Here is a 57671-nt window from a genome sequence, read left to right as displayed (position 1 = left end):
CTTTCCAAAACTCACGCTTCTATTTCATAAATGGTTACATCTCCCCGTGCAGCAGCAATTGAATATGTTCTAATAGTTGTTCCATTCTCCGCCTTTACAACAATATCAAAGTTTTTTAAACCTATCTTCAATGGAGATGTATCTGTTCAGATTTACATATACAAATTGCAACCAATAATTTATTAGTAATACAAGTAAATTTCTCTCTTAACAAAAAACAATAGTATAAAAGCCTACGTTTCTATTCATGGAATTTCTCGCAACGTTCTAAGTAACGGTTAAGATTTATTATACACAAAAACTTAAACATCAAAGGAATCAAAAACCAATTGCAAATCAATTTTATTATCTTTGCAAAACTTTACATTTTTTTAAAATATAACATGTATAGAATTTTTTCAATTGTAATATTAATACTTCTTGCCTTAAACTTAAACTCGCAAATAGTTTTTATGCCGCAATGGTATCCGCAAGCGCAATTTGCAGGTTATTATGTAGCGCGGGAAAAGGGATTTTATGAGGAGTTAAATCTTGATGTTCAAATTACACATCCCGTATCTTCGCAAAATGTTTTGGAACAATTGAAAAAAGATAATGTAGATATAGTCTCATTATTTCTTATATCCGGATTAACTGCTTATTCTAACGGTATTGATTTAGTCAACGTCGGGCAATTATCCCAGAAATCATCATTATTATTCGTTACAAAAAAATCCGGAGGCATTCTAAATATCAATGATTTCAATAATAAGAAAGTCGGTATCTGGAAAAGCGGTTTTGATGAATTACCGCGAATTTTCGTAAAAAATAATAATCTTAATGTTAATTGGATTTTATTTAATTCTTCCGTCAATTTATTTTTGATGGGCGGCATAGATATACTTACGGTTACGTATTATAATGAATATGATCAGATTATCAATTCGGGTATCAATGAAGACGAATTAATCCGGTTTTTTCTTAATGATTACGGATATAATGTCCCTGAAGACGGGTTGTATTCTAAATCAAGCACTTTAAAAAACAAAAAAAATGAGATAGAAAAATTTTATCAGGCGAGTTTTAGGGGTTGGTTATATGCAAAAGAAAATCCTGAAGAAGCTTTGGAAATTGTTTTAAAGATAATGAAAGAAGAGCACGTGCCCGGTAATTACGCTCATCAAAAATGGATGCTTGAAAAAATGCTCGAATTGATTGTTCCTGAAGATAAAGTGAGCTACGGAGAATTATCCAGAGAAAGCTTTCAACACGCTTACGATATTTTAAAAGACGCCGGTAATTTGAATTCCGACTTTAAATACGAAGATTTTTACAAATCCGCCAAATCGATAAAATAATTTATGAACCTGAATATTAGAAAATCTTTGCCTTTACGTATTGTTTTTTACGTACTTACTTTCTGCATATTATTGTTTATTGTTGTTTTGTCTGTATTTTACTCCGTCAGTAAGAAGAAATTAGAAACAATGACTTTTCAAAATGCTGAGAATTTAACAAAAACTACTGCTTACGAACTTGAAAAGATATTGTTCCCATTAACCGATATAGCGAACAACTATATTTGGATTATTGAGGAAATTGCAGATGATCCGGATTCTTATTATTTACTCACGGAGAAAATAGTTGCTAACAATCCTAATATTATTGGTTCCGCCATTGCTTTTGAAGAAAATTTTTACAAAGAGAAAGGACATTTCTTCGCTCCGTATTCGTACATAGAAGATAATGAAATAAAAACAATTCAGTTAGGAAACGATTCTTATGATTATTTTGTAATGGATTGGTTTCAAATTCCGGTTAGTATCGAAAAACCTTACTGGAGTGAGCCTTATTACGATGAAGGCGGCGGAAACGCATTGATAACGACATATTCTCTACCGATTTATTTTAATACCGATACGGGACGACGAATTGTGGGCGTGCTTACTATGGATATCAGTTTAGACTGGTTTACCGAGTTTGTTTCTTCGGTGAAGATTCTGGAAACAGGTTACGCTACTATTATGTCGAAAAACGGAACTTTTATTACTCATCCTAATAAAAGTCTTATCATGAACCAAACTATTTTTACTTATGCTGTTCAAGTTAATTCTCCGGAACTCAGAGAACTCGGAAGGTTAATGCAAAGTAATGAAACGGGTTCTACAATCAATATTCTGGAAGGTGCAAAGCGTGCGGTATATTACACCCGGCTTCCTTCTACAGATTGGATGTTGGCGGTTATGTTTCCGATTTCGGAAATGTATCTTCCTCTAAAAACCACAACAACTTTTCTTATAATTCTGTTAATAATAGGATTAACCCTGTTGAGTTTTATTGTCATCAATATTATTGCAAAACAATTGGCTCCGTTGCGAATGTTTGCAGGTTCGGCAAGGCAAATAGCAAAAGGCGATTTCAATGTCAAGTTGCCGAAAATAACTTCGGAAGATGAAATGAAAGAACTTTACGATGCTTTCGTTTACCTTCAAAATAATCTTAACACATACATTGAAACTCTAAAAGAAACAACTACCGAGAAGGAAAAGTTCGAAAGCGAACTTCGTATCGCACGCGAAATTCAAATGGGAATGCTACCCAAAACCTTCCCGCCTTTTCCAAACAGAAAAGAAATTGATTTATTTGCTCTTCTAATTCCGGCAAAAGAAGTAGGTGGCGATCTTTACGATTATTTTATTTTTAACGACATGATGTTCTTCGTAATTGGAGATGTTTCCGGTAAAGGAATCCCTGCATCGCTCTTGATGGCTGTAACAAGAAGTCATTTTAGGTCGGTAGGAACCTATTTAAAAACACCCTCACAAATTATGGGAAGCCTCAATAACTCACTTGCGGAGAATAATGAATCCAATATGTTTGTTACATTATTCATGGGTATTCTGGATTTATCAACAGGTAATTTGGTTTTCTGCAATGCTGGACATAATCCGCCGATTCTATTAACAGAAAACGTTGAATATATTAATGTAATTCCTAATCTTCCCATCGGATTAATAGAAAATTACGAATTTAAAGAGCAATCTACAAATCTTCCGGTAGGTTCTACTTTGTTGCTTTATACCGATGGACTTACTGAGGCGGAAAATAAAGAAAAAGAATTATACGGAGAAGAGCATTTACTTGAATTTGTGGAAAAAACAGAATATAATAATACTGAACAACTAATCAAAAATATAACTGATGATTTGGCAAAGCATGTAAAAGATGCCGAACAATCCGATGATTTAACTTTATTAGCAATTCAATACAAAGGAGCTATGGAATACGAAAAATCATTAAATATGTCTAACGATATTAATCAAATATCTGTTTTACATGATTTTATTGATGAAGTTGGAAAAGATCTTAATCTTGAGCCGTCACTAACAATGAGTTTGGATTTGGCGCTTGAAGAAGCCGTTTCAAACATCATAATGTACGCTTATCCTAAAGAAGACCATCAAATTATACACCTCGAAGTAATAAAAAGAGGCAGTGATTTGATTTTTACTCTCACGGATTCCGGAATTGCTTTTGATCCTACTTTAAAAGATGATCCTGATCTGAATCTTTCTGTAGAGGATCGTCCGGTAGGTGGGCTCGGTATATTTTTAGTAAAACAAATTATGACTGAAGTTACCTATTCGCGCATGGATAATAATAATGTTTTTGTAATGAAAAAGAAGTTGAAATGATGATTGACAAATATGCGAATGTGCTTATAAATCAATTATCAGTAATTTGAACAATCAAATTCATTATCAATTTGTCAAATCGATTTTCTATCTTTGCACGCAGAATTAAAATAAATAATAATATTAACAAATAAAAATTATATGGAAGTAAAAATTGAAAACAACGGTACAACAACAATTGTTAAGATTATCGGAAGATTAGACACTGTAAATTCCGGTCAATTCGAAAAAGACATTACTCCTGTAAAAGAAAGCGATATGAAAGATGTAATCTTAGATTGCAGTGAATTTCAATACATCAGTAGCTCAGGATTAAGACAATTTCTTACTTTACAGAAAACAGCTCAGGCTAAAGGTGGAAAAATGCGTATCAAAAACATGAAAGAAGATATCAAAAAGGTGTTTGATATTACCGGGTTTACTCAGTTGTTTGATTTTATTTAGATTATTGTAATAGGCAGAAGACGGATAACATCAGAATTATATATTTATATTATTGTCTGCTTAGTAAACAATAATTACTAAGCATATTATCCTGAGAACATTGTTGCTATGTCTATAACCAAAACTTCAATGAAAAAATATTTTCCATTCTTCACAATCTTTATTACCATTCTTTTTTTATCATGTTCCTCAAAAGATACCGAACAACAATATACCAATTTGAGGGACATAGGTTCAGGGCGGATTGGTGTTGTATTAGGCACTACTCATGATAAATTTGTAAGTGAAAATTACAAAGAAGCCAATGTTCTTCACTTCGAAAGTAATCCAGATTTAATTTTGGCAATAAAAGCCCGTCAGGCTGATGCTGTTGTTGGGGATCAAAACATCCTGAAACCTTATCTTAGAGAAGATCCGGAATTAGCAGTACTCGAATGGGGATTATTCGACCAACATCTCGGTTTCGGTTTCGGAGATATCAAACTTAGAGATAATTTCAATGTTTATTTAAATAAACTTAAGGAATCGGGGAAATTAAAGCTAATCAAAGAAAAATGGGAAAACGCCGATGACAATACACAACTATACGAACATGAATTTACAGGAAAGAATGGAATCTTAAGAATCGGAATTACAGGAGTTAGTATTCCTTTTGCCTATCTGAGTAAAGGTAAATATGTTGGAATCGACATGGAGTTGATTTACGGTTTTGCCGCATCGCAAGGAATGAAACCGGAACTTCACACAATGCAATTTCCGTCCTTAATTGCTTCCATCGTATCGGAAAAAGTTGATATTATCGGTTCACCGGTAACAATCACAGAAGAAAGAAAAAAACAAATTTTATTTTCTGACAGTTATTACACCTCAGCATCAATTGCGGTTACATTAAAAAGAAATATTTCAGGCTACACTTCTAATGAAGAAGTATCAAATAAAACAGGATTTGCAAAAATCAAAGATAGTTTCTACAATAATATAATAAAAGAAAAAAGATATTTACTTTTATGGGACGGATTTAAAGTAACTTTTATTATCTCTATACTTGCAGCAATCTTCGGCACATTGCTCGGTGCGCTTATTTGCTGGATGAGAATGAGCCGAAATAAAATAATAAAAACAATAGCAATAATTTATATCAACATTCTCCGCGGAATTCCGCAGGTTGTATTATTAATGCTGATGTTTTATGTTGTTCTCGCTAAATGGAGTATCGGCGGAGTAACAGTTGCAGTTATAACATTCTCAATGAATTTTGCCGCTTACGCTTCCGAAATGTTCAGAACATCAATTCAAAGTATTAAAAGAGGTCAGACAGAAGCAGGAATAGCTATGGGATTCAGCAAGATAAAAACTTTTTTAAATATTGTAATGCCGCAAGCGATTCAAAGAGTAATACCGATTTACAAAGGAGAATTTATCGGGCTTGTAAAAATGACTTCCATAGTTGGTTATATAGCTGTTCAAGACTTAACAAAAGCAAGTGACATCATACGCAGCCGTACCTTTGATGCTTTCTTTCCTCTAATTGTAATATCAATAATCTATTTCCTTTTAGCTTGGTTGTTAACTTTACTTTTAGACATGGTACAGATTAATGTTGCTCCTAAACGAAACAGATAATAAACTGATTTAATAACATGAATATTATCGCGTTATTTAAATTAAATCAAAATATTATTTCGCAGAATATATTACTCCATGTAATTATTCCTTAATCAGGCACCCGTCCAACCACCATCAATAGTGATAACAGTTCCATTCACAAATTTAGCTTCGTCGCTTGCCAAAAAAGCAATTACATTAGCAACATCTACAGCTTCTCCTGTCGGACCTGTAGCAACATATTGAGTCAAAGCTTCAAGTCCTTTCATATTAGGATTTTTCAGTGTATTGCCAATATTAGTTTTGATATCGCCGGGCGCTACCGCCACCGCACGAATATTATCGGCACGATAAACAGATGCGATATTTTTAGTAAGTCCGATTATGGCGTGCTTGCTGGATACATAACTAACGCCGCCTCTTGCTCCGAACATTCCGCCTACAGAAGCTGTATTTATGATAACTCCGGGTTTTTTATTTTCAAGCCAATGATTAATAACTAATTGCGATAATATCGTCGGGCCTTTTACATTAACAGCCATTACTTTTTCCCAAAGATTTACATCTAAATCTCCAACTGTCATAAAATTATCCAGAATACCGGCATTATTAATAAGTATATCAACTGTTCCGAACTTAGAAATTGTTTCGTCGACGAGTTTTTTCAGATCTTCGGATTTTGAAACATCAGCAACGACTCCCCAAACATCGTGTCCTAAACTTTTAACTTCGGGGCATACTCTATTCAAAGTATTTTCATTCATATCGGCAATTACTACTTTAACACCTTTTGAGGCAAATAATCTAGCAATTGCTTCACCCATTCCGGAACCGGCACCAGTTATTATCGCAACTTTTCCTTTTAAAGAATTCATAATATCAAATTTAATTACTTATTTTTCAAAACGTTTTTCAATAACTTTCCAATCAACTATTTTCCATAAGTTTTCAATATATTCCGCTCTTTTATTGCGATAATCAATATAATAAGAATGTTCCCAAACATCAAAACCCAGAAGAGGTTTATAACCGTCTCTTAAGGGATTTCCGGCATTGGGTAAAGAAATAATTTTCAGTTTTCCATCTTCATCCATTGTCAACCAAGTCCAACCGGAGCCAAAAACCCCTGTTGCAGAAGTTGCAAATTCTTTTTTAAAATTATCAAACGACCCGAAGTCGCGCTCAATAGCTTTACTTAACTTTCCTGTAGGCTTATGTTTTGCTTCATTTTCCGGTGCGAAAGAATCAAAAAAGATAGAATGATTTAATATTTGCGCACCATTGTTAAAAATTGCACCATCGGCATTTTTTGTTATTTCTTCTAATGAAGAATGTTCAAATTTTGTTCCCGGAATAAGTTTGTTCAAATTATCAACATAAGTTTTTACATGCTTTCCGTGATGATATTCAATAGTTTCTTTGCTCATAACAGGCTCTAAAGCATCATTAGAATACGGAAGAGAAGGTAATTTGTGAGTTGTTTGCGCTATAATAGCTATATTATTAATAACTAATAGCAGGATAATCAGTTTTTTCATATATAAAATAAATTAAATTGTTTATACTCTCTTTTTAATCAATTTGCTCCATGGTTTTTGATCTTCGGAAAAGGCAAAACGCAATATGGAATACAGTGCATATATTATTACTAAGAATATTAATCCGTTACTATGATGTAACCAAAGTACAACAGCTGTAGTTGCTCCTATCGTTAAAGTTAATAAAACACCCTGAATAACTCCCATCTTTTTTTCTCTACTTTTACCCCAAGTTTTCGGACGAAATACCCAATTTATTTGTGTAACAAAAGCATTTACAATTAGTATGGAATAAGAAAAATATCCTTTATTAGCTCCGAATAATAAACATACAGCAGCAACTATACCTATCATTGCTCCGAAATAAATTTTCCCCGAAGGAGTAGACGGGCTGCTCGGCATATCTGTTGCCATAAATATTGCTCCCAGTAATATTCCTCCGATATTAATAAGAATGTGTTGTCCTCTGAAAACAAACAACATAACAGTAAATATTGTCAACATTGCAACTGGTATATGCCAAGATATTCTTCTTCTGCATATTAAGAAAACGCCTCCGAGAATTAACAGGAGAGGTGAATACTCACCTATTGCTCCTATCGGTCTATATAAAAGATAATTCCAAAATGTATCATTAAATAAATTAATTGATTCGAAGTTTATCATTTCGGATTTTTTCCAGATAGTATGAGAGTTCATAACTGCCGGAAAAAGTACGACCATAAATTCGCGACCGGTTAATGCCGGATTAAAACGATTCTGTCCTAATCCTCCCCATAATAATTTACCGAATAATACGGCACATGCCGCTCCTATCGCTACAATATATAAAGGGGTAAACGGACCTATTGTGAAAGCGAGTAACAAGCCGGTTACAACAGCCGAACCGTCATCTAATGATGTATTATTCTTACGGAATATCCTATTAAAAAAGAATTCCGTAATAAGTGCACTTCCTATTGAAACTAAAATTAATATTATAGGAGTATAACCAAAAGCAAACCATGACACTAAAACACAAGGCAATAAAGCAATTATTACATCAGTCATAACTTTACCGGCACTATCGTTACTTCTTATAAACGGATTATATAATTTTTTACTTAGTTCCATTTTTTATTTTGCTTAAGTTTATTTTTCCTGTCTTTATATTTTCAATTAAAGGTACTTTACTCGGACAAATATATTCGCAGGCACTACACTCAATACAATCGTCAATATCATAATTTGCAAGCTGTTTGTATTGTTTATTATAGTTAAGTTTATAAAATTGCATAGGCATTAATCTCATCGGACAAACATCTGCGCAATACCCGCACCAAATACAGGGCTTCCTATCAACAGACTTTCTCTCTAAAGCAATAACTCCCAAGGTGCCTTTGTGAACGGGAGCCGAAATATTAAGAATTTGAGGGCTCATCATTGGACCACCGGCAACCAATAATGAATTTTCAATATTTACGCCACAATTCTCCAAAATATGTTTTATCGGTGTTCCTATTTTTACAATATAATTTCCCGGACTTGATGTGTGTTCTCCCGAAACAGTAATAACCCTTTCAACAAGAGGCCTACTTTTTACAACTGCATTATAAACCGCATGAACAGTACCTACGTTACTTACAATAATTCCATAATTTATCGGAACACTTCCTTTGGGCATTTCAATTCCTGTTATAGTTTTTGCCAGTTGCAATTCACCACCCTGCGGATACTCATTCGACAGAATATATAAACGTATCTTACTATATCTATCCTCGTTCAAATAAGGTTTAAAAATTTCCGCTATATCACTATTAGCCTTTTCAAAAGCCAAAACAATTTTTTCAGCTTCAAGTATTTTATTTATAATAATTATTGCTTCAAGTATTTCTTCACAATATTTTCGCATTAAAGAATAATCACCTGATAAATAGGGTTCGCATTCTGCGGCATTAACAATAAAAGTATCTACTTTTTTACCACTTCTTTTATATTTTAAAGCTGTTGGGAATTGTGCTCCTCCCAAGCCTACAATACCTGCATTTTCTATAGTTTGTAAAATTTCATCAGCCGAATTATCATCTGCAATTAGCGGTAAGTCATTTGTTTCGGCATTCAAACCGTCATTCTTAATTAATATACATCTTGCTTCACCGCCGTCTAACTGAGGAAAAACATCAATCTTTTCCACAACACCCGATACCGGGGAATGCATTGGAGCGGAAAATCCTTGTTTTGATTTTGCTATAGGTTGGTATCTTTTAACATAGTCGCCTACACTAACGATTGCTTCAGGTTTACTTCCGAATTTCTCGAAGAGCGGAATCAACAAATAATCCGGTTCGGGAAGATTTATTATATCCTTGTACTTAGTCTCTTCTTTCATTGAGTAAATATGCATCATAACTTATTCATTTTGAAAATATGCTCTTGAAGCACCCGTAAGTGCATCGATACCTGACTTTTCATTATATTTTATATTTGCATAATACCCTACTATTGTGAGTATTATTCCAAGTAAAAATATCAACACATTAAATAAAATATTGTTTTTAATCTTTTTCCTCATAATCATATTTATTAAATACTATTCTACTTTTAATAAATAAATCAGCTATATAAAGTTCACTATCCACCAATTAAAATAACTTATTGCAAAGGTAAAAAACATTTTTTATTAAGAAATAATTTTAATTGCGTATTTTTTAAAATATCATTTAAATATATTTTATTATGTTCGATTGTTTCCTCTGTTTTCTTGTTTAGATGGTGAAGATTCTCTCATTTCTACGTTATAATTTATATTATTACATCCGCACTATCCTTGAATAATTTCCATTTATCTTAAATAAATATCAATTATTAATTATCAATTGTCAATTATTCTTATTTTTGCAAAAAATATTTCAGTATGAATTGTATATCTATGGTACTTGGATTTTTAGGAGGTTGGGAGATTGCTCTTATAGTTTTGGTTGTTCTTTTAATTTTCGGCGGTAAAAAAATTCCCGAATTAATGAGAGGCCTCGGTAAAGGAGTTAAAAATTTTAAAGAAGGAATGAATGAAAATGATTCCGACGAAGGAAAGTCCAATAAATCAGAATAAAAGAAAATTATTTGCCTCATAATATTGATTTTATCGGGAGAATTATATACCTTTGCAGCCCGTTTTATGTTTTTCTAACGGTAAATAATTAATTAATAATAAAGTAAAAAATAATGAAAGTTTACGAAACTAATAAAATTCGCAACATCAATATTGTTGGCGGCGCAAAATCAGGTAAAACTACTTTATCTGAAAGTATGCTTTTCCTCGGTAGCGTGATCAGCCGCAGAGGATCTGTTGAAGATAAAAACACAGTATCCGATTATCGTGATATAGAACTTGCAAAACTAAACTCAGTTAGCTCTACTGTTTGTTATGCAGAGTTCAAAGATCACAAAATCAATTTTATTGATAATCCGGGTTTTGTTGATTATATCGGAGAAATTTACGCCTCAACAAAAGTTACAGATACAGCCTTCATGGTTATTAACGCTCAAGAGGGTATCGAAGTCGGTACGGAAATGCAATGGAGAGTACTTACAAAATATCAAACTCCTGTTGTTTTTGTACTTAATCAACTCGACCATGAAAAAGCAAAATTCGATGAAATTTTACGCGAATTAAAAGAAGTTTTCGGAAATAAAGTTGTTCCTTTTCAGTTCCCGGTTAGCACTGGTGAAGGTTTTAATGCTATTGTTGATGTTCTTTCAAATAAAATATTAAAATATGGAAAAGACGGCGGATTAGCCAGTATTGAGGATGTTCCCGGCGAATTTGTCGACAGAGTTGAAGAGTTAAGATCTTTTCTCACTGAAGCAGCTGCGGAAGGCGACGAGGAATTAATGGAGAAATTCTTCGAAGAAGGAACTTTATCTGCAGAAGATATTGCTCGCGGATTAAAATTAAGCATCAAAAACAGAGATCTGTTTCCTTTACTTTGTGTTTCGGCAAAAAATAATATGGGAGTTGATTATCTTTTAGATTTTGCTATCAATAATATAATTTCTCCTGATCAAGCTAATCCTGTTATTACAACATCAAATGTTGAACTTCATTCAAAAATCAGCGAGCCTGTTTGTGCTTTCATTTTCAAAACATCTATAGAATCTCACGTTGGTGAAGTTTCTTATTTCAGAGTTTACGGCGGTGAAATTTCTGAAGGTCAGGATTTGGTAAATATGAATAACGACTCTAAGGAAAGAATTTCGCAGGTTATGGTTTGTGCAGGTAAAAATCGTACTAAAATAAACAAAGTTGTTGCCGGTGATATAGCCGCTACAATTAAGTTAAGAGATGTTAGAAATAATCAAACATTAAGCACTGCTAAATCAAATATCGGAACAATTCCTCCGTTTGAAATACCGGAACCTACATATTTTACATCTATTAAAGCTGCCAATAGCTCCGATGATGAAAAATTAGGCGTTGCATTAAACGAATTACAAAAAGTTGATCCATCGTTAAAAGCAGGCTTCAGTCGCGAATTACGCCAGATGGTTGTCAGCGGACTCGGTGAACCACATATCAATACAATGAAATGGTATTTGAATAATCAATATAAAATTGAAATAGAATTATTCCCGTCAAAAATACCTTATCGCGAAACAATTACAAAAACAGCAAGAGCTTCTTACCGTCACAAAAAACAATCCGGCGGTGCAGGCCAGTTCGGTGAAGTTCACATGATGATTCAACCTTATGTTGAAGGTTACACTCACCCTACGGATTTTCCTGTAAGAGGTACGGAAGAATATATTATGGACTGGGGCGGAAAACTTATGTTTCATAACTGTGTAGTAGGCGGTTCTATTGATGCACGATTCATGCCGGCTATTTTTAAAGGTATTATGGAACGTATGGAACAAGGCCCGTTAACAGGGTCCTATGCACGTGATATTGTTGTTTATATTTATGACGGTAAAATGCACCCTGTTGATTCGAACGAAATGGCGTTTAAATTGGCAGGACGTAATGCTTTCAGAGAAGCTTTCAAACAAGCCGGTCCTAAAATTATGGAGCCCATTTATGACGTGGAAGTTCTTGTTCCTGAAGATATGATGGGCGGAGTAATGACAGATTTACAAAACCGTAGAGGTATTGTTATGGGTATGGATTCTGAAGGTCGTTTCCAGAAAATACGTGCTCAAGTGCCTTTGGCTGAAATGAACAGATATTCTACAGCTTTAAGTTCACTGACATCCGGCAGAGCTACATATTCATTGAAATTCAACGAATACCGTGCAGTTCCTACAGATGTTCAAGACAAACTATTGAAAGAATATGCAGAACAATCAGCAGATGAAGATTAATAAACACAACATAAATTAATCCTAAAACTAAACGAACTAATTATTAACTAAAAATTTTAATTATGAAAAAATTATTTTTAGCATTATGCCTGGCAGTAGCAACAATTTGCACTGTTAACGCACAAACTAACAGCATGAACCTCGGTCTTAGACTGGGTGGGAATGTAGAAGCTTCTTTCCAATTGCCTGTAGGCTCAAATAGAGTTGAAATTGACGCCGGTTTAGGCCTTGGAAGTATTTACGGTATTAATGTTGGAGCTACTTATCAATGGATTTGGAACATTGCAGGAATTCAAGGATTTGACTGGTTCGTTGGACCCGGTGCATATATTGGACTCTACGATCTCAGCAATGCGGAGTTTGCGGTAGGTATTCAAGGACAAATCGGTCTTGAATATAACTTTAAATTCCCATTGCAATTATCACTTGATTACAGACCTATGATTAACGTTTTAGGATTTGGCAATAATCATTGGGGTAACTGGTATGGTGTAGCTCTCGGCGTTCGCTATAGATTCTAAAAATCAGAACCTAATAAAACAAAAAATGCCTTCCGTTTGGATGGCATTTTTTTTATGTTCAGTATTCCGAGTTCAACACAAAACACATTGTGTAAAACATAATATTCAATAAATAAAAAATTACAATACCTTTTGCTTTTCACATCTTTTTCTTTCTTTCAAAATAATTGTAAAATCTCAATTATAAATTCTTAATTGTTTCGTATTTTTGTAAAATTAATTCTTTTCGAAGTGAAATTATTACGCTATTGTTTTTCAGTAATATTATTATTGTTGAGTTTGATTTCTTATTCACAGACTCACTTTTTTTATAATGATTATGACGCAGATCACTGGGTTGATTCGGTACTTTCTTCTTTGACTTTGAAAGAAAAGGTAGGACAAACCATGATGATTCGTAGTTCTTCGGAAGGTAACGAAGCTTATTATAAGGAAATAGAAAGGCAAATTAAAGAATATAATATTGGCGGAATTTGTTTTTTTAAGGGAGATCCGGTTACTCAAGCTCAACTTACAAACAAATGGCAAATGCTTGCTAAAACACCCTTACTTATAAGTATGGATGCGGAATGGGGTTTGGAAATGCGATTGAAAAATAATGTTATGGGTTTCCCAAAACAAATGACTTTAGGCGCCATTAAGGATGATTGTATTGTGTACGATATGGGGCGTACAATTGCAAAACAGTTGAAAAGAATAGGAATTAATATGAGTTTTTCTCCGGTTGCAGATATTAATAATAATGCTGCAAATCCTGTTATTAATTACAGATCTTTCGGCGAAGACAGGGAAAATGTTGCGAGAAAAAGTTTAGCTTATATGCTCGGCCTTCAAGAAAACGGTGTTATTGCAGTTGCAAAACATTTTCCGGGACACGGCGATACGGATACCGATTCCCATCATTCGCTACCGCTTATTAATCATTCCGTTCAGAGATTAGACAGCATCGAACTTTATCCTTTCAAAAGACTTATTGATAACGGCATTATCGGTATTATGAACGCACATGTTTATGTTCCGGCATTAGAGCACGAAGAAAATGTTCCCTCTTCAATGTCTTGTTCTATTGTTACCGATCTTTTAAGAGATCAACTCGATTTCAAAGGTCTGACAATTACCGACGGATTGGAGATGGGTGCTATACTTCAGTATAAGAATCCGGGTGATATTGAAGTTCAATCCGCAATTGCCGGAAACGACATACAATTACTGCCGATTGATATCGACTTGGCAATTGAAAAAACCTTGGAAGCCATTGAAAATGGCGACATTAATGAAGAAAGCATTAATTCTTCATGCCGTAGAATATTGTATGCAAAGTATTTTGCCGGATTATCCGAAAGAAAAAGAATCAACGAAACTAATATAATCACGGACCTTAACTGTGCCGAAGACAAAATCCTCAGAAGAAACCTTTATGCCGAAGCAATAACTGCTATTAAAAATGAAGACAAAGTACTTCCTTTAAAACTCGACAGCAGAATTAAAACCGCCTGCATTATAATTTCATCCGTAAATACCGGCGATTTTAAAGACATTTTCCTTAATTATCATAATGCGGATTTCTTTAATCTTGACCCGAAAGCTTCCGAAACTAAGTGTAATGAGTTACTTAAAAACATTTCGAATTACGATAGAGTAATAGCGCTTGTTGCTACCTGGTCTTCATCATTAAAAAGTTACTTCAATATTTCCGATGGCGTTTATAATTTCATTGATACACTTGCCAACCAACATCAAAGCATTCTGTGCATTGCAGGGAATCCATACATCGGAACAAAAATATCAAACATAGATAATTACAAATCCGTGGTTTTTGCTTACGAACCTGCAGACGAAGTTTTTAATCTTCTTCCACAGGCTTTATTCGGCGCTATAGCAATAAACGGGCAACTACCGGTAAGCATAAATGAGAAATACAAAGTACTTTCAAGCGTTTATATTCCGGTTTCCAAAGTTTTAGCTTATCCGCCGGATTATGAAATTACATATAAATACGGCAGTTTCCGTAAGGTTGATTCTATTGCACTTCACGGAATAAACAGAGGAGCTTACCCGGGTTGTCAAGTATTTGCCGTGCATAAAGGAAACGTCATCTACAATAAATCTTTCGGGCGGCAATCTTACGACAAAACTTCGACAAAAGTAGATAATAAAACGGTTTACGATGTGGCATCTATTACAAAAATTGCGGCTACAACTATATCCGTCATGAAATTACAAGAAAATTGTATTTTTGATGTCGACTACAGGATTTCCGACTTCCTACCTTTTTTGCGGGGAACAGATAAAGAAGATATTATTATTAGAGAAGCTTTGGCTCATCAGGCGAGATTAAAATCTTACATACCTTTCTATAAAAATATTGAGACGAATGAAGAACTTCGGAAAGAACTTTTGAGGGACAAATTCAGCGAAGACTACCCTATCAAAGTCGCCGAAAAGGTTTATTTGAAAAAGGATTATGATTTATTTATTTTAGATTCGATAGCTAACTCTAAGTTATTGGATTCAAACAAATGTGTTTACAGCGATTTAGGATTTGTTCTGACGGCTAAAGCCATTGAAAATACCGTTTTACAAGATTTGAACGAATATGTTGATGAGAATTTTTATATGCCGATGGGTTTAATGAGCACTACTTTTTTACCTTTAAATAAAATAGCGAAAGAAAGAATTGCACCGACGGAAGATGATAAGACTTTCAGAAGACAATTAATAAAAGGTTACGTTCATGACCAAACTGCCGCTATGCTCGGCGGTGTTGCCGGCAATGCAGGATTATTTTCAACAGCGGAGGAATTGGGAAAAATAATGCAAATGTTATTATTTGACGGAAGATACGGTAATATTGATTACATTCATAAACATGTTATAGAAGATTTTATTGTTACACAATTCCCGGAAAATGAAAACCGGAAAGCCTGCGGATTTGACAAACCGATGTTGATGTATAAAGCTTCCGGACCAACATGTAAGTCGGCGAGCAATCACAGTTTCGGCCATACCGGATTCACAGGAGTTTATATTTGGGCGGATCCTGATAATGACCTCATTTATGTATTTCTCTCAAACAGAATCAATCCGGACGTAAGCAATACAAAATTATCGAGTCTGAACATCAGAACAAATATTCATCAAGAATTTTATGATATAATAGAAAGATGTAAAAGATGATAATAGACAAGATAAAAATACTGAATTTCAAAAATATAGAAAATTTCGAAGGAGAATTTTCTCCTAAGATTAATTGTTTTGCCGGTATGAATGGTGCGGGTAAAACAAACATTCTTGATGCGATACATTACCTTTCCTTTTCAAAAAGTTTTTTCCACTCATTAGATTTCAGGAATATTAGACATGGAGAGGAATATTTTGCAATACACGGATACTTTTCAGGAAATAATTCGGCAGATAAAATCAGTTGCGTATTAAAAGACGGGGGCAAGAAACAATTATCAATAAACGATAAAACTTACAAAAGGTTTTCGGATCATATCGGAAAATATCCTTTAATAATGATCTCTCCTTATGACCAAGATTTGATAAACTTAGGAAGTGATATCAGGCGAAAATTTGCAGACATGGTGATATCGCAATTCAGTGTCGAATATCTCGACTCTTTAGTTTCCTACAATAAAATTTTGCTTCAAAGAAATAATTTATTAAAACAATTGTCGGAAACATCTTCGAGTGATTTCACTTTAATCGAATTGCTTGACGAACAGCTCGTATCTTACGGAGAAGTAATTCATCATTACAGAAAAGATTTCTTCTCAAAATTAACTCCTGTCTTTCAAAAATATTTTGAGTTAATATCAAATCATAATGAAAAAGTTCATTTAGAATATATTTCGCAACTTAACGAAAATAATTTCATAGAACATTTAAGAGAAAACCGTCAAAAAGATTTAATGGTAAAATACACAACGGTAGGTATTCACAAGGATGATATTTCGTTTTTTATTAATGATTATTCGGTAAAGAATTATGCTTCGCAGGGACAACAAAAATCGTACACAATTGCTATGAAATTAGCGCAATTTGAATACATCAAGCAATTTGTTCAAAACAATCCCATTTTGCTTTTAGATGATATTTTCGACAAACTTGATGCTATACGTGTTGAGAATCTGATTAGTTTGGTTTCCGATGATAATTTCGGCCAGGTTTTTATTACAGATACGCACATTGAAAGATTTAATGAGATTATGCGTAATGTAAATTCGGAAATTAAAGTATTTAAAATTGAAAGGAAATAGTTATATATGAATAATACTGAAGAGATCGGAAATGTAATTAAAAACATGTTGAAGGAGTTAAGACTTGAGGACAAATATCTTCAGGCTCGTATTCACAGTGCATGGAAGGATATTTCAGGCGAATATTTATATAGACATACAACAAAGGTAAAATTTCAGAATGAATGTTTATACTTATACATTAATTCGGCGGCAATAAAAAATGAATTACAATATTCAAAGACAATTATTATTGAGCAAATAAACAAAGAGATTGGAGAAGAGGCAGTTAAGTTCATTAAAATTTTTTAGTTTTCATTAAGTTTTATTAATCTTCATTATGTTTTATTTAAAAACTTTCATATATTTGCAGATTATTTTATAAAATTATTAAACTGTAAATATATTTTAAGATTTATGAAACGAATTTTATTTTCCCTTATTTTAATTGTTGCTTGCATATCGTCTTATGCAAAAGGTTATGAAACAAATTTTTCACAACCAAACAGTAATGAATATCAGATTTCATTTGAGATTACAGATTGGAATTTGAAGAATGTGGTATTTGATGGTGTTGAATTTCAAAAGATTATTTTTAACGCTTCAACTGTTACCGAAGAAAAAGGTTGGGCAGAACTACCGTTTATCAGCGGTTCTATCCAATTACCTGCTCGTAAGAATGTAGATTTAAGTATTATTTACTTAGATTATACTGATTATAAACTTGATTACCCTTTAGTTCCTTCCAGAGGAGTAATTTACAGAAATCAAGACCCCTCCGCAATTCCTTATGAAATTGATCCCGCTTCAATAGTTGATGCTTTTTATCCGAATAATTTAGCTATAGCTGAAGAACCTTTCATCATTCGTGATGTCAGAGGAACATCTGTAAGAGTATTTCCATTTCAATACAATGCCGCAACAAACACTTTACGTGTTTACAATAGAGTTGATGTATTGTTAACAGAAAATGACGAACCTGCAACAAATCCGTTATTAACAGAAAATCTGACGCCGGTAAGAGAAGCCATAGGAATGTATCAGAGCCTTTTCTTAAATCCCGATGCTACCAGATTTGATTTACCGATGGCTCAACATGGTGAAATATTAGTTGTTACAACAGAACGTGATGCAGAGACTATCGATTCATACATTCAATGGAAAAGAGAAAAAGGGTTTATTGTACATAAAGAAATTGTTTCAACAGGTTATTCCGGATCAAACATTCAAAGTTTTATTAAAAATCAATATGACAATAATAACAACATATTATATGTACAAATCATCGGCGATTGGGCTGACATACAATCAATATTAGTCGGCGGTCTTCCGGCCGATCCGAAGTTAGGTTGTGTTGTAGGAACCGATAATTTTCCGGATATTGCTATCGCACGTTTTTCATGTTCTAATGCCGATCAACTTAATGTTCAAATCAACAAATCTATTGAATATGAAAAAAATCCTAATATGGATCCCGATTGGCACGAATCATTTATCGGAATTGCATCAAATGAAGGTCCTGGCGATGATGGTGAAATAGATTACACACATATTCAAAGGATTTACACTCAAAGACTTGAGCCTTTTTCATACAGTGCTCACAAACAAAACTATGATCCGGGCGCCAATGCAACTAATCTTACAAATCATATCAACGCCGGTGCTTCAACAATTGCTTATGCTGGTCACGGCTCCCAAACGAGTTTCGTTACTACTAACTATACTAACAATAATATTAATCAACTCTCAAACGGCAACAAACTTCCGTTTATTACGGCTTGTGCCTGCAATACGGGTGAATTCAATCGCTCCGGAGGTGATTGTTTTGCTGAAGCATGGTTAAAAAAAGAAAATGGCGGTGCCGTTGCAGCTTTATTATCATCAATATCCCAACCTTGGCAACCACCGATGCGCGGACAAGATTATTTTTATGATATTCTCATAGGTGGTTTTGATTATTCTTTATATTCGGGACAAAACGGATTAAACACAACCGAACAACGTACGACCTGGGGCTCTATCGTTGTTAATACTTATAATTTGATGTTGACCGAATCCTCAACTTCAAGTGATGTTGAAACAGCACATACTTGGTGTTCTTTCGGCGATGCTACTTTACAATTGAGAACAAAACAACCTGTACAAATTCTGTCTTCAATGTCTACAATGATGGTTGGACTTCCATTCAATACAGTAATTACAGCTAACGGCAACCCAGTTGAAAATGCTATTGTTTGTATTTCACAAGACGGGGTTTACATTTCAGCAATAACTAATGAAAACGGTGAAGTTAGTATTGAAAATGAATTTGTCCCCGGAGAAATTCTTCTTGTTGTTACGGCTTTCAACACTGCAACAATCTATGAAAATATAGAGTGTGTTCCGGCTGAAGGAGCTTATCTTATTAAAGATAGCTATACATTAGGTGAAAACGGTATTTTAAGTTTCGGTGAAACATCACCATTAAGTATTGCAATAAAAAATGTAGGTGTTGAAAACACTACAACTAATACTCAAGTTACCATTACAAGCGATGATCCAATGTTAACTATTGTTTCCGGAACTGCAACATATCCGCCAATTAATTCGGGAGAAGTTGCAAACGTAGAAAACGGTTTTTCTATTTCCGCTTCTGAAGATATAACTAACGGTCAGAATTTCGCAATAAATATTACTGCTGTAAACGGTAGTAATACCTGGGAAAGTAAAATATATGTTAATGCATATAAACCGGTTCTTGAATATGTTAATTATGAGTGGCCGGGAGGCTTTGAACCCGGAAATACAGTTCAACTTGCAGTATATTATAAAAATAAAGGCGGTTTTAACGCTTTGAATGCTGTAAGCACTTTAAGCTCAACGAGCTCTTATATAAACATTTTAGATGCGGAATATCATATTGGAACTATAGCTCCTGACGGAGAAGTAGTAGCCATTTATTATGTAGAGATAGATGAAGAAACACCTTATACTGAAGTTATTGAATTCGAAGCATCTCTTGAAGCTTCCGGCAACATAATAGCCACAGGTGATTTTTCTATTTCAAATTCGTGTAATGTTATATTTGACCTTGCAGATAGTTATGGTGACGGTTGGAACGGAAATAAATTATCCGTATCATTCAGTGACGGAACTCCAACACAAGAGCTAACAATCAGCAGCGGCCCATCTGCCTCATTTACTTTAGAAATTATGGCAGGTACTGATGTAACCGTAACATTTATTACCGGTCAATATACCTATGAGTGTTCTTTCAAAATCTATTATGAAGGCGGAAATATGATTTATCAAAGTTCCGGAACACCTTCCGCAGGCGTTGCAACCCAATTTACATGTAATTGCAGTTTTGAAGTAAGTACCTGCGAACCTGTCTCTAATTTAGCAGCCAATACCGAAGACAACAATGTTATATTAACTTGGAATTCTATTGAAGATGCATCACATTTTATAGTTAAATGCGACGGGATAACTATTGATACTCCTACTGAAAATACATTTATACATGAAAATGTTTCTCAAGGAATTCATACTTATTGTATAATTGCTGTTTATAATTCACCGAGTTGCGAATCTCTGCCCGAATGTATTTCTATAGAAATTACCGATGATGTTTGTTCTGCTCCGACCGGACTCGCTGTTGAAGCTCTTAATAATTCCGCCATACTTACGTGGGATCATATGGCTTGTGCAAATAGTTACAATATCTATGTTGACGGAGACATTATTGCATCAGGTATAGTCGGCACTTCATATACAGATAATGATATATATACCGGACATATTTGTTATTATATTACCGCTGTTAATTCAGTGGGAGAATCGGAACCTTCTGTTGAAGCTTGCTTAGAATATACAGGTATAAATAACTACAGTAATAACGCCACAATTTATCCTAATCCTACAACAGGCAATCTTACTATAGAATGTAAAAATATGAATCAAATAAAAATTTACTCCTTAACCGGTGTACTTGTTTATCAAACTAATATCAAAGCAAATTCACACAATATTAATATTGATTATCTAGTAAAAGGTACATATTTAATACAAATCATTTACAATGACGGTATATTAACCGAAAAAATTGTAAAACAATAATAAATTGATTTCTTATAAAAAAGTCCGGTATATTTTTATATCGGACTTTTTTTATGTACTTTTGTGAGATTAAATTTAAATTTATATGAAAAAACTTATCCTTTCTCTTAGCATTTTATTAATTTCATTTTTTTCCTATAGTCAGGAATACAATTTGAATCTAAACAGCAATCCCAATGAAATTCAATGCAGAAATAACAGCATTGAAGGATTTAATGCTTATTTTAATTATAATGCAATAAATTTTACAACAATCGAAACGGAATACGGACTATTTACAGATTTGTATTTGGAAAACACTTATCCCAACGGTGAAATCGGCGCTCCTGCTCTTCCTGCAAGCAGAAAACTAATTGCCATTCCGGAAAATGCGAATATTAAAATAAAAATTAAAGATTATACAGTAAAGGAATATTCTCTCAACGATTATAATCTTTCGGTTCTTTTTCCTATGCAAGAAAGTGTTGCAAAAAATTCTGGACCTGAGGATATAATTTTTAACTACGACGAAAAAGCTTATCAAACTTCAAAGTATAACGAAGAAGAAATAGTAACTGTCGAAGAATTAGGAAAAATCAGGGAACTACGGGTAGGAATGATATCAGTTAATCCTGTAAATTATAATCCTTCAACCAATACAATAAAAGTTTATAATAATATAAATGTTGAAGTTACTTTCGAGAATGCTAATTATGAGAAAACACAACAATTATATAGGAGCACATTCAGTCCGTATTTTGTTCCTGTTTACAATCAACTTTTTAACAAGAGTGTTTATGATGATTATCCCGATCTATACAAAACTCCGGTACATATGTTGGTTATTGCTCCGCGCAATTATGAAACAACCTTACAAGACTGGTTATTATGGAAAACACAAAAGGGTTTTTATGTTGATATAAATTATACGGATGATATCGGCACTACTTACAATACAATAAGAAGTTTTGTTCAGCAGAAATATAATGAAGGTGTAAGTAACGGCACAGTTCCAACGTATTTGGTTTTAGTAGGAGATGTTGGCCAAGTGCCAAGTACATCCGGAAGTAGTACTTCTCATGTTACGGATTTGTATTACAGCTCCCCTGATAATGATTATTTTCCTGATATGTATTGCAGCAGAATGTCGGCCGAAACTACAGATCAATTAAATAATATTTTGGAAAAGACTCTTGTTTATGAAAAATACACTATGGCAGACCCATCATATCTTGACAATGTACTTTTAATCGCCGGAGCAGATGCTTCGTGGAATTATAGAGTCGGGCAACCGACAATCAATTATGCTACAACCAATTATGTAAATACAGAACATGGTTTTAACAATGTGAATGCATATTTATCATCTCCATATACAGGTTGTTATAACCATTTAAGTTCAGGAGTTGGTTTAGCCAATTACACGGCTCACGGCAGTAACACATCCTGGTCGGATCCGTCTTTTACGGTTAGTAATGTGAATTCATTAACTAATACGGATAAATATTTTATTGCTATCGGAAATTGTTGTGATGCCGCAAACTTCGGATATAGCCAAGTATGTCTGGCTGAAGCTATGATACGTGCACAACAAAAAGGTGCGGTAGCTTATATAGGTTCGGCTCCCAGTTCTTACTGGTACGAAGATTATTACTGGTCGGTTGGTGCTCATACAGTACAATTCGGAACGTCTCCTTCTGTCGCCGGTTCAACAACGGGTGTTTATGATATAATGTTTACGGATGATGCTTTTAACTCGGTAAACTCCCTTCTATATCTCGGGAATATTGCCGTTACTTATGCTCGTACTGGCGGATATACCGGATCAGTAACCGCACAATATTACTGGCAAGCTTATCACGTCTTTGGCGACGGTTCTATAATGCCATATATTACAAAACCGGATCCTAATATTGTTTCACATGCACCTGAAATATCGCAAGGCTCAACCACTTTTCAAGTTTCCGCAATTGCAGGTTCTTATGTAGCTATTTCACAAAACGGAATACTTTTCGGAGTAGGTGTAGTTGATGAAACCGGAAGCGTTGATGTTATACTCGACAATCCTATTATTGAAGAGGATAATGTTATGATTGTTGTTACACGCCAACAATATGAACCGTATATTCAAGAAATCCCTGTAAGTACAGGCACTATAACATATTATATAATTTCTGCTACAATTAACCCTTCAAATGCCGGCAGTATTACCGGAAACGGAGGATACGAAGAAGGAGCCGATGTTACTTTAACTGCAACTCCTAATTCCGGGTATGAATTTGCTAATTGGACAGAAAACGGAAATATTGTCTCTACCGATGCAATATTCTCTTTTATAGTTGAAAACGATAGAAATCTTGTAGCAAACTTTAATATTCTATCTTATACAATATCTGCAAATGTTTTTCCTTCGGAAGGAGGAGATATAACCGGTAACGGTATATATAATTATGGTGTAACTGCAACTTTAACTGCAAACGCCAACACAGGTTATACTTTCCTTAACTGGACACAAAACGATGAAGTTATTTCTACCGACGCCATATATAGTTTTACCGTTTCGGAAGACCGCTCTTTAACCGCACAATTCGAGATTAACACATACACCGTTAACATAATAATTGAACCCGTAAACGGCGGAACAGTTTCCGGCGACGGTACATATAATCATAATGAAAATGTAATTTTAATTGCAACGCCGGCTTCTAATCATAATTTTGAAAACTGGATTATAAACGAAAATATTGTCGGTAACGATGACCAATATAATTTTAATATTACTGATAATATAGATATTATTGCAAGATTTAAAAATATCCAAGGTATCGAAGATATTTCAAATGATGTTATTTTATATCCAAATCCTGCAAATTCAAGCATCACAATAGAATGTAACAATATGACAAATATCACATTGCTTGATTTGCAAGGTAAGATTCTGAAACATGTCTCAATACAAGAAGATAAATTCTTATTTGACATTTCAGATTTAGAAAGCGGATTCTATCTTATAAAGATAAAAACCGATAATGATATAAAAACTTGTAGTTTTGTGAAAGTTGGAAAATAAGTTTGATGAGTTTTCCGGTCGGCATTTCGAACGAAATGCCGACCGGAATTTATCCTTAATTCTTACAACATTTATGCATTATTACCTCTTTCGAAAGAAATAAACTATCAATATTACCGAAGAAACAATATATGCGCACGAATTTACAATGCACGCGCCGGTGATACCCATCTTCGAAATTAATAATAAAGATAAAGTTATTGTAACTAACAGCCCGGCCGCCGATTTTATAATAAGAATATTCAACTTTCCTATAGCAGAAAAAAAGTTGCCGTAAACATTTGAAATAGATATTGCCAAAATTCCGGGTGACATAAGTAGAATCACTGTCTTTACATATTCAAACTCACCACCGAAAAGCCACACAAAAACATTTGCCGGTAAAATTGCAATTATCGCTATACAAATTAATGATGCTAATAAGCTTATATATGAAACTTTTGCAGTTTCCTTACGTGAAACTTCAGAATCGCCTGTAGCTAATACATTTGAATACTGAACAACCGAAATACTTTTACTAAAAACCCAAATTGCTTCGGAAATAGAAACACCTATCGAAAAAACTCCGACTAATTTCAGTCCTTCCGTTCCGCTTAGAAATGATAGTGCATACATACTGAAACGGTAATTCAAAAATTGCAGGAAATTGCTCAACTCTGTTTTCCAACCGAAATTAAAAGAATCCTTTATTGTATTTTTATCAAGATGAAACCTGCTTTTACCTAATATTTTTCTGGTGAGTATTTTTGCAACAAAAAATATTAATGTCAATGAAATTATTTGCGAATAGAAGTAAGAGTAATAACCGAATTTGTTATTGAAAACAAAATAAAAGAAAAGCATAAAAGCGAGCAGTAGCAATGGCTGCAACAGTGTTACAAGATTATAATACGGAATTTTTTGATCGCCGATGAATAAAGATGAATGAAATACTACAAATCCCAATAATACAGAAACAATAAACAGCAGTAATATTAAGTTGCTTTCTCCGAAAAAAGACATTATCAACGCTAAAATTCCCGAAGCAATAAATACCCAAATATAAGCCTGCGTTGTTAATCTCGACTGTCCTACTTTTTTTAAATAATATGAAACACTACTTGTTGTGAAAATATTACAGAAGATAGAAATAATTCCCAAATCTGCGACAAAAAGAGCTACAATACCCTTTCCTTCCGCACCCCACAATCGAGCCACAAAAAAAGTTATTGCAAAATTCAGGATAAGTATCCCTCCTTTTACAAAAATTGTTTCAATAATATTCTTTTTTAAATTAATCGAACTCATTTTTTATGAAATTCACAAATTTTTCCGAAATCAAACTCCAATTATATTTTTCATTTGAATATTTTAACCCGGCAGCCGAATGTTTGTAATATTTATCATTATCAGCAATATACTCCGTAATTATATTTGAAATATTTTTATAATCTTGCGGATTTACCAAATTACCCATTTCATAAATTTCAGATACATGTAAACGAATTGCATCCAAATCGGAGAAAATTACAGGCCTGCCGCAAGCAATATAGTAAAACAGTTTAATAGGCAAGCAATTATTATTCTCCTCATCTTTTTCTCTCAAATCAAAATACAGATCATAATTTGCAATCACTTTGCAAAACTGTTCAAATGGGAAATATTTATGAAGTTTTATTTCGATATTATTCGGCAATTGTTTTATTTGTCGTTCTTGCTCATCATCGGGATTACCATTTGAAATAACATTCAATTCAAAATTGAAACACTGATTATGAAGAGCACAAGCATTCATTGCATTAATCACATTATAAAAACCCTTTTCTTTAGTCAACGGGCCGCTATACAATACCTTCCATGTAGAAAAATCAACCTTGGTTCTACCTCTGTCAATATATTTTAAATCAGGATAATAAGGCAAATCAACAAAAGGTTTTTTACTGAAATATTTCTTAAAGATTTTCGCCTTGTGATATTCTCCGAAAATAAAACCGTCGACTAAAAAACCGCTGTAGAAATTTAAACATTTCAGAGCTGTTTTTTTCATAAAACGTTTTATTCTATTAAGATTAACAAGATTTTTTTTCGATGGATACCATTCGGTAATATCAATGATGATTTTTACTTCCTGTTGATATTTTTTTTGATATTTTGAAGCGAAGTAAACCGCGAGCGGATTATCGCAAATAATAATATCCGGCTTGATTCTAATAAAAATATCGGATACCTTTCTGCAAACGGTTTTTTTAGGCATTCCGGAATCGTCAAAACAGAAAACATTCTCTAAGTCTGAAGAATCTGTACGCGTTGAAATAACAGAAACATCAAAACCACTATTTCCCAATGTAAAAGCTTGATGATACCAAACCCTGTCGTCATCAGGAAAATGAGCAACCTGCAGAAAACATATCTTTTTAATTTTTTCTTCCATCATATTATCGAATTTGAAGATTTGACAATATCCTGTAACCTTGTAATTCTATAATTTCACATTATCATTCCAAAGGGTATAAAACACTGTTTGTCAAAATCATTTCACAACAAAATTCATCATTTCTTTATCTTCTATATACGTCTTGAGTCTGTCTCCGATTTTTACACTTCCAACGCCCGAAGGTGTACCGGTAAAAATAAGATCTCCTATTTTTAAAGTAATAAACTGCGAAATATATACAATTAGATCGTCAAAGCCGAAAATCATATTTTTAGAATTGCCGTTTTGTACTATTTTATCATTTAATTTTAATGAAAATTCAATTTCATTACTGTCTTTTAATGAATTGATGGGAATAAACTTGCTGACGGGTGCAGAGTTATCAAAACCCTTTGCCAGAATCCACGGTTTTGCTTCAGCTCTAAGCTTTTGCTGAATATCTCGGGCAGTAAAGTCAATTCCGGTAGCAATTTCCGAATAATAAGTTGACGCAAATTCCTTTTGAATATACTTTCCGATTTTATCAATTTTAATTACCAATTCGGTTTCGTATTGAATATTCCGAGAAAAGTCGGGATAATAAAAAGGTTTATTATTAACGAGAAGTGCCGTATCCGGCTTGGTAAAAATAGTAGGCTCGGCCGGGATTTCATTTTTGAATCCGACAGCTTGCATCTCTTTGATATGATCCGCATAATTACTTCCTACACAAATTATTTTCACAGCTTATACTTCTTTTAAGAAAACTACAAATTCTAAATGTCTCCGTATTTCAAGACAACACTAAAAAAGTTTAAACCCGTTTCCCTGCTTCATCTCCGTGTAAATTCTCGTCAACACCTTTTTAGTATATTCCGGAAAATCACTTTTAACTATCCAGTCGTAATATTGCGGTTCATAATCAAAAATTTCACGAACCGGTCTATTCTTGTATTTTCCAAAGGTAAAAACTTCCTGACCGTTGTCATTATAAACTATATAACCGGCGAGGTCAACACTTTTTGTTTGATGTGTAAAATCGCTAAGTTTCTCTACATCATTAACAATCGGCGTACAAACTTTTCCGAATTTATCTTTATACTCAGTATCTTGATATCTTTCCAATTGAGCTACAAAAATTTCGTAAGTAGCCTTTGTGTCGTTCAATGCACGGTGAGCATCAACAATTTCGCCATCACAATAAAACTTATATGCGGCAGAAAGGTTTCGCGGTTCCATCTTATGAAAGATATTTTGAACGTCAACGAATTTTCTATCACGGACTTTAAAGTCGATACCGGCTTTTAGAAATTCTTCCACCAAAAAGGGTATATCGAATTTAATTGCATTAAAACCGGCAAGGTCCGCATTTCCGATAAAATCGGCAATTTCCTTTGCCACTTGTCTAAAAGTCGGTTTATCCCTAACATCTTCATCGCTAATATTGTGAATGAGTGCCGACTCTCGAGGAATGGGCATTTCAGGATTAATCAACCATGTTTTTTCTTTTACCGAATTGTCAGTATTAACTTTCAATATAGCAAGTTCGATGATTCTGTCTTTTGTAATCGACAAACCTGTTGTTTCCAAATCGAAAAAAACAAGCGGTTTTTTTAAATTTATCTGCATACTAAATTATTTTTTATCAAGTCTTTAAATCAAAATAAAATAAGTCTGAACTTTATCTTATCATTGATTTTAAATATATCTTATTCCTTTAAAAATTATATTGACGTCATTGCTAAGCATATAATTTTTGGCATAAAGGAGATTTATTTCAGCAATATTTATTGAGCTTCTTACCGATTTATCAATTACGTAAACCGGTGATAAAATTCCTTTTTTAATCTTAGGTAATTTTTCATAATATTCCGGTTCCGAAGTATCATATCCAACCCAAGACTTTGCCCCAACCATTACAGTAAAAATATCCGAAAACATTTTTAATGGTTTTTTGACAATGAAAATCAAAATCGGAGAAAAAATCAGGAAAAATATAGAAAATAAAATATCTAAGATTCTTTTATTCCTTTTATTAGCAGGTTTATTAATTGTATTGATATCAACAACATACAGCTCGCCGGAAGTATTAATAGAATTACTTCCTATGATAGAAATACTTTCTTCGGGAGCAATCTTATATTCCAGATCATATTTTCTCAAAGACGCCATCATATCAATAATATCTTTTGCAGAAATATCTTTAGCACAAAAAATAAGCTCATCAATTTTATGAATATGAATGATTTCATCTATTTGAGAAATATTTCCCACACATTTGCTATTCTTCTTGCAAATTGTATCATCATTGTAAACATACATTCTAAGTCCGGATCTTAATCCTGTTTGATCTAACAAGGTGTTAACCCTTTCCGTTTCACACGGACTTCCGATAATTGCAATTCTTTTTTTAGCTTGATGTGCGAGTTGGATTCCGGAATTTTTAATTTTTGAGAGAAGCAGACGCGAAAGAAGCAGATATATTGTTGCCCAAACCGTACCGAGTAAAATCATAAATCGCGAATGGCGAAATTCGTCGGGTAAAAGAGCATAAACAACGAGTATTGCGATAGTTCCTATCAAAACACCCTGAACAAGCCGTATTAATTTTAACGGTTTGTCGTAACCGCCGGATAAATAAATAAATATCAACCAAACGAGAACATACGCAGGTACAATAACATAATCATAATAATCGGGGTAAATCCCGTTGAAACCGAATTTTGTAAGCTCCCAAAAATGTTTAATCAAGAGAAAGCCCAGATAAATAATACCTGCATCAATCAGCGGAAGTATTATTTTTTTAAAGAATCTTTGAACAATAGCAATGAAAGCCCTGAAATAAATTGCACAATTAATCAGGAAAGAATACAGCTTAAGGTTTTTGCCGGAAAAATGTTTCTTAGCAAAGATTATCATTGCATTATAGAACATGTAAACATAGTTCATACTGCCCTTCTTGGTGCTCTCGCCTTTGTAATGAATAATACGCGCCTCGGGATAATAGTAATTTTTGTAACCGCCGAGAATAATTCGATATGATAAATCGATATCTTCCCCATACATGAAGAATGTTTCATCAAGTAAGCCCACTTTATCCAAAGCTTCCTTTCTCATAAGCATACAAGCTCCGGCAAGAATCTCAACCTCATGAGTCTGGTTATTATCAAGATAACCGAGATGATATCTCCCGAATTTCTTGGATTTAGGGAACAATGTTGAAAGACCGAAAATTTTATAGAATGAAACTGCCGGAGTAGGCAGGCTTCTTTTAGATTCGGGAAGAAAATTACCTTTACCGTCAACCATTTTTATACCGAGCCCGCCTGCATCGGGATGTTCATCCATAAATTTGAGCATTTTCTTAAAAGTATCATGCTCAACTACAGTATCGGGATTCAATAAAAGTATATACTCCCCTTTGGCAAGTCGTATAGCCTGATTGTTTGCCTTTGAAAATCCGACATTTTCCTTATTTGCAATTATATGAATATCCGGAAAACGTTCGTAAAGCATTTCAAGAGAATCGTCAACAGAATTATTATCCACAACAAATATTTCATTTTGAATATCTTTAACGGCATCTTGAACCGAAATCAAGCATTGCTCAAGGAAATACTTTACATTATAATTAACAATTACTATTGATAATTTCATTATCTTAATGGTTACAGCGTAATTTGCAAAGATAAAAATTAATTGCCAATTGACAATTGGCAATTTGAGTTTCGGACCGGCCAATTTCTAAAACAACGTAGTTATTTTTCAAACAAGATATTCTAATTATCAGAATTACATAACTATCATCTAATTAACAACAAGCATCAAAACAACAAAAGGCTTCTCAAAAAACTTTCAACTTTCAACTTTTAACTTTCAACTAATTCCTATCTTTGCAATCAAAATATTTTTATGCAAATTAACCCAACAAAATACAAATTAATCAACGTAGCAAACGGTCGTGAATTTGAAGATACCGGCTGGCTTCTTGATGATCCTAAAGGAGAGAAACCCTCTTTAATAAGAGCTGTTTACGAGAAAAAACAAATGATCCCGAAAGATGATTCTTACGGAATTTACAAGTTTGCCGACTGGCTTCCGGTTTCCCGCACTCTTAACGGCTCCAGCGCTCCAGTAACATACAAAAGTACGGGATTAGCAGAATATCTTAAGTTGGATAATTTGTTTATTACTTTCAGCGGATATTTCCCTGAAATCGGAGCGAACATGACAACATGTTCTTTCAAAGAAACCGAAGCATATTCTGTCGGAGGAAGAATTACTGAAGAAATGAAAGGCGTTCTTGTAGTTGCTTCCGCCGGAAATACTGCGAGGGCTTTTGCAAAGGTTTGTTCCGATAATAATATTCAGCTTCTTCTCTGTGTTCCTGAAGATAATTTGAATGCGCTTTGGTTCGACAAACCGTTGAATGATTGTGTGAAATTAATTTGTTCTAAAAGCGGTTGCGATTATTTCGATGCTATTCATCTCGGTAATATATCCATAAAATCAAGTAAATTTTATCCGGAGGGCGGGGCAAAAAACATTGCACGCAGAGACGGCATGGCTACAACCATGCTTTCGGCAACTACTTTCATCGGAGAAATTCCCGATTATTATTTTCAAGCTGTAGGAAGCGGAACCGGAGCAATTGCAGCTTGGGAAGCAAATCTAAGATTAATTTCCGACGGCAGATTCTCTAATAAGAAAATGAAACTGATACTCTCGCAGAATATTCCGTTCATTCCTATGGTTGATGCATGGAAAGCAAACTCAAGGGAATTATTATCATTTTGTGAACATGAAGCCAGAAAGCAAGTTGAAGAAATAGACGCAAAGGTTCTTTCAAACCGTAAACCGCCATATGGCATAACCGGCGGATTGTTTGATGCGATGAAAGATACTAATGGTGAATTTCTGGCAATCAGCAATGCAGACGCAAGAGAAACCGGTGAATTGTTTAAGAAACTTGAAGGTGTGGATATTCATCCGGCTGCGGCAGTTGCAACAGCAAGTTTAATTAAGACCGTTAAGGAAGGAAAAATAGATAAATCGAAAATTATAATGTTGAATATCACAGGCGGCGGAGAAGAACTCTTCAAAAAGTCACGTGAACTTCATTATCTGAAACCGAATCATATTTTTGAAATGAATCCCGATGAAAATAATGTACTCAATGTTGTGGAGGATTTGTTCTAATGAAACATATTGTTACTATACAAATACGCATGAGCGACCTTGATCCTTTCGGACATGTTAACAACGGCGCACAATGCAATCTATTCGATTATGCACGTACAAATTATATCGAAGATGTTCTCAGCAAAAAAATTAACTGGACAGATTTCGACCTTGTTCTGGTTAATATTAATATTGATTTCAAAAAGCAGGTTAAAATTCATGATAGTATTATTTGCAAATCGGAAATTTACGAAATAGGTAATAAAAGCATGAAGATGAGGCAACATTTAATAGACGTCAATACTGATGAAGTAAAAACTATTTCTCATAGTGTAATTGTAGCAATTAATAAAGATTATACTTCAAAACAAATTCCGGAAGAATATAGAAAATGTATTTCTTCTTACGAGGGACTGAATGATTAAAATATTGTTTATAATTATCGGCTGTATTTCATTGGTTCTCGGAATTTTGGGAATCTTTCTACCAATACTGCCAACGACACCCTTTTTGCTTTTATCTTCTTTTTTATTTTTAAAGAGTTCCGATAGGCTCTATAACTGGTTAATAAACCACAAATATTTAGGAAAATATATCAAAGATTTTCAAATACACAGAGCTATTCCCTTAAAAGTCAAAATCACCTCCATATCACTTTTATGGATAACAATAAGCATTTCGGCAATATTTTTTGTAACTGCAATATGGTTGAAAATCTTACTTATTGGAATAGCGATAGGCGTAACAATACATATTCTGTCGTTTAAAACCAGAAAAGATTAAAAATGTAAGAGTCAAGAACACTTAAGTTAACTAACAAAGCTCAAATGCAGTAAATTAATTCTATATTTTATAAATTTATCTGCTTTCCCAGATCGTTTGTACTGAACATAATTCTCTATCGCCGTCGCTTGCAATAATGTTAGACACGAAATTACCCGGTTCGATTTCTTCTTGAACTATATAATAATCCATTCCCCACATTGCCTGTGAAACAAAATTGATAATACATTCTTTCATCTTATAATTCTTATGAAAATCCTGAGAGAAATTATCCAACACCCACAATAAATAGCGTGTATTATTTACATGGCGATTCATATCTAAATCGGAGTAAAGTACTTCTCTTACTCTACTTCTATTAATGTTTTCAATTTTCGGAGTTCTCGGAATACTTTCCTGAATTGCGTGTTCGTTTATTCTCACCTCATCTTCACCTTCAAAATGTACTTCGCGAGGTTTGAAAGTATTAACATCAAGAATAAGCCATGATGATGTTGCAATTATAATTCTATTTCCTTCTTCATCAAAAACCTCAAAATCACGAGGATGAACAATCCGTTCTACAGGTTTTCCCCAAGTAACAACTCTAATTGTCTCATTCCATCTCGGCATTCTGTCGATAATCAATCTGAATCTTATTACTGCCCAGAAAACATTATATTCTTGAAGGAAATCCCATCCGCAATTGTTGTTATTAACATGTTCCCAAGCTATTTCCTGGAAAAAACACATCAGATTCGGTAAGGTAAGCTCTCTGTTTTCATCAACAAAAAATGAATTGACTATAAAGTTTTTTTCAAATTTCTTTCCCATAATTTAATTTTTAGTTTCAAGCTGTTTCTTTAACTTATCAGGTTCATTAGTCCCAACTAACATTGTATCTCCGTTTTTAAATATTAAATACAATCCGTATTTTCCGAAGACATTATATACTCTGTTTTTCTTTGTTCCTCTAATTCCCCAACCGCCGTAATCACGAACAGGATGATATTTAATAATTTCCCACTTAGCCACATCATTCCAAGAGAAAAATTTATAATTTAAAACAAGGGGAGAAAACTTAACGTATATGCCAATGTTGGTTATTTTCGTTTCAAGATTCATAAAGAATATCGCTAAACAAACAATAATCATAATAGTTGTTACTAAAATTAATCCGTAATTATGCATCGGATTATTTCCGAAAGGAATTCCGAGAATAACTTGCTTAACTATACCGTATAAGAAAATTCCCACAATTAGCACGAACAGCAAAATAAGCCACCATTGCCTAAAATACTGCTTTTCTTCAAATAATATTTTCTCCATAATACTTCAGCTGTTTATTTTAGAATTGGCAAAGATACGGAAATTAATAATAGTTGAAAAGTTAATTCAGAAAGCATTAATTAATAGGACACCGCTAAACTGATGGTTTGTTAAGATTCATTAAGGTTGGAGTGCTCCGGCTTTAACATATTTTAAGTTAATTTTTAAGCAGGAACAGGTTTAGAATTTACATCAATCTAAAAACGTGTTTATTACATTTAGATATTTTTGAATTAATAATTATAAATATTATTTTCAGATTGAATGCAATAAGTATTTTTGTAAATTCTTTCTAAGAAATTCTTTTATGAAAGAAACAACATATTCGGTATTAAACAATATTTATTATGTTTACAAAAAATCAAATAATAGAACTGGCAACAATAATAATATTTTTATTGTCGTGCTTATTGGCATATTTTGAAATACCGGGATTCTTAATAATTGATGTCCTGCTTTCGATTGCGGCAATTATTGTTTTACTATTATTAACTTTAAAACGAAAGTTAATCAAAACAAACCCGTTGCTTGCAATCTTAGGTTTCTCCTATAAGATGTTTTTCGTACTTGCAAGTCTTTTCTTAATAAATGCCTATCCGGGCGCTAAGATTATCAGTATTGTTTTCTTCGGGTTTAATATTTTATATACTGTTCTTACTTTAATTAAAATCAAAGATTTCCGTTATGCAATATCACCTTATGTATATTTGCAAACATTCATTGCTATTGATATCTTACTAATTTGGTAAAATCAAGAGATTTGTAAAAATTACAAAAAACATCAACCTCCAATTTGCAATTATCAATTTGTTAATTACTTTTGCAAAGTAATTTTAACGCAAAACAACATGAAACGTTTGATAGTAGCACTATTGGTTGTATTAGTTTCCAACATCTCTCTTGCACAATCAGCAGAAAAAACTATAGATAATTTTATCGATTTTATTTCAAAGAACAAGATTACTGAAATTCATTTTACTTGTGAGATAATAAATGACGAAGCCGCATCAATAAATAATATGAACGGAATATTATTTATTGATACGGCTAACTTTTATCTTCAAATTGAAAATTTGATTATGATTGATAACGGAAAAGAAACTATTAATTTTTATAGTGATATTAATGAAGTAACGATTTTCAACAATGAAGAAGACGATGAAGATATAGTCAATCCGTTTTCACTGATTTTTAATTATAAAGATCATTTCGACATAAGCATTTCCTCAACTTTCCAGTCTATGGTAACAATAGATTTTAAGCCGAAAAAAGACGATCTATTAATAAACTTACAAATAACCTTAAATAATAAAACAAATCATGTAAGTTCTTTAAGCGTTATCGACAGCAACAACACTGAATATGAGTATATAATAACTAAATTCATTCCGAATACGAACAAGGATAAAACCATTTTTGAATTTAAAGAGGAGAATTTTCCGGAAGCAACTATTATTGATATGAGATAATGTACTAGAATGATAATATGTTGGCGTGATAATTATCGGATGTTCAATCGGATTTCAATTGCTTCCAATACATCGGCAACAACAAAAGTACTTCCTCCTACAAAAACAAGATCATCGTCTCCGGCATTCTTCAGTGCCTGTTGATATGCATCATAACAAGACGGAAAACTTTTACCTGTTATTCCTGCCGATTGAAATTTCGCTTTCAATATTTCTATATCCATTCCGCGAGGTATCGACGGTTTACAAAAATAGTATTCGGCATCTTTAGGCAGAAGTGTTACAATCTCATCAAGATTTTTATCGCCAACGGCGCCAAAAACAATATGCAATTTATTGTATTTAATCAGCTTTATGCAATCAACAACTTCTTTAATTCCTTCGGCATTATGACCGGTGTCGCAAATTGCCAACGGATTTTTATGTAAAACTTCCCATCTGCCGCGCAAAACAGTCGATTTAAATCCGGCTTTCAAGGCTTCTTCGGAAATTCTAAATTCATCTTTCAAAATCTCAGTCGCTAAAATAACAGCACGTATATTCTTTACTTCATAATGCCCAACAAGATTGCTGTTTATTTCATAATGCCTATTACTGAAATAAGAACGGCAACTAATTTTTAAATTATCCAATGAGCTTTGTTCATCAAGAACCTCAATTAATTCATCGGCAAAATATATTGAAGAATGCAAACCCAATGCCTTATCAATAAAAATATCCTTTATCTCATTCTGTGTTTCGCTTATAATTACCGGAGTATTTTCTTTAATAATTCCGGCTTTCTCTCCGGCGATTGATCTTAAATCATTACCTAAGAAATCCATATGATCGAAACCGATATTCGTAATTATTGATAACAGTGGTTTAATAATATTTGTAGAATCAAGTCTCCCGCCGAGCCCGACTTCAATTACGGCACAATCAATATTTTCATCTACAAAATATTGAAAAGCTATTGCAACTGTGATTTCAAAAAAAGACGGTTTACATTCGAGAATAAAATCCTTGTGCATATCAACAAATTTACAGACATACCTTTTATCAATCATTTTGCTGTTAACTAATATTCTTTCGCGAAAGTCGATAAGATGCGGCGAAGTATAAAGTCCGGTTTTGTAGCCGGCTTTCTCAAGTATTGAAGCAATATAATGTGAAACGGAGGTTTTTCCGTTGGTTCCGGCAATATGGATAAATTTAAGTTTATCCTGCGGATTGCCGAGATAATTACAAAGGGAAATAATATTGTCTAGATTTGCTTTATATGCTGCTTTGCCTATTCTTTGATACATAGGCAAACGCGAATACAGAAAGTTTAGACATTCCTTGTATTCACTGTTTAGAACATCATCCTTATTCATTCATTCTACGGAAGTTATAAGTAATTGTACCTATTTGTATTTCTGATGCTTTAGGGTTAGGTGAGAATTTGGTTTTCAAGGCTGCAGCTTCGGTTTTAGCCCAAAGTTTCTGGTCGGAAATCGTTGTTCCTGCCTTACCTGCAACTGCCTTAATAACATCTCCTTTTTTATTTACATGAATTTCCACCACAATCCTGCCCTGCTCCTGTGAATCGTAAATTGGTTTCGGAAGGTGTACGGAACTACGTCCTTCGAGGCTAAAAGATATTCCGCCGCCTGCGCCGCCCAGTCCCGATTCATTGGTTGAATTCGGATTACCATAGATAGACCCGGCACTGCCATCTCCTACTGAACCGCTTTGATTGTTATTATTATTTGACGACGAACCTCTGTATAAAGCATTCGGGTTTACTGTAGGTTCGGGTTCTACTTCAGGCTTATTTTCTACAACCTGATTATGCTCTTGCTGTACATTCTCCTTTTCGTCTATATTATCGGCATTATCCGTCTTCTCAACTTTATCGGTCTTTTCCGGCATATAAATTTCCTCATCGGAATTTGAAGTAGAAACAGATTCCTGTTGAGAAGAACTCGGACGGCTGGGAGTAACAGGTAAAACATTAGGTTTTTCGTAAAGCAAATCACTTCCGCTGCCGGAACTCGAAGAGCCGAGCATAACCTCAACACCTTCCTCACCCGGTAAAGGCAAAGGGGTAATAAATGCCATAAGCAATAAAACTACTATCACTGCGATATGAACCGCTAAAGTAGTTATTAAACCTGTAAGAGATGCTTTATCTTTTAGTTTCATTTTTAAATCCTATTTTGGTGGGCGGGTTGCCAAGATAACTTTATTTTTTGCACCATAATAATCATTAACATTATTAACGGCGTCAATAACCGAAACAACGTACTGCAGTTCAACGCTTTTATCGGCACGTAAAACAATAGAAGCATCCGTTTCACCATATAGCCTTTCTTTCAGTCCGGTTTCCAATTGATCAATAGAAATCAGTTTATCCTCAAAATAATAATTATATTTATCGTCTATATAAACCGTTACAGTAGCAGGCTTTGCCATTGTTTTGCTGTTGGAAGTAGGCAGTAAAAGTTTTACGGCATTCGGACTCACCAATGTTGATGTTAACATAAAGAATATCAACAGCAGGAAAACCAGATCCGCCATTGAAGCCATGTTAAAATCAAGCCTTATTTTATTTCTTGTTCTGATTGCCATAATTCAATTATTTATCAGCGGGTTCGTCAAGAACATCCATAAACTCAGTTGTTTTTGCTTCGAGCAATGTAACAACGTTTTCAATTCTGGTAACAATTATATTGTAAAGAATGTATCCTATTATACCGACGATAAGACCACCGATAGTTGTGATCATAGCCTGATATATACCTTCGGAAAGCATAGAAATATCAAGATTATTACCTGCCATAGACATATTGTAGAAGGCTTTAACCATTCCTACAACTGTTCCAAGAAAACCTATCATCGGAGAAACACCGGAGATAGTAGCAAGGAAGGGGACATTTTTTTCAAGTTTTGCAACTTCTTGCCTGCCCGTATTTTCAATTGCGGTTTTTATATCCTGCAAAGGTTTTCCAAGACTGTTAATACCTTTTTCAATCATTCTTGAAAGCGGAGTATTCGTATAATTACATAAAGTTTTTGCTTCCTCAACTCTACCGGCACGTATACTTTCACTTATCTTGGTCATAAAAACCTTGTCGTCTTTGGCTGCTTTATTAACCATTATCAAACGTTCCACAAAAATATAAACGGCTATTAACGACAGCAATAACAAAAGATACATTATTACACCACCGTAATTAAACATTTGCCAAAATGAAGTTTTAATTTCAGTAGGCATACTCATGTCAAGCGAATCTGCCGCCGACACGGGAACTTGTAATAAGATTTGAAGAAACATAAGTTTAAACATTTTTTCTATTTTACGTAAATTGATTTAACTTGCAAAGTTACTGTTTTTTTTATATCTAAAGAAGAATGATTTATAAATTCTATTATTGATATTAACAATTTGAATAACGGTAAGTAACGGAATTTTATTGTCAAGGACGGACAATGCATAATCTAATAAATTTGTATAAAACACAAAATACAGTTACCTTTGTATCTGATTAATAAGTCAGAAATATTGAAATAAACATGAAAAATAAAGTAAAAATCTACCCAAACGTCACAAAATATTATTCATCTCCTAAAAAATAAAATCATGAAAAAACTCCTACCAACCCTATTAGTAAGCCTAATTGTTTCATTATCCCATGCCCAAGTGAGCGTATGGACAGGCAACTATGAGCCATGGGAAAACGGTTCGGGTACCGAAAGCGATCCTTATTTAATTGAAAGTGCCGAAAATCTCGCCTACTTAGCTTATATTGTAAATAATGGTATCGGCGCTCTCGGACCTGCGGTCGGCTATAATAAATATTACCGAATGACAATTGATGTTGACCTTGTCGGTAGCCAAACATTTCAATGGCCTTCAATGGGTTTTTATATACCTAACGGCAATTATTATTTCTTTGCCGGTCACTTTGACGGAGACGGACATACGGTTAGTAATATGTATCTCGAAAGCCAAACTTTAACGAGAGCCGGATTATTCGGATATGCTCAATACGGAAGTGTAAGGAATATTGGAATTATTGGAGAAAGTACCGTAATATTATCTGGGAGCGGCAGTAAATATTTAGGAGGTATTGTAGGATATTCATCGGATGTTATAATTGAAAATTGTTATAATACGGCTAATATTAATTCTTATTGTAATTCTAGCGGCTCTTATCTTTGTTCCGGAGGTATTGTAGGATATGGATCTAATACAACTATAAACAACTGCTATAATACAGGCACAATATCTTCCAACACTTCGTGTTCGCCTACCGGCTTTCCGTCTTTCTCTTATTCGGGAGGAATGATTGGGCATTGTATAGTTACTGAAAATATTACTATAACTAACTGCTATAACACGGGTGAAATTCTTTCTTCATGTACTTCGACCTTGGCTAATGCTTATTCCGGAGGAATTATTGGTTATGTGAACGTTGCAGCAAGTATGGATGTAACCGAGTGTTACAATACCGGTAATGTTGTTGCTTATAGTTCTTGCCCATCAAGTGATGATGATTATTCCCCTTCATCTTATGCCGGAGGAATTATTTCCAGTAATTCCGGAAGTAATATATTAATGAATAAATGTTATAATAAAGGTGAAATCTCTGCTACTAATTCTGCCAATACTTCTAAGATATTTTCATCTGCAGGAGGAATTATCGGGGAAAGTAAAAAAACAACTGTATCCAACTGCTATAATACAGGTGAAATCTTTTCTTCAACGTTTTCTAATGCTTATTCGGGTGGAGTTGTCGGAACTTCATATGAAAATATTCTTATTAAAAACTCTTATAATGTGGGAACTCTTACAGGAAAAACAAGAGGCGGCATTCTCGGATATAAATACGGTAGTCACGAGGTAGATAATTCTTATTACTTAAATACTTGTGATGGTTCGGGTACTTTTGGAGGAATGGATAAAATAAGCGAAGACATGCAAACTCAAGAATTTGTAAATATTCTAAATGCAGATCCGCTAACATATAAAACGGATATTGAACCTTTTGTTAATGAGGGTTATCCCATTTTCAGCATGAGTGTAATGACAACTTTACCGGCAACAAATATTTCATATTCGAACGCAACATTAAATGGGTTTGTTAATATCCAGAATACTACTTTAATTGCTCAAGGTTTCGAATATAAAAAATCTTCCGAGCAAGATTTCACCAAAATTAATCTTAGCCCTTCTATCAATGAACTTGAATATGATTTAATTAATCTGGATGCTAACACTCAATATACATATAGAGTCTTTGTAGAAATTGCCGAAGACGAATACTATTTCGGTAATGAGGAAATTTTTATTACTACTCATATAGGCATATCGGTTAATAATACCGAAGAAATTATCATCTATCCGAATCCTACTTCGGGGAAATTTATTATTCAATTCGAAAAAGCAAAATATCAATCGGTTAATATTTTAATATTCAATACTGCCGGCAATATCATTAGTAAAATTAATCCTGCAGAAGAAAAAACGAATATAGATATTACCTCCTTACCAAAGGGAGTTTATTATGTTCAAATTGTTTGTGATGGAAAAATTGTCATTAATAAAAAAGTTCTAAAAAAATAGTTGCATTTACTTCTGTAAGATGAATAATGATTTAACTGAAACATATAAAGTAATCGGATTAATGTCCGGAACAAGTCAAGACGGACTTGATATTGTCTTTTGCAGTTTTTATTTCACAGATAAATGGCATTTTAAAATAAATATTGCGGAAACCGTTGCTTATCCGGAGGATATTCATCAACTGTTGAAGGATGCTTTTTATTCCGATAAAACCGACTTGGAAGGTAAAAGCAGAATATACGGAGAATTTACAGGGAAACAAGTGAATGTTTTCTGTGAGAAATATAATATCAATCCCGATTTTATTGCGAGCCACGGGCATACTATATTCCACAAGCCAAGTGAAGGGATAACAGTACAAATCGGTAAGGGTGACGTAATTTCCAAGATATGCGGATTACCTGTTGTTTATGATTTCCGTTCGCAGGATGTTGAATTGGGCGGACAAGGCGCGCCTTTGGTTCCAATCGGCGACAAACTGCTTTTCGGCGGTTATGATTTTTGTATCAACATAGGCGGATTCAGTAATATCTCTTATGATGAATATATTGATGAAAAGAAGGTGAGAGTGGCATTTGACATCTGTCCTTCAAACATAATCCTCAACGAATTGTCGCAATGCATGGGGAAAGATTTTGATAAAGACGGTGAAATCGCAAGAAAGGGTAAAATAAACAAAAACTTGTTGAATGATTTAAACAATCTGGAATATTACAAACTTCCGCCTCCGAAGTCATTAGGAAAAGAATATGTAAATACGTTCTTCAAACCGGTATATGCCAATTATATTTCAAATATGAAGATTAAAGATATGATTTCTACTTACACTGAACACATTGCAATTCAGATCGCAAGAAGCATAAAACGAAAAGGAAGAGTACTGATAACCGGAGGAGGAGCTTTCAACAAATACCTGATAAAAAGAATTGAATATTATATAAATGAAGGTGAGATAATTATTCCTGACGAAACTCTTGTCAATTACAAAGAAGCGGTGATATTTGCTTTTATGGGGGTATTGAGAATGATTGAAAAGGTAAACATCTATTCATCCGTAACCGGAGCAGAAAGAGACCATTGCGGAGGCAGAATAGCAACGTCTTAACAAAATCCATCAGGTGTTCTTAATAAAAAGAGATAATAATATTTAAGGTGAAATAATTGCGGCTATCTTTTAACGCACTTACCTATTGGAATCTTGTAAATCTATATTTCTTTTTTGTAAATTGTTTTACCTCTTTTTATAGTTTCCAGAACTATAATGTCTTTTATATGCAGTTTATCAACTTTAACGGGATTCTTATCCAGAATAACAAAATCCGCAATCTTTCCGGGTTCTATACTTCCTCTTTCGTTTTCCTGATAATATTGTTTGGCACCGTTAATTGTAACCAATTTAATTGCGTCCATAGGATCGACAGTATATTGTTGTCCTATTGATTGTCCGTTGCGGGTAATTCTATTTACCGCATTATGTATGCTGAATATCATGTCCGGAGGTACTACCGGCGAGTCTTGATGGATGGTTACATTAATATTTCTTTTCAGGGCGGAACTTAACGGACTGATGTGTTGCCCCAAATCCGGACCAAGGATGGATGAAAGATAATAGTCTCCCCAGTAGTAGGTATGATCGTGAAAGAAGGAAGGATTGATTCCGAGTCTTTCCGCTTCATCCAACTGACTTTCTGTTATTGTTTGGGAATGTATAATGACCGGCATAAGATCTTGAGAGGCTCCTGTTGTTTCCAAGGCTTTATTATATTGTTCAAGGAATTGCCGGATTGCTGCAGACCCGTTTGCATGTGCTATAACCTGATAACCGTTTCTCATGCAAATAACCAGTTCCTCATATAAAGCCGCATCGGTCATCTGTGGAAACCCGTTATAGTCTGCACTTTTACCATCAGGCACAACATAATACGGTTGGAGCAGCCAGGCTGTTTTTGCCTGCGGAGAACCGTCGAGGAAAAGCTTTACCCCGGCAATCCTCAATCCGTTGGTATATTTTGTTTCTCTACTAGGACCGGGCATATTTTCCTTGGGACCGTAACTATTGATATCTATCAATAACGAATCTCCTTCTGCAATAATCTTTTTTACACTTTCCGCAATATTACTTCCGGCTCCGTCCTGAGCTGTGGTAATTCCCATACTTGCATATAAATGCATTGCATTCCGCAGGATATTTTCATCGGTAGGAGTATTGGTTCTGGTATTATCCATAATGACATTCGGGTCAAAGTAGAGCCTGAAATATGCTTCCTCCTCCAACAAACCATTAAGCTTTCCGTCCGGATATTTCCCAAGAAGTTTATTATATTTTGCCATATACTGACTGCCGGTATAATAACCCAGAATTTCTAAGCCTTTACTATTTACTACGGCCACGTGATTGCTCATATGAATTATGCATACCGGAATATCGGCTGATATCTTGTCAAGATCCGCAGCAGTTGGGTTTTCCGCATTAGGAAATATAGTATTATCATATCCGTTGCCAATAAACCAATCACCCTGCTCATAAGTTCCTTCGGCTTGGGAGCGTTCAAACCATTCATTAAATTGCTGTGCTCCGTATTCTACTAAAGTTTCTTTTGAAACTACTCCCTCGGCAGGCGAGAAATCGGGAAACTTGGTAACCTGATTAATATGACTATGAGAATCTATAAAACCGGGAAGCATGGTTTTTCCTTTGATATCTATCAGTTTAGTATCTCTTTTCTTATTTTTAAGTATTTCTTTCTGCTTTCCTACGGCTAAAATTTTACCGTCCCCGATAAGAACGGCCTCGGCAACAGGCATTTCATCATTCATGGTGAGTATGTCTCCTCCATAATAAATAGCTGTTTTATGATAATTTGTAAGATCCACCCTATCAGGGTTTGTAGTACATCCGGAAAACATTAAAATGAATATAAGTAAGGCTAAAAAGTGTTTCATAATGTTCGTGTATATTAATGAATAAACATGGCAAAAGTAATAATTTATTTAAGTTATTCTTTTAAAGTTAAAAGGTATTTCGGTTTTGCATGTTATTCGCCGGTTTACTTTCCAGCGGTTTTGCAAAGTACCGGTTAAGTGAATTGACGATGTGAGATAAACTACCAGATTCCCGCAACGCTTTCGGCGAAATCACACTTAGATTGTAGCAGACTTCTTGTTAACAACTGTGCATTTTTTTATCTATTATATAATTGAACTTTAATCATTTTCAATAAATTTTCTTTTTCGTTCCCAATCAGCATAATTTAATGAACTTTCAACTTCTTGATTTATATACTGCTTTATGGGCAACAATTTTATTCCAATGTCATATTTTTCAACAATAGAAAGTATTTTACGCCATTCTGCAGCTTTAACGTCTCCAATTATTACATCGCCTGAATACATTCCTCCATTTCCTATCCACCAAATTTTAGAAAATAAATCAACATTTTGTGTTAAGGATATAAACAGTAACAACACATCTTCAAATAACTCTCTCATTGAATGTCTTGCTATATCCACAATAAGATTCGTTTTCTTATAACTTTCATAATTTTCTCTGCAATAATCCAGAAGAAAGTTCTTTGCACGACGATTTGCTTCTTGTGGTAAATTCCAAAAGAAAGAATTACAAAAATGCCCTCTAGACCCAAAATACATATCTTTTTTATCAATCGAATCAAAAACAGTTTTTAGGATCGGCTCAATATTAGCGGATTCCCAAATGACATTCAAATATCTATCTTCATGCAAGCAATGTTGATTTATATACTCAATAAGAAAGTTTTCGTCTCGCTGTATAATTTTTGCAAATCCTTTTCGAGTTAGGTCAAAGTGATTGTCTATTAAATCCTGTTGCAAGTATAGTTTCTTTATTAAATCAATATCATTCCCTAACTCATCAAAATGGTCTTCTATAATATTGAATTGTACAAAAACTATTTTGTCCTGTTTTTCGTGCTTATCAATAATGATTTGTAATAATTCTTGAAATAAATTAGGTTCAACAGCTAAATATCGTTTTAAGCCGCCAAACCATATTGAAGTTCTATCCGGTAGTTTTTTTACAGTATTTTTAATCTGTTCAATATATTTTTCATTGATTAGACTGTCTGCCAGATTATCATAAAAAGACAACTCCCAAGAATATCTATTTTCAAAATCATTGCTTTGTATAATGTTCCAGATATATTGTGATTTTTCCTGTGTGATTAATTGATTTCTAAAAACAATTCTTGGAATATAACTAATTTGATTATTTGTAGCTATTACTTCGGATAGAAACTGACAACCTAATTCGAAATTCTTTGAGCAATTTTCATCAATAATTAAATCGAAAGAGTTATTGTAACTCCAATCATTTTCTGCAATACTTTTTAAGTGAATAAAAGTATCATAAAACGATTTGATTTCTTGAATGTCATTAAAAACAAAATATTTTCGAACTTCTACTTCCTTTAATTTTTCATATTCTCTATAGTTGTCAAAATCATAACTATTCTTATCTCTATAACTATCCCAGTCTAAAATAAGATACATTTCATAAGTTGGATTTGTAAATTTTTGAGATAAAGAAACGAATTCAAAAGGTGTTATTTCATTTCTTTTACACCATCTAATTTGTTCTTGAACATACAAACAGTGTTCAAATATGTCAGGTATTAAATGATTTTCAATAATGGGTATCAAAAATTGAATATCATATTCCATTAATTCTTTTGTCACGTCTGGACTTACTTTTGCATAACTCTGCAATAATTCGAGAGATTTCTCAGGAAACGTTTTGAAATTGTCATTTACATTCTCCCAAATGTTTTTTCGAAATGTTCTAATCCATTTATTGTCGGGGATTGGGTATTGATAAAGTGATATGGTATTATGTCTTCCGCTTTCTGTTTGTCGATATTTAAAAGCAAGAAATGTTTTTGACAATTCATAAAATATCGTTGAATATAAAATGTCCTGTTTATTTAACCCATCAATTAAAATTCGGAAAAGTATATTTTGCCTTTCAAAACCATAGCCCTCGTCTGTACAATCAAATACAAGTACTTCTCTAATGTTGTGTATAAGTTCTGGTAAACGTTCAGGTTTCTTTCTGACAAACTCAAAAATCAATTCGATTGCATCCTTGAGTTTGTTTTGAAATCGGAAAAAATTACTAATCAGTTCTATAACTTTATTTTGTTCATAAGTAAAATCATTTGTTTCATATTTAACTTCATAAATGATGTTATGGAGTAAAGGCAATTGATTTATCCCATTGTAAACGAACAATAATGTTTCTTCTTGCAGGTAAAACCAAAATGTTTCTAAAAATGCAAATATCCTTTCTTCATCATTTTCTATTGATTTTAAATAGTTTTGGAGAATAGGTTTAAGTTTTTGCATCACATTTTCATAGCCGAAAGTATTATTTGCAGGAATAACACAATCTTTAAACCGATTTTTATTCTCATTAAAATATTTTATTAAAAGTATTTCAAATGAGAGTAAATTATCTTTTACAAATGTCTTGTAGAAAAAGAAAGTTGCTAAATTTTGTTCGGGGATTTTCACATAATCATATCGAATTTCTACTAATTCTAATCTGTCTAATTTTTCAATTGCATCAATAAATAATGAATAATCAACACCAAAATTTTGTAAAATAGGTTCAGTTATATTTTTATCTTTATAGGGTATAGCATTAAAAAAAGCAATAATTCCCAGACATTTGATATTAAATTGATTGGAGAATTCTCCATCATCATTTACAAATGTTGAGAAATATTTCTCAAACAAATCGGACACATCCGCTAAAGCATAAATATTTTGCTCTTGCTTTGCAAGCAATGCCGTCATAATTGCAAGCCGCGGATTGCCATCCGCTATACGAACAATTTCTTTATGGAACTGCCAATTTGAGATATTGAAAGGTTCTGCCTTGATAATATCAGTAATTTGTTCATCTGTGAACTTTTTTAAATTAAATTGGGCGGGTACAAATCCAAAACAAAAACTTTCTACAATGGGCAAAGCATAATCTCTTGCAGTAAGCAGAATTTTTAAATTACCTGTTCGTTGCGATTTATAAAAACCTGTAATTTGACTAAAAGCATCTATTCTATTGGCATCGTCAACGAAAAGGATATAATCTTTTTTATCGTCAAAGTGTTGATATAAATCACTCAACAATTCACAATTTTTATAAGAAACACAAAAAGCATCATAAGATAAATTCTCCGCTAAAAAACTATTAATAGCCTCAATTGCTATTTTTGTTTTACCAACTCCTGCAACGCCAGTGATTATTAAGAAGTCGCTTTGCTTGATTTGCTGTTTGATATTTTCTAATTCTTCATCTCTGTGTAGAAAAGTATTATCCAGTGGCGTTGCTATACCCTTTGACGCTTTATTGTACTCATCAACAAAAGTGCTAATAGAAACAATCTGTCCTGTATCCAAAGGTAATCCCAAATACTTATGAACTAAGTCTCTATGTTGCAAATGCAGTTCTAATGATAAAGAATCAAGAGTATAAATTGTTAATGTCAATTTAGCTTTACCCAATAGACTTCTCAAAGATTGAATTTCTTCTGTATTTAAATTGAAGTTTATGCAAAGTATTATTTCTGCAATCTGATTTATTAGAATTTTTGTTTTTGTAGTATTAAGGCATTTTTCTATGTCTTCTTGCAGTTTTGATACACCTTTAGAAATATTGGTTGAATATTCCACAAATACATATTTACCATTAGGCAACAAAAAAAAAGTATCAGGTGTTCCTTTTATAGTTTTTTGCTTTCCGCTCTGACTTCCGATTCTCGAAAAAGCACGGTAATTCTCGTTTTTAAGAATTAAAAAACTATCACATAATTCTTGAAAAACGGTTTCATTTATACTTGCAAGGGAATTTTCTATGGCTTGTAATCTACTATTCATTTCCAATTTATTTATTTATACTTTTTTTTAAAATATTGGTATCTGCCATGCATTGTCCATAACTCATAAATACACGCATCTTTTTGTTCCCTAATTTCCTACCTTCCTTTTCCCAAAATCGTCCTTTGTATTTGATTAAATGCTGCCTTGCATTTGGGAAAATAGAAGGCTGCTTTTTTAAAATGCTGCCTTGCATTTGGGAAAGTGGAAGGCTGCTTTTTTAAAATGCTGCCTTGCATTTGGGAAAGTGGAAGGCTGCTTTTTTAAAATGCTGCCTTGCTTTTCAAAAAAGCAAGGCAGCATTTCGGTTTACTTCATTTTTTCGAATTTCAAGGTCGAAAGCATCTCTCTTAAATCGCTTCCCGGACGGAAAGCTACTTTCGACTTTTTAATCATAGACGCGTTGAATTTCGCCTCTGTTTCAGCACCTTCGCTGCTGATAGCAATCTGGAATGTACCGAAATCGCCGAAACGGACAATCTCGCCATTTTCCAAATGCCGTTTCAACACCTTGGTAAGGTCGTTCAATACTGCCAGTACATCGCTGTCGCTTACTGTAGTAGAGCCTTCGGCAATTTCTTTACTTAATTTTTTCAATGTTAATTCACCCCTGCTTTTTGCCTGTGCATAGAATTTCTTTGGAGCTTCCCTATCCATAGGGTTGGCTTTCTCCTGAATTACATAACTTACTGCCATCTTTTTTTGTTTTTAATTACTAAAATTTAAGTTTAATTTGCCGGCCAAATTAGTCGGCCAAAAGTAAAATAAATTTATTAAAACAGGACCTTTTTATAAAATTTTCTTTGAAATTTATTTACGGGCTCAATAATCAATAAATTATCTTTTGTTATAATAGTATAAAACATTGCTGAAAATAGTAAATACGGCATCTTACGGCTATTGACGGAATGTTTCGGGAAGGGAATCCCATCTCGATTTTCATAAGTATCATAAAAATATCATTCGGTTTGATTAAACAAACAGGATACTTGTAACCGGCGGACTTTTATTTTAGGTGGTAATCTGCAGCTCTTGCAAAGGATAGCTCGCTTTTTGACTGACTTGTATTGAAAAGATTTTACAGATTATTTCACTTTACGCTGGCTCTTATCAAAATATAGTTTATAGGATACCGATGGAATAATCGGGAAGAAAGTAATCTGCCATAAATATAATTCTACTTGGGGGGTATTACCCCTACCACCAATTAAACCCTGCCTTTCTTTGGGGTTCGATTCAGGAAATAGATTTGTTCACATAAATAAAACCCTGATCAACACCGCTCATTAACTGTAACGGGCGTAGGGTAAATGCGAGTTTTGACCCGTAATTCTTTTTTATTTCCTTATGAATATTTAATTATGTTCGCCTTATTTAATCTTCAATTCCGGAATAAGGGGGTTTACATCGAGCAATTCGAGGTCTTGAACCATATCGAGTGTTCCCTGTTTGTATTTAATGAAATGAGGGGTTTTAATATGGTCTTGATAAGCTGCCTCATCAGCATATATTTCAAGGATGGTTATTTTATTCGGGGCTTCTTTTTCGGAAACGGCATATAATGCCAATACCCCCGGTTCCAACAGCATTGATGCTTCAATTTCTTCTTTCAGGAATTCATTATATTTATCCAGCCGCTTGGGATCTACTGTAATCAGGGAAAGGCGGACTTTATTATTTCCGGAGGAAATGTGAGTTCTGTTCAGAGATGCTCCTTCGACTTTATTGCCGGGCGATCTTGCTGCGATAACTTTATCCAATATCTTCCGGGCATTATCACCCTGCCGCCTGTCGATAGAGTTACCGATGATAGAAACGAGCTGTCTTAGCTGCGCTTCGGTCAGTCCTACGTTCAAGCCCATATTCATGTGCGATTGCAACATCGGATCAACTCCTGCCATAGCTGCCAAAGCGGATATAGTGGCGAGTTCACGTTCGGCATAGGTCAGCACGTCCCTTTCGAAAATATCGGCAAACAAATGCTCCTTTAAATAATTGTCGATAGCCGGAGCAAAAGCATTGGCTCCCGTAATATTTTTCTGATCGGTAAGAGTCAGTTTCTCCAGTATCTCACGCCCACGGGTATATTTGTCGCGTGAATCCGTTATGGGAGAAGCATCGGCTCCTTCAGGGTCGTTTATCCCTTGGGCTTTGCGACTGTCGAGCATACTCATAAAGGTATTGATTCCTTGGAGGCTTCGCGGAAATCCGGCATAGGCATACATCTGAACCAATACTTCTTTTATCCGGTTTACGCTTAGGCCGGCATCGAGTCCGTCATTCAATTCTGTGCTCAGAGCGTCGAGATTGCCTATTGCCGTATTAGCGGCAATGGTAATTATCTTTTGTTGTTCGGGGTTTAAACTATTTTCCATATCCTGTGCTTTTAATTGATTGTTAAAAAATAACTGCATGCATGCACATAGTGCAAAGGCTATTTTACTTCTACCGCTCATTTCAGTTCCTCCCGTTTTACAGCTTCAAGATATTCTTTATCGCTGACCGGATTGAGCCATATATTCTGATTGGTCTGCGGATTGCATGCTATGGCAAGGTGCGAAAACCAAGTATCGGGGGCTGCTCCGTGCCAGTGTTCAAGGTCGGGTGCAATTTCTATCACATCGCCGGGCATCATCCGCACGGCAGGCTTTCCTCTTTCCTGATAATATCCCACGCCGCCCACGGCAACGAGAATCTGTCCTCCCGTATGGCTGTGCCAGTTATTGCGGCAAGCCGGCTCAAAGGTTACGTTGGAAATAGGCACATTCAGTTCGCTCATCTCAGTAAGCGGCGCCAGCCAGCTTCTGCCAGAAAAATACTGTGCATAACCGGTGTTTTCATTTCCTAAGGGAAAGTCACTGATTTTCGGAATTTCTCCGTTTGTTACTGTTTTCATAATGTCTTTGCTTTTTTCCTGTCTGTTGCCGCATCCGGTTAAAACCAGTCCTACGACTACAATGATGAATAGGGTTTGTTTCATTTTTACACTCATAATTTAATTTAATGAAAGGGTTACAGTTATATTTCCGCTACCCAATGCGTCTATCAACTCGTCGCGGGTAACATTGTCGATTTTACCCAAACGGGTAAGGGAATAGGTATTGGGTGCATAATAAATGACGAATGAATTACCTTGATAAAGAATTAAATCTCCGGGAGCTGTTGTGATATGTTCATCGTTTCTCGGTAAAGAAGTACCTAAAGGTCCCACCTTTTCCATATTGGCATAATCTCTCATATCAATACTTATACTTCCTTCGGCAAGCAGTTCTTTCAAGGCTTTTGCCGAAGAATTATCCGCTAAGGCGGCTGTGAAGGTCTTGTCTCCTACGGTTAATTTGATTGTATTGCTTTCGGTGTTATTTTCTTCGTTATTTATATCTTCCCGATGCAGGGAATTTCTGTCGCATGCCGTGACTGTAAATGCCAGCAAAAGCATCGAGCCGAATAATAATAATTTTTTCATGACTGTTCTGTTTTTATCTTTCTGATTATTTTAGCGGGAACTCCGCCTACTATCGTATTATCAGGAACATCTTTCGTAACAACCGCCCCGGCAGCTACCATCGCATTTTCTCCGATAGTTACACCGGGCAGAATTGTGGCTGCTGCGCCAATCCATGCTCCTTTTTTAATATGGATAGGTTTTGCATAAACATACCGCCGGAGTTCCGGTTCCTCAGGATGGTTTTCAGTAATAAGATTGGCTTTCGGGCCTATCAGCACATTATCTTCAATAGTAATTCCGCCTCTGTCCATGAATCCGCAACCGAAATTTACAAAGACATTTTTCCCGAGACGGATAAACTGTCCGAAATCCGTATAGAAAGGCAACTTAACCGTGGTTGTTTCGTCGATGGCTTGTCCGGTAAGTTCGCTTAAAACAGCGCGTGTTTCATCATCGGGATGATAGGACGAATTAAGTTCTCCGGTAATTCTGAAAGCTCTAATTATAGCATCACCAACTTTCGGATAATCGGGATCGTCTAACCGTATCAACTCACCGTTTTTCATTCTTTCAAATATATCCATAGCTTTATTTTAAATGTTCTTTAAAAAATGATTCCAGTTTATCGAACGGAATAAATTCCATACGGTCGTATAAATCTACATGCACGGCGTTAGGAATAATCATTAACTCTTTCGGTTCTGAAGCCGCCTTGTAAGCGTCTTCGCTGAAATAACGGGAATGAGCATTTTCTCCTGCAATCAACAGCACCGGCCTCGGCGAAATTTCTTTGATATAGGTCAGAACAGGCATATTCATAAGCGATAACGGAGTGGTAGTCGTCCACGAGCTGTTTGAATTTATCGAACGCGGATGAAAGCCCCGCCCAGTTTTATAATAATCAAAGTAATCTTTTACGAACTGAGGTTCATTGCCTTCAATTTTGTCAGGCAATCCCTTAGGACCTAAGGCCGGCATTCCGTTTTCAGCATCTTTCCAGCGCTGGTCGCTTAATTCCTCCAATATTTGGGTGCGTTCCTCCAAGGTCATGGCATCAAAGTAACCTTTTGCTTTCACTCTCGACATATCGTACATGCTTGCGGTTGCTACTGCTTTAACACGTTTGTCAACAGCAACTGTGTTTAATGCGAAACCTCCGAATCCGCAAATACCAATCATACCTATTCTGTTCCGGTCAACGTTTTCAAGTGTTCCCAAATAATCAACTGCAGCACTAAGGTCTTCGGAGTTAATGTCGGGTGATGCAACATGGCGGGGCTCACCTCCGCTTTCTCCGGTGTATGACGGATCGAAAGCAAGCGCAATAAATCCGCGCTCAGCCATTTGGTTGGCATATAAACCCGACGATTGCTCTTTAACCGCACCGAAAGGACCGCTGATAGCAAGTGCAGGGGACTTGTCCGTTTGATTTTTCGGAATGTACAGGTCGCCCGTCAGCATGATTCCGTAACGATTTTTGAAAGTTACTTTCTTACGGGTAACTTTGTTGCTTAACTCGAAAGTATATTGTTCTGTATTGTTCATGTTTTCTGAATTTTGATTGTCAGCACTCTGATTCTGCTTGCAGGACGGCACTAAAAACATTAGGGCTGCAACTGCTAAGATTGATAATCTTCTCATTGTATAATCTTTTTGATACATAATTTATTTTCTGTTGCTGTTAATCCAGTCCTCGATTACTTTGTCCGAACTATTCACATTTCCTCCCTTGATAGCCAGACCATCGAGAACAGTTGCACCGGGTACCGCCTTTTTTATATCCCGTACACTACTGCCTAAGGCACTGCCTTCGTGGGTGCAGAACGGAATAATTGTCTTTCCGGAGAAATCATAAGAGTCTAAGAAGGTAGCAACAGCCATTGGATAAGTTCCCCACCAGTTAGGATAACCCAGGTAGATGACATCATATTGCTCCATATTTTCAATTCCGGCCGTCAACTCCGGACGGGCATTTTCGTCCAATTCCCGCTTTGCCACTTCGGTTGTTTCCGTATAGTCCGCCGGATACGCTTTTACCGTCTCAATGCGGAATATATCGCTCCCGGTAAGTGTTTGTATCTTACCTGCAACCACTTCTGTGTTGCCTATCTTCAAATCGACAATAGCGCCGTTCAGGTAGTTCGTTCCTCTGCGGGAATAGTAAACCACTATGCTTTTCTTTGATCCGTTTTCCATGTTTGTTTCCGTATTTTCGTTATTTGTATTAGTCCTGTTCGAGCTTGCTCCACAGGATGTAGCCATCAAGAGGCTCATTATTGATATTAATATTTTCATTTTATTTTGATTTTTATAATCCGGTTGTACGTTCTAATGCTTCAGGATAGCGGTCGCCAAGTATGATTATTTTGGCACTCGCCTCTTCGATGTTATTCAAGTCTTCGGGAGTAAGCACAATATCGGCCGCTCCTATATTTTCTTTTACGCGGTGTAGTTTTGTTGTTCCGGGTATGGGAGCAATCCAGGGCTTTTGAGCCAGAAGCCAAGCCAGAGCAATCTGTGCCGGTGTTGCTTCCTTTTCGTCGGCTATGCTTTTCAGCAGATCCACAATCGCTTTGTTGGCGGCAAAAGCTTCCTGCGTGAAACGCGGAAGGATATTGCGGAAGTCGTTTTTGCCGAATGTAGTATTCTCGTTGAATTGTCCGGTAAGATAACCTTTGCCGAGCGGACTGTAAGGAACCAGTCCGATACCCAACTCTTCCAGCATTGGTATAAGTTCTTTCTCGGGGCAACGAAACCAGAGCGAATACTCGTTCTGAACGGCGGTAACGGGCTGAACGGCGTGGGCACGACGAACAGTTTGTGCACCTGCTTCCGACAGTCCGAAGTTCTTTACTTTTCCCTCGCTTATCAGGTCTTTTACGGTTCCGGCCACATCTTCGATCGGCACGTTCGGATCTACACGATGTTGATACAGCAGGTCGATATAATCTGTTTTCAATCTTTTAAGAGAGCCCTCAACCGCTTTACGGATATTTTCCGGTTTGCTGTTTACGCCCGTTTGTTTTCCATCGACTAAGTTGAAACCGAATTTTGTTGCTATAACTACTTTATCACGGAAAGAGGCCACCGCCTCGCCAAGCAGTTCTTCATTGGCGTATGGCCCGTAAACTTCAGCCGTATCGAAAAAGCTTTCACCCGCTTCGTATGCCGAGCGAATTACAGTTATCATTTCATTTCTATCCGGCAACGGATCATATCCGAAACTCATACCCATGCAGCCAAGTCCTATGGCCGACACTTCTAACTTATTACCTAATTTTCTTGTTTTCATTATTTATTCATTTAATTTTACGATACAAAAGTAGAACAAAAGCCGCAATAATATTTTGCCTTACAGCTCAAATTGTTTTGCCGAAAAGGCCATTTTTAATTTTATTTAATTCGGAATAAGTTAGATGTTAATACTGTAAATCATCATTATTCCTAAGCGCAGTAACGGAATGCACGGATAAATCGGAAAGAATTCAAGGCTTTGTTTTTGACTTCTTTGTAATGATAATTAGTTGGTTTCATTTTAATAAACTATGCTAATAGTCTATTTATGAACAAACTTTTAGTTAGAAGATAGATGTGATAATATAGTTCTTAATCAAATATCAATTTTATTCGACCGGAAGAATTGCCCGAATGATGCTTTGTTCTGTTTTTTCAAAAATTTCATTGAAGGGAACATCCTTTACGGGGATAGGGTCATGAATTGTAAATATAAGTTTATTACCTATACCTAAAGGAAAAGAACCCCATCTTGTCATTTTCCACGAGTTGTTTATTGTTATAGGAACTACATAGGCAGAAGGAGCATATTTACAAAGAATTTTTAATCCGTTTTCTGCAAACTGGTTCGGTTTACTCGTTGTTTTACTTCTTGTTCCTTCGGGAAATATGATAGCCGAACGTTTGCTTATTTCTATATATTGAGCCAAACCCTGTATCGCAGACAAAGATTGCCTCGGATTTTTCCTGTCTATAAGCACCGAACCTCCATGAGTCATACTGTATGAAATACCAAACAGTCCTTTGCTTAATTCTATTTTTCCTATAAATTTGGGATGCGTCTTCCGTAGAAACCAGGCAAGAGAAGTTGTATCGTACATACTTTGATGATTTGCCGCAAAGATCAGAGGAACACCCGTCGGCAGTATTTTAAGATTGTTTATTTTGTATCTCGTAAACAATAAATAAGTGCTGATTACTAAAAAGAAACACATAATATCCACACTCTTTTTGTGAGCCTCATATCCGAACATGTTAAAACATATCCATTGGATTAATTGAAAAACAATCAATATTGTTCCATGTAGGAAATAATAAACAATAGATACGGGATATGATATTAGTTTTTGCATCGGAATAATTAGTTTGCTTTTCTATTTATAAGTCTTTGATATTTGTCTTACGAGGATACTGTCCTTCAAAATAAAACAGATGATGGTTTCCACATTTCCGGATTGTAAGCTATTTCGAGTTAACACTTTGGGCGATAGGTTTTGCGTGATAAATATACTTTTTGAGATATTTCCTCCTGTATTATTTCAGCCGGCGGAAGCCCTTTCATAAAGTAATTGCCGTCGTAGTAACGTGTAATAGTCCGATAAATTGCATACCTGCTCAGGTTTTGTGCAGTAATGATAATTACAAAACAGGAGTATTAAGGTTTTGCTTTAAAATGTACAATATCGTAGTTGTGCAACAAGCATGTTTTCGGAAACAGTTTTGTTTTTATTCGTTTTTTATATTGAGGATAAATAGCCTTCTTTGAGGTCATGTTTCTTTTTGATTTTTCCTCGGAGCTAATCATATCTTAGATATTTTGAAGTAAAACGGCTTCAACCTTTTCTGTTGACCGGGTTCTTATACGATTTGATACGTATTTATTCGATTTTGATACGTTTTTCCTCTACATGCCAATTGCCGCTAACGAACGGCGGCACGGCGAAGGTGGCGGCTTACTGCTGTTTGCGCAGGCGATAAATTTTTCAAGTCTGCTCAACTCTTTCTGCGAACTACACCGCCACTTGCGCCAAACTGCATTTTGTAGGCTGTGCGTGTAGTTATAATTGTATATTTATTGCTCTTTTTTATAATAAATATTCTCATTATTATTTTACAAACTACGTTATAGTCCACTTTTCTCTAAAATCTTCAACACTTGAAACAGTCAAATCTCTATGAATCATTTTATGACAGTTAGAGCATAATAATGCTAAATCAGTAATTTCTGTTACTCTTTCGCTGTCATAATCAGATAACGGTTTTAGGTGGTGGCATTCAATGAATCCTTTTCCTAAATTACCATATGTTTCCTCAAAATCAAAACCGCAAATTTCACATTTTAAACATCCTTTTTCTTTTGATACTATTTTTTTCTTTTCATTAATAATGCGATTATCTCTTTCCCGTACCTTGTGTAATTTATATATGACAAGCCCTTCACTCACACTGTCTAATTCGCTGATCTCATCATCTTCAATTTGATATACTTTGTTTCTTAATTCAACATTCTCTACCACATTTATTATTTTTCTGGCTATTTCTCTTAGCCTTTTTCTGTTGTTAAAGAATTCATCAAATACTTCTTTGTCTAATTTGCTATAAGATTGCATTCCTTTTCCGCTGTAATTTGGATCAAGAGCAAGAAAATTTGAAAGTTTTAAGTTTACTCCGTTTGGATTTCTAAAAAGATTTTCATCTGGTTTTGTGTCAAATATTGGGAGCTTATTAAGTATTTTAGAGAGATTAATGATTTTAGGATTACTAGCATTAATAGTACCTCGTTCTTCATCGAAGTATAAATCTAATGCTAAAATAATTTCATCTCTATGCCATTTGGGGTTTCTCATTAATATTGCTTTATTATAATTTTGACTGACCTCGTCTGCCTTGCCTATAATCGAGTCACGCGAGGGAGTTTCGTCCTTGCGTTCTCACGGAACCGTACGTGACAGTCTCCCGTCATACGGCTCTTCATATTATAAATCACAAAATTACTCATTTGCATTGACATACTAAGTAATTTACGGATGAACCAATCCCCAATGGGCAAAGAGTGTAGGGTTT

47 protein-coding genes are annotated in these 57671 nt (G+C 34.6%); 19 read left to right on the top strand and 28 right to left on the bottom strand.

The window, feature by feature from the left end; all coding sequences use genetic code 11:
- Positions 1-383: 383 nt before the first annotated feature.
- From LBP67_10755 to LBP67_10740, 4 genes are all read left to right on the top strand, one after another.
- Positions 384-1337, top strand: a complete 954-nt coding sequence (locus tag LBP67_10755) for an ABC transporter substrate-binding protein (protein MDR2085460.1) — start codon at positions 384-386, stop codon at positions 1335-1337.
- A 3-nt stretch (positions 1338-1340) separates the two neighbouring features.
- Positions 1341-3674, top strand: coding sequence for a SpoIIE family protein phosphatase (locus LBP67_10750; GenBank protein MDR2085459.1), 2334 nt, complete (start codon positions 1341-1343; stop codon positions 3672-3674).
- Between the two features lie 141 nt (positions 3675-3815).
- A complete protein-coding gene (locus LBP67_10745) occupies positions 3816-4118 on the top strand; it encodes an STAS domain-containing protein (protein ID MDR2085458.1) in 303 nt (100 codons plus the stop codon).
- Between the two features lie 108 nt (positions 4119-4226).
- A complete protein-coding gene (locus LBP67_10740; protein MDR2085457.1) occupies positions 4227-5741 on the top strand; it encodes an ABC transporter permease subunit in 1515 nt (504 codons plus the stop codon).
- Positions 5742-5836: 95 nt separating this feature from the next.
- Here the strand turns inward: LBP67_10740 and LBP67_10735 are convergent, their stop codons facing one another.
- The 5 genes from LBP67_10735 to LBP67_10715 are packed head-to-tail and all read right to left on the bottom strand — an operon-like array spanning position 5837 to position 9812.
- The gene (locus tag LBP67_10735; protein ID MDR2085456.1) at positions 5837-6598 is read right to left on the bottom strand and encodes a glucose 1-dehydrogenase; all 762 of its coding nucleotides are present in this window, start codon (positions 6596-6598) and stop codon (positions 5837-5839) included.
- Positions 6599-6616: 18 nt separating this feature from the next.
- Positions 6617-7261 carry a superoxide dismutase gene (locus LBP67_10730; GenBank protein MDR2085455.1) on the bottom strand — a complete coding sequence of 215 codons (645 nt, stop codon included), beginning with the start codon at positions 7259-7261 and terminating at the stop codon, positions 6617-6619.
- A 21-nt stretch (positions 7262-7282) separates the two neighbouring features.
- The gene (locus LBP67_10725) at positions 7283-8374 is read right to left on the bottom strand and encodes an RnfABCDGE type electron transport complex subunit D (protein MDR2085454.1); all 1092 of its coding nucleotides are present in this window, start codon (positions 8372-8374) and stop codon (positions 7283-7285) included.
- Positions 8361-9647 (bottom strand): electron transport complex subunit RsxC, encoded by a 1287-nt coding sequence (gene rsxC, locus LBP67_10720; GenBank protein ID MDR2085453.1) that lies wholly within the window; start codon positions 9645-9647, stop codon positions 8361-8363. Before rsxC ends, LBP67_10725 begins: the two co-directional genes overlap by 14 nt.
- A gap of 3 nt (positions 9648-9650) precedes the next feature.
- Complete coding sequence (locus LBP67_10715; protein MDR2085452.1) at positions 9651-9812, bottom strand: hypothetical protein; 162 nt, start codon at positions 9810-9812, stop codon at positions 9651-9653.
- A 342-nt stretch (positions 9813-10154) separates the two neighbouring features.
- Between LBP67_10715 and LBP67_10710 the strand changes: the two genes are divergently transcribed.
- The 8 genes from LBP67_10710 to LBP67_10675 all read left to right on the top strand — a co-directional run bounded on the left by LBP67_10710 (position 10155) and on the right by LBP67_10675 (position 24507).
- Positions 10155-10349 (top strand): twin-arginine translocase TatA/TatE family subunit, encoded by a 195-nt coding sequence (locus LBP67_10710; protein ID MDR2085451.1) that lies wholly within the window; start codon positions 10155-10157, stop codon positions 10347-10349.
- 113 nt (positions 10350-10462) lie between these two features.
- Complete coding sequence (locus tag LBP67_10705) at positions 10463-12598, top strand: elongation factor G (GenBank protein ID MDR2085450.1); 2136 nt, start codon at positions 10463-10465, stop codon at positions 12596-12598.
- A 62-nt stretch (positions 12599-12660) separates the two neighbouring features.
- Positions 12661-13119: a hypothetical protein gene (locus LBP67_10700; protein ID MDR2085449.1), complete on the top strand. Its 459-nt coding sequence runs from the start codon at positions 12661-12663 to the stop codon at positions 13117-13119.
- A 231-nt stretch (positions 13120-13350) separates the two neighbouring features.
- Positions 13351-16296, top strand: a complete 2946-nt coding sequence (locus tag LBP67_10695) for a serine hydrolase (protein ID MDR2085448.1) — start codon at positions 13351-13353, stop codon at positions 16294-16296.
- Complete coding sequence (locus tag LBP67_10690; GenBank protein ID MDR2085447.1) at positions 16293-17381, top strand: DNA replication/repair protein RecF; 1089 nt, start codon at positions 16293-16295, stop codon at positions 17379-17381. The genes LBP67_10695 and LBP67_10690 overlap by 4 nt, the downstream gene beginning before the upstream one ends.
- Positions 17382-17387: 6 nt before the next feature.
- Positions 17388-17672 (top strand): DUF721 domain-containing protein, encoded by a 285-nt coding sequence (locus LBP67_10685; GenBank protein MDR2085446.1) that lies wholly within the window; start codon positions 17388-17390, stop codon positions 17670-17672.
- Positions 17673-17777: 105 nt separating this feature from the next.
- The gene (locus LBP67_10680; GenBank protein MDR2085445.1) at positions 17778-21458 is read left to right on the top strand and encodes a C25 family cysteine peptidase; all 3681 of its coding nucleotides are present in this window, start codon (positions 17778-17780) and stop codon (positions 21456-21458) included.
- A gap of 85 nt (positions 21459-21543) precedes the next feature.
- A complete protein-coding gene (locus LBP67_10675; GenBank protein MDR2085444.1) occupies positions 21544-24507 on the top strand; it encodes a C25 family cysteine peptidase in 2964 nt (987 codons plus the stop codon).
- Between the two features lie 81 nt (positions 24508-24588).
- Here LBP67_10675 and LBP67_10670 read toward each other — a convergent pair whose 3' ends face one another.
- The 5 genes from LBP67_10670 to LBP67_10650 all read right to left on the bottom strand — a co-directional run bounded on the left by LBP67_10670 (position 24589) and on the right by LBP67_10650 (position 30556).
- Positions 24589-25794 carry an oligosaccharide flippase family protein gene (locus LBP67_10670; GenBank protein MDR2085443.1) on the bottom strand — a complete coding sequence of 402 codons (1206 nt, stop codon included), beginning with the start codon at positions 25792-25794 and terminating at the stop codon, positions 24589-24591.
- Positions 25781-26920 carry a glycosyltransferase gene (locus LBP67_10665; GenBank protein ID MDR2085442.1) on the bottom strand — a complete coding sequence of 380 codons (1140 nt, stop codon included), beginning with the start codon at positions 26918-26920 and terminating at the stop codon, positions 25781-25783. Before LBP67_10665 ends, LBP67_10670 begins: the two co-directional genes overlap by 14 nt.
- Before the next feature lie 96 nt (positions 26921-27016).
- On the bottom strand, positions 27017-27643 hold the full coding sequence (locus tag LBP67_10660) for a fumarylacetoacetate hydrolase family protein (protein MDR2085441.1): 627 nt from the start codon (positions 27641-27643) through the stop codon (positions 27017-27019).
- A 60-nt stretch (positions 27644-27703) separates the two neighbouring features.
- Positions 27704-28528: a 3'-5' exonuclease gene (locus tag LBP67_10655; protein MDR2085440.1), complete on the bottom strand. Its 825-nt coding sequence runs from the start codon at positions 28526-28528 to the stop codon at positions 27704-27706.
- Between the two features lie 69 nt (positions 28529-28597).
- Positions 28598-30556, bottom strand: coding sequence for a glycosyltransferase family 2 protein (locus LBP67_10650; GenBank protein MDR2085439.1), 1959 nt, complete (start codon positions 30554-30556; stop codon positions 28598-28600).
- A gap of 255 nt (positions 30557-30811) precedes the next feature.
- On the opposite strand from LBP67_10650, the gene LBP67_10645 reads away from it, so the two are divergent.
- The 3 genes from LBP67_10645 to LBP67_10635 are packed head-to-tail and all read left to right on the top strand — an operon-like array spanning position 30812 to position 32863.
- Positions 30812-32098: a cysteate synthase gene (locus LBP67_10645; protein ID MDR2085438.1), complete on the top strand. Its 1287-nt coding sequence runs from the start codon at positions 30812-30814 to the stop codon at positions 32096-32098.
- On the top strand, positions 32098-32505 hold the full coding sequence (locus LBP67_10640; protein ID MDR2085437.1) for an acyl-CoA thioesterase: 408 nt from the start codon (positions 32098-32100) through the stop codon (positions 32503-32505). Before LBP67_10645 ends, LBP67_10640 begins: the two co-directional genes overlap by 1 nt.
- Entirely contained in the window at positions 32501-32863 is a 363-nt protein-coding gene (locus LBP67_10635) for a YbaN family protein (protein ID MDR2085436.1), read from the top strand. The genes LBP67_10640 and LBP67_10635 overlap by 5 nt, the downstream gene beginning before the upstream one ends.
- A 75-nt stretch (positions 32864-32938) precedes the next feature.
- Here the strand turns inward: LBP67_10635 and LBP67_10630 are convergent, their stop codons facing one another.
- Complete coding sequence (locus tag LBP67_10630; protein ID MDR2085435.1) at positions 32939-33676, bottom strand: hypothetical protein; 738 nt, start codon at positions 33674-33676, stop codon at positions 32939-32941.
- A gap of 3 nt (positions 33677-33679) precedes the next feature.
- The gene (locus LBP67_10625) at positions 33680-34171 is read right to left on the bottom strand and encodes a hypothetical protein (GenBank protein ID MDR2085434.1); all 492 of its coding nucleotides are present in this window, start codon (positions 34169-34171) and stop codon (positions 33680-33682) included.
- A gap of 347 nt (positions 34172-34518) precedes the next feature.
- Here LBP67_10625 and LBP67_10620 point away from each other — a divergent pair, with 347 nt between their 5' ends.
- Together LBP67_10620 and LBP67_10615 are read left to right on the top strand one after the other, a co-directional pair.
- Positions 34519-34920, top strand: a complete 402-nt coding sequence (locus LBP67_10620; protein ID MDR2085433.1) for a hypothetical protein — start codon at positions 34519-34521, stop codon at positions 34918-34920.
- A 99-nt stretch (positions 34921-35019) separates the two neighbouring features.
- Entirely contained in the window at positions 35020-35640 is a 621-nt protein-coding gene (locus LBP67_10615; protein MDR2085432.1) for an outer membrane lipoprotein carrier protein LolA, read from the top strand.
- A gap of 32 nt (positions 35641-35672) precedes the next feature.
- On the opposite strand, the gene LBP67_10610 is transcribed toward LBP67_10615, so the two are convergent.
- From LBP67_10610 to LBP67_10595, 4 genes are read right to left on the bottom strand one after another with little or no spacing between them, the layout of a single operon-like run.
- Positions 35673-36998 carry a bifunctional folylpolyglutamate synthase/dihydrofolate synthase gene (locus LBP67_10610; protein MDR2085431.1) on the bottom strand — a complete coding sequence of 442 codons (1326 nt, stop codon included), beginning with the start codon at positions 36996-36998 and terminating at the stop codon, positions 35673-35675.
- Positions 36991-37809: a hypothetical protein gene (locus tag LBP67_10605; protein ID MDR2085430.1), complete on the bottom strand. Its 819-nt coding sequence runs from the start codon at positions 37807-37809 to the stop codon at positions 36991-36993. The genes LBP67_10610 and LBP67_10605 overlap by 8 nt, the downstream gene beginning before the upstream one ends.
- 9 nt (positions 37810-37818) lie before the next feature.
- A complete protein-coding gene (locus tag LBP67_10600; GenBank protein MDR2085429.1) occupies positions 37819-38235 on the bottom strand; it encodes a biopolymer transporter ExbD in 417 nt (138 codons plus the stop codon).
- A 7-nt stretch (positions 38236-38242) separates the two neighbouring features.
- A complete protein-coding gene (locus LBP67_10595) occupies positions 38243-38953 on the bottom strand; it encodes a MotA/TolQ/ExbB proton channel family protein (GenBank protein ID MDR2085428.1) in 711 nt (236 codons plus the stop codon).
- Positions 38954-39247: 294 nt separating this feature from the next.
- Between LBP67_10595 and LBP67_10590 the strand changes: the two genes are divergently transcribed.
- Together LBP67_10590 and LBP67_10585 are read left to right on the top strand one after the other, a co-directional pair.
- On the top strand, positions 39248-41233 hold the full coding sequence (locus LBP67_10590) for a T9SS type A sorting domain-containing protein (protein MDR2085427.1): 1986 nt from the start codon (positions 39248-39250) through the stop codon (positions 41231-41233).
- 19 nt (positions 41234-41252) lie between these two features.
- On the top strand, positions 41253-42338 hold the full coding sequence (locus tag LBP67_10585) for an anhydro-N-acetylmuramic acid kinase (GenBank protein ID MDR2085426.1): 1086 nt from the start codon (positions 41253-41255) through the stop codon (positions 42336-42338).
- Positions 42339-42439: 101 nt separating this feature from the next.
- On the opposite strand, the gene LBP67_10580 is transcribed toward LBP67_10585, so the two are convergent.
- The 12 genes from LBP67_10580 to LBP67_10525 all read right to left on the bottom strand — a co-directional run bounded on the left by LBP67_10580 (position 42440) and on the right by LBP67_10525 (position 57454).
- Positions 42440-44176 (bottom strand): amidohydrolase, encoded by a 1737-nt coding sequence (locus LBP67_10580; GenBank protein MDR2085425.1) that lies wholly within the window; start codon positions 44174-44176, stop codon positions 42440-42442.
- A gap of 261 nt (positions 44177-44437) precedes the next feature.
- Entirely contained in the window at positions 44438-48145 is a 3708-nt protein-coding gene (locus LBP67_10575; protein ID MDR2085424.1) for an ATP-binding protein, read from the bottom strand.
- A 309-nt stretch (positions 48146-48454) separates the two neighbouring features.
- Complete coding sequence (locus tag LBP67_10570) at positions 48455-48841, bottom strand: HU family DNA-binding protein (GenBank protein ID MDR2085423.1); 387 nt, start codon at positions 48839-48841, stop codon at positions 48455-48457.
- A gap of 674 nt (positions 48842-49515) precedes the next feature.
- Entirely contained in the window at positions 49516-50601 is a 1086-nt protein-coding gene (locus LBP67_10565; protein MDR2085422.1) for a carboxymuconolactone decarboxylase family protein, read from the bottom strand.
- Entirely contained in the window at positions 50598-51125 is a 528-nt protein-coding gene (locus tag LBP67_10560; GenBank protein ID MDR2085421.1) for a cupin domain-containing protein, read from the bottom strand. Before LBP67_10560 ends, LBP67_10565 begins: the two co-directional genes overlap by 4 nt.
- Before the next feature lie 15 nt (positions 51126-51140).
- Positions 51141-51611 (bottom strand): hypothetical protein, encoded by a 471-nt coding sequence (locus LBP67_10555; GenBank protein MDR2085420.1) that lies wholly within the window; start codon positions 51609-51611, stop codon positions 51141-51143.
- Complete coding sequence (locus tag LBP67_10550; GenBank protein MDR2085419.1) at positions 51608-52177, bottom strand: sugar O-acetyltransferase; 570 nt, start codon at positions 52175-52177, stop codon at positions 51608-51610. The genes LBP67_10555 and LBP67_10550 overlap by 4 nt, the downstream gene beginning before the upstream one ends.
- 4 nt (positions 52178-52181) lie before the next feature.
- Positions 52182-53198 carry an alpha/beta hydrolase gene (locus tag LBP67_10545; protein MDR2085418.1) on the bottom strand — a complete coding sequence of 339 codons (1017 nt, stop codon included), beginning with the start codon at positions 53196-53198 and terminating at the stop codon, positions 52182-52184.
- Positions 53199-53258: 60 nt separating this feature from the next.
- The gene (locus tag LBP67_10540; GenBank protein MDR2085417.1) at positions 53259-53867 is read right to left on the bottom strand and encodes a flavodoxin; all 609 of its coding nucleotides are present in this window, start codon (positions 53865-53867) and stop codon (positions 53259-53261) included.
- A 34-nt stretch (positions 53868-53901) separates the two neighbouring features.
- Positions 53902-54885: an aldo/keto reductase gene (locus tag LBP67_10535; GenBank protein ID MDR2085416.1), complete on the bottom strand. Its 984-nt coding sequence runs from the start codon at positions 54883-54885 to the stop codon at positions 53902-53904.
- Positions 54886-55216: 331 nt separating this feature from the next.
- Positions 55217-55960 (bottom strand): 1-acyl-sn-glycerol-3-phosphate acyltransferase, encoded by a 744-nt coding sequence (locus LBP67_10530; GenBank protein MDR2085415.1) that lies wholly within the window; start codon positions 55958-55960, stop codon positions 55217-55219.
- A 765-nt stretch (positions 55961-56725) separates the two neighbouring features.
- The gene (locus LBP67_10525) at positions 56726-57454 is read right to left on the bottom strand and encodes an HNH endonuclease (protein MDR2085414.1); all 729 of its coding nucleotides are present in this window, start codon (positions 57452-57454) and stop codon (positions 56726-56728) included.
- Between the last annotated feature and the right edge of the window lie 217 nt (positions 57455-57671).

The sequence above is a fragment of the Bacteroidales bacterium genome (assembly GCA_031276035.1).
Lineage (GTDB): Bacteria > Bacteroidota > Bacteroidia > Bacteroidales > BM520 > RGIG7150.
The sequence above is the reverse complement of the archived record's forward strand: the minus strand, read 5'-3'. Positions and strand labels throughout refer to the sequence as shown.

Bases quoted from the DNA above. Each gene is read 5' to 3' on its own strand.
- LBP67_10755 (MDR2085460.1), top strand. From the start codon at position 384: ATGTATAGAATTTTTTCAATTGTAATATTAATACTTCTTGCCTTAAAC.
- LBP67_10750 (MDR2085459.1), top strand. From the start codon at position 1,341: ATGAACCTGAATATTAGAAAATCTTTGCCTTTACGTATTGTTTTTTAC.
- LBP67_10745 (MDR2085458.1), top strand. From the start codon at position 3,816: ATGGAAGTAAAAATTGAAAACAACGGTACAACAACAATTGTTAAGATT.
- LBP67_10740 (MDR2085457.1), top strand. From the start codon at position 4,227: ATGTCTATAACCAAAACTTCAATGAAAAAATATTTTCCATTCTTCACA.
- LBP67_10735 (MDR2085456.1), bottom strand. From the start codon at position 6,598: ATGAATTCTTTAAAAGGAAAAGTTGCGATAATAACTGGTGCCGGTTCC.
- LBP67_10730 (MDR2085455.1), bottom strand. From the start codon at position 7,261: ATGAAAAAACTGATTATCCTGCTATTAGTTATTAATAATATAGCTATT.
- LBP67_10725 (MDR2085454.1), bottom strand. From the start codon at position 8,374: ATGGAACTAAGTAAAAAATTATATAATCCGTTTATAAGAAGTAACGAT.
- rsxC (MDR2085453.1), bottom strand. From the start codon at position 9,647: ATGATGCATATTTACTCAATGAAAGAAGAGACTAAGTACAAGGATATA.
- LBP67_10715 (MDR2085452.1), bottom strand. From the start codon at position 9,812: ATGAGGAAAAAGATTAAAAACAATATTTTATTTAATGTGTTGATATTT.
- LBP67_10710 (MDR2085451.1), top strand. From the start codon at position 10,155: ATGAATTGTATATCTATGGTACTTGGATTTTTAGGAGGTTGGGAGATT.
- LBP67_10705 (MDR2085450.1), top strand. From the start codon at position 10,463: ATGAAAGTTTACGAAACTAATAAAATTCGCAACATCAATATTGTTGGC.
- LBP67_10700 (MDR2085449.1), top strand. From the start codon at position 12,661: ATGAAAAAATTATTTTTAGCATTATGCCTGGCAGTAGCAACAATTTGC.
- LBP67_10690 (MDR2085447.1), top strand. From the start codon at position 16,293: ATGATAATAGACAAGATAAAAATACTGAATTTCAAAAATATAGAAAAT.
- LBP67_10685 (MDR2085446.1), top strand. From the start codon at position 17,388: ATGAATAATACTGAAGAGATCGGAAATGTAATTAAAAACATGTTGAAG.
- LBP67_10680 (MDR2085445.1), top strand. From the start codon at position 17,778: ATGAAACGAATTTTATTTTCCCTTATTTTAATTGTTGCTTGCATATCG.
- LBP67_10675 (MDR2085444.1), top strand. From the start codon at position 21,544: ATGAAAAAACTTATCCTTTCTCTTAGCATTTTATTAATTTCATTTTTT.
- LBP67_10670 (MDR2085443.1), bottom strand. From the start codon at position 25,794: ATGAGTTCGATTAATTTAAAAAAGAATATTATTGAAACAATTTTTGTA.
- LBP67_10665 (MDR2085442.1), bottom strand. From the start codon at position 26,920: ATGATGGAAGAAAAAATTAAAAAGATATGTTTTCTGCAGGTTGCTCAT.
- LBP67_10655 (MDR2085440.1), bottom strand. From the start codon at position 28,528: ATGCAGATAAATTTAAAAAAACCGCTTGTTTTTTTCGATTTGGAAACA.
- LBP67_10650 (MDR2085439.1), bottom strand. From the start codon at position 30,556: ATGAAATTATCAATAGTAATTGTTAATTATAATGTAAAGTATTTCCTT.
- LBP67_10645 (MDR2085438.1), top strand. From the start codon at position 30,812: ATGCAAATTAACCCAACAAAATACAAATTAATCAACGTAGCAAACGGT.
- LBP67_10640 (MDR2085437.1), top strand. From the start codon at position 32,098: ATGAAACATATTGTTACTATACAAATACGCATGAGCGACCTTGATCCT.
- LBP67_10630 (MDR2085435.1), bottom strand. From the start codon at position 33,676: ATGGGAAAGAAATTTGAAAAAAACTTTATAGTCAATTCATTTTTTGTT.
- LBP67_10625 (MDR2085434.1), bottom strand. From the start codon at position 34,171: ATGGAGAAAATATTATTTGAAGAAAAGCAGTATTTTAGGCAATGGTGG.
- LBP67_10620 (MDR2085433.1), top strand. From the start codon at position 34,519: ATGTTTACAAAAAATCAAATAATAGAACTGGCAACAATAATAATATTT.
- LBP67_10615 (MDR2085432.1), top strand. From the start codon at position 35,020: ATGAAACGTTTGATAGTAGCACTATTGGTTGTATTAGTTTCCAACATC.
- LBP67_10610 (MDR2085431.1), bottom strand. From the start codon at position 36,998: ATGAATAAGGATGATGTTCTAAACAGTGAATACAAGGAATGTCTAAAC.
- LBP67_10605 (MDR2085430.1), bottom strand. From the start codon at position 37,809: ATGAAACTAAAAGATAAAGCATCTCTTACAGGTTTAATAACTACTTTA.
- LBP67_10600 (MDR2085429.1), bottom strand. From the start codon at position 38,235: ATGGCAATCAGAACAAGAAATAAAATAAGGCTTGATTTTAACATGGCT.
- LBP67_10595 (MDR2085428.1), bottom strand. From the start codon at position 38,953: ATGTTTAAACTTATGTTTCTTCAAATCTTATTACAAGTTCCCGTGTCG.
- LBP67_10590 (MDR2085427.1), top strand. From the start codon at position 39,248: ATGAAAAAACTCCTACCAACCCTATTAGTAAGCCTAATTGTTTCATTA.
- LBP67_10585 (MDR2085426.1), top strand. From the start codon at position 41,253: ATGAATAATGATTTAACTGAAACATATAAAGTAATCGGATTAATGTCC.
- LBP67_10580 (MDR2085425.1), bottom strand. From the start codon at position 44,176: ATGAAACACTTTTTAGCCTTACTTATATTCATTTTAATGTTTTCCGGA.
- LBP67_10575 (MDR2085424.1), bottom strand. From the start codon at position 48,145: ATGAATAGTAGATTACAAGCCATAGAAAATTCCCTTGCAAGTATAAAT.
- LBP67_10570 (MDR2085423.1), bottom strand. From the start codon at position 48,841: ATGGCAGTAAGTTATGTAATTCAGGAGAAAGCCAACCCTATGGATAGG.
- LBP67_10565 (MDR2085422.1), bottom strand. From the start codon at position 50,601: ATGAGCGGTAGAAGTAAAATAGCCTTTGCACTATGTGCATGCATGCAG.
- LBP67_10560 (MDR2085421.1), bottom strand. From the start codon at position 51,125: ATGAAACAAACCCTATTCATCATTGTAGTCGTAGGACTGGTTTTAACC.
- LBP67_10555 (MDR2085420.1), bottom strand. From the start codon at position 51,611: ATGAAAAAATTATTATTATTCGGCTCGATGCTTTTGCTGGCATTTACA.
- LBP67_10550 (MDR2085419.1), bottom strand. From the start codon at position 52,177: ATGGATATATTTGAAAGAATGAAAAACGGTGAGTTGATACGGTTAGAC.
- LBP67_10545 (MDR2085418.1), bottom strand. From the start codon at position 53,198: ATGTTTTTAGTGCCGTCCTGCAAGCAGAATCAGAGTGCTGACAATCAA.
- LBP67_10540 (MDR2085417.1), bottom strand. From the start codon at position 53,867: ATGAGCCTCTTGATGGCTACATCCTGTGGAGCAAGCTCGAACAGGACT.
- LBP67_10535 (MDR2085416.1), bottom strand. From the start codon at position 54,885: ATGAAAACAAGAAAATTAGGTAATAAGTTAGAAGTGTCGGCCATAGGA.
- LBP67_10530 (MDR2085415.1), bottom strand. From the start codon at position 55,960: ATGCAAAAACTAATATCATATCCCGTATCTATTGTTTATTATTTCCTA.
- LBP67_10525 (MDR2085414.1), bottom strand. From the start codon at position 57,454: ATGAGAAACCCCAAATGGCATAGAGATGAAATTATTTTAGCATTAGAT.